General features: G+C 36.9%; 67 protein-coding genes and 5 tRNA genes. All 72 read right to left on the reverse strand.

What is annotated here, in order from left to right:
• Window positions 1-216: 216 nt before the first annotated feature.
• Window positions 217-1,317, reverse strand: coding sequence for a lipid-A-disaccharide synthase (gene lpxB / locus LF845_RS08860; RefSeq protein ID WP_242820659.1), 1,101 nt, complete (start codon window positions 1,315-1,317; stop codon window positions 217-219).
• Window positions 1,318-1,324: 7 nt separating this feature from the next.
• Window positions 1,325-3,730, reverse strand: a complete 2,406-nt coding sequence (locus LF845_RS08865) for a type IV pilus secretin PilQ (RefSeq protein WP_242820660.1) — start codon at window positions 3,728-3,730, stop codon at window positions 1,325-1,327.
• On the reverse strand, window positions 3,727-4,263 hold the full coding sequence (locus LF845_RS08870; RefSeq protein ID WP_242820661.1) for a pilus assembly protein PilP: 537 nt from the start codon (window positions 4,261-4,263) through the stop codon (window positions 3,727-3,729). The genes LF845_RS08865 and LF845_RS08870 overlap by 4 nt, the downstream gene beginning before the upstream one ends.
• Complete coding sequence (locus tag LF845_RS08875) at window positions 4,263-4,838, reverse strand: type IV pilus inner membrane component PilO (RefSeq protein ID WP_242820662.1); 576 nt, start codon at window positions 4,836-4,838, stop codon at window positions 4,263-4,265. The genes LF845_RS08870 and LF845_RS08875 overlap by 1 nt, the downstream gene beginning before the upstream one ends.
• A 1-nt stretch (window position 4,839) precedes the next feature.
• Entirely contained in the window at window positions 4,840-5,385 is a 546-nt protein-coding gene (locus LF845_RS08880) for a PilN domain-containing protein (protein ID WP_242820663.1), read from the reverse strand.
• A complete protein-coding gene (gene pilM, locus LF845_RS08885; RefSeq protein WP_242820664.1) occupies window positions 5,382-6,425 on the reverse strand; it encodes a type IV pilus assembly protein PilM in 1,044 nt (347 codons plus the stop codon). Before pilM ends, LF845_RS08880 begins: the two co-directional genes overlap by 4 nt.
• Window positions 6,426-6,434: 9 nt before the next feature.
• Entirely contained in the window at window positions 6,435-6,752 is a 318-nt protein-coding gene (gene hisI, locus LF845_RS08890) for a phosphoribosyl-AMP cyclohydrolase (protein WP_242820665.1), read from the reverse strand.
• 40 nt (window positions 6,753-6,792) lie between these two features.
• Window positions 6,793-7,035 carry a hypothetical protein gene (locus tag LF845_RS08895; protein ID WP_242820666.1) on the reverse strand — a complete coding sequence of 81 codons (243 nt, stop codon included), beginning with the start codon at window positions 7,033-7,035 and terminating at the stop codon, window positions 6,793-6,795.
• Window positions 7,007-7,993: a hydrogenase expression/formation protein HypE gene (gene hypE, locus LF845_RS08900; RefSeq protein ID WP_242820667.1), complete on the reverse strand. Its 987-nt coding sequence runs from the start codon at window positions 7,991-7,993 to the stop codon at window positions 7,007-7,009. Before hypE ends, LF845_RS08895 begins: the two co-directional genes overlap by 29 nt.
• A gap of 30 nt (window positions 7,994-8,023) precedes the next feature.
• A complete protein-coding gene (gene hypD / locus LF845_RS08905) occupies window positions 8,024-9,109 on the reverse strand; it encodes a hydrogenase formation protein HypD (protein WP_242820668.1) in 1,086 nt (361 codons plus the stop codon).
• Window positions 9,081-9,326 carry a HypC/HybG/HupF family hydrogenase formation chaperone gene (locus LF845_RS08910; RefSeq protein ID WP_242820669.1) on the reverse strand — a complete coding sequence of 82 codons (246 nt, stop codon included), beginning with the start codon at window positions 9,324-9,326 and terminating at the stop codon, window positions 9,081-9,083. Before LF845_RS08910 ends, hypD begins: the two co-directional genes overlap by 29 nt.
• A gap of 24 nt (window positions 9,327-9,350) precedes the next feature.
• Entirely contained in the window at window positions 9,351-10,037 is a 687-nt protein-coding gene (locus tag LF845_RS08915; protein ID WP_242820670.1) for a rhomboid family intramembrane serine protease, read from the reverse strand.
• 88 nt (window positions 10,038-10,125) lie between these two features.
• Complete coding sequence (locus LF845_RS08920; protein ID WP_242820671.1) at window positions 10,126-11,664, reverse strand: cytochrome c3 family protein; 1,539 nt, start codon at window positions 11,662-11,664, stop codon at window positions 10,126-10,128.
• Window positions 11,665-11,704: 40 nt separating this feature from the next.
• Complete coding sequence (gene atpE, locus LF845_RS08925) at window positions 11,705-11,971, reverse strand: ATP synthase F0 subunit C (protein ID WP_423220578.1); 267 nt, start codon at window positions 11,969-11,971, stop codon at window positions 11,705-11,707.
• Window positions 11,972-12,048: 77 nt separating this feature from the next.
• Entirely contained in the window at window positions 12,049-12,720 is a 672-nt protein-coding gene (gene atpB, locus LF845_RS08930; RefSeq protein WP_242820673.1) for a F0F1 ATP synthase subunit A, read from the reverse strand.
• Window positions 12,721-13,068, reverse strand: a complete 348-nt coding sequence (locus LF845_RS08935; protein ID WP_278252216.1) for an ATP synthase subunit I — start codon at window positions 13,066-13,068, stop codon at window positions 12,721-12,723.
• On the reverse strand, window positions 13,058-13,285 hold the full coding sequence (locus tag LF845_RS08940; RefSeq protein WP_242820675.1) for an AtpZ/AtpI family protein: 228 nt from the start codon (window positions 13,283-13,285) through the stop codon (window positions 13,058-13,060). The genes LF845_RS08935 and LF845_RS08940 overlap by 11 nt, the downstream gene beginning before the upstream one ends.
• 9 nt (window positions 13,286-13,294) lie before the next feature.
• Entirely contained in the window at window positions 13,295-14,563 is a 1,269-nt protein-coding gene (hemL, locus tag LF845_RS08945; protein ID WP_242820676.1) for a glutamate-1-semialdehyde 2,1-aminomutase, read from the reverse strand.
• Window positions 14,560-16,377 carry an ABC-F family ATP-binding cassette domain-containing protein gene (locus tag LF845_RS08950; protein ID WP_242820677.1) on the reverse strand — a complete coding sequence of 606 codons (1,818 nt, stop codon included), beginning with the start codon at window positions 16,375-16,377 and terminating at the stop codon, window positions 14,560-14,562. Before LF845_RS08950 ends, hemL begins: the two co-directional genes overlap by 4 nt.
• 1 nt (window position 16,378) lies before the next feature.
• Window positions 16,379-17,101 carry a sugar phosphate isomerase/epimerase family protein gene (locus tag LF845_RS08955; RefSeq protein ID WP_242820678.1) on the reverse strand — a complete coding sequence of 241 codons (723 nt, stop codon included), beginning with the start codon at window positions 17,099-17,101 and terminating at the stop codon, window positions 16,379-16,381.
• Window positions 17,094-17,639 (reverse strand): class II aldolase/adducin family protein, encoded by a 546-nt coding sequence (locus LF845_RS08960; RefSeq protein ID WP_242820679.1) that lies wholly within the window; start codon window positions 17,637-17,639, stop codon window positions 17,094-17,096. Before LF845_RS08960 ends, LF845_RS08955 begins: the two co-directional genes overlap by 8 nt.
• Entirely contained in the window at window positions 17,636-18,199 is a 564-nt protein-coding gene (locus LF845_RS08965) for an ATP-binding cassette domain-containing protein (protein ID WP_242820680.1), read from the reverse strand. The genes LF845_RS08960 and LF845_RS08965 overlap by 4 nt, the downstream gene beginning before the upstream one ends.
• A complete protein-coding gene (locus LF845_RS08970; protein ID WP_242820681.1) occupies window positions 18,183-18,773 on the reverse strand; it encodes an ATP-binding cassette domain-containing protein in 591 nt (196 codons plus the stop codon). The genes LF845_RS08965 and LF845_RS08970 overlap by 17 nt, the downstream gene beginning before the upstream one ends.
• Window positions 18,766-19,155 (reverse strand): 50S ribosomal protein L17, encoded by a 390-nt coding sequence (gene rplQ / locus LF845_RS08975; RefSeq protein ID WP_242820682.1) that lies wholly within the window; start codon window positions 19,153-19,155, stop codon window positions 18,766-18,768. The genes LF845_RS08970 and rplQ overlap by 8 nt, the downstream gene beginning before the upstream one ends.
• A complete protein-coding gene (locus LF845_RS08980; RefSeq protein ID WP_278252217.1) occupies window positions 19,145-20,161 on the reverse strand; it encodes a DNA-directed RNA polymerase subunit alpha in 1,017 nt (338 codons plus the stop codon). Before LF845_RS08980 ends, rplQ begins: the two co-directional genes overlap by 11 nt.
• Window positions 20,162-20,183: 22 nt before the next feature.
• Window positions 20,184-20,810 carry a 30S ribosomal protein S4 gene (rpsD, locus tag LF845_RS08985; protein ID WP_242820683.1) on the reverse strand — a complete coding sequence of 209 codons (627 nt, stop codon included), beginning with the start codon at window positions 20,808-20,810 and terminating at the stop codon, window positions 20,184-20,186.
• A 12-nt stretch (window positions 20,811-20,822) separates the two neighbouring features.
• Window positions 20,823-21,203, reverse strand: a complete 381-nt coding sequence (gene rpsK, locus LF845_RS08990) for a 30S ribosomal protein S11 (protein ID WP_242820684.1) — start codon at window positions 21,201-21,203, stop codon at window positions 20,823-20,825.
• Window positions 21,204-21,221: 18 nt separating this feature from the next.
• Entirely contained in the window at window positions 21,222-21,590 is a 369-nt protein-coding gene (rpsM, locus tag LF845_RS08995; protein ID WP_242820685.1) for a 30S ribosomal protein S13, read from the reverse strand.
• A gap of 11 nt (window positions 21,591-21,601) precedes the next feature.
• Window positions 21,602-21,715, reverse strand: coding sequence for a 50S ribosomal protein L36 (gene rpmJ / locus LF845_RS09000; protein WP_242820686.1), 114 nt, complete (start codon window positions 21,713-21,715; stop codon window positions 21,602-21,604).
• 13 nt (window positions 21,716-21,728) lie between these two features.
• Window positions 21,729-21,950: a translation initiation factor IF-1 gene (gene infA, locus LF845_RS09005; RefSeq protein WP_242820687.1), complete on the reverse strand. Its 222-nt coding sequence runs from the start codon at window positions 21,948-21,950 to the stop codon at window positions 21,729-21,731.
• A 10-nt stretch (window positions 21,951-21,960) separates the two neighbouring features.
• Window positions 21,961-22,704 (reverse strand): type I methionyl aminopeptidase, encoded by a 744-nt coding sequence (gene map, locus LF845_RS09010; protein ID WP_242820688.1) that lies wholly within the window; start codon window positions 22,702-22,704, stop codon window positions 21,961-21,963.
• Window positions 22,704-23,351: an adenylate kinase gene (locus LF845_RS09015; RefSeq protein WP_242820689.1), complete on the reverse strand. Its 648-nt coding sequence runs from the start codon at window positions 23,349-23,351 to the stop codon at window positions 22,704-22,706. The genes map and LF845_RS09015 overlap by 1 nt, the downstream gene beginning before the upstream one ends.
• A complete protein-coding gene (gene secY / locus LF845_RS09020) occupies window positions 23,348-24,661 on the reverse strand; it encodes a preprotein translocase subunit SecY (protein ID WP_242820690.1) in 1,314 nt (437 codons plus the stop codon). Before secY ends, LF845_RS09015 begins: the two co-directional genes overlap by 4 nt.
• 15 nt (window positions 24,662-24,676) lie before the next feature.
• On the reverse strand, window positions 24,677-25,117 hold the full coding sequence (rplO, locus tag LF845_RS09025) for a 50S ribosomal protein L15 (protein WP_242820691.1): 441 nt from the start codon (window positions 25,115-25,117) through the stop codon (window positions 24,677-24,679).
• A gap of 12 nt (window positions 25,118-25,129) precedes the next feature.
• Window positions 25,130-25,621: a 30S ribosomal protein S5 gene (gene rpsE, locus LF845_RS09030; RefSeq protein WP_242820692.1), complete on the reverse strand. Its 492-nt coding sequence runs from the start codon at window positions 25,619-25,621 to the stop codon at window positions 25,130-25,132.
• A gap of 14 nt (window positions 25,622-25,635) precedes the next feature.
• Entirely contained in the window at window positions 25,636-26,001 is a 366-nt protein-coding gene (gene rplR, locus LF845_RS09035; RefSeq protein ID WP_242820693.1) for a 50S ribosomal protein L18, read from the reverse strand.
• Between the two features lie 12 nt (window positions 26,002-26,013).
• Window positions 26,014-26,553 (reverse strand): 50S ribosomal protein L6, encoded by a 540-nt coding sequence (rplF, locus tag LF845_RS09040; protein WP_242820694.1) that lies wholly within the window; start codon window positions 26,551-26,553, stop codon window positions 26,014-26,016.
• Window positions 26,554-26,566: 13 nt separating this feature from the next.
• A complete protein-coding gene (rpsH, locus tag LF845_RS09045; protein ID WP_242820695.1) occupies window positions 26,567-26,965 on the reverse strand; it encodes a 30S ribosomal protein S8 in 399 nt (132 codons plus the stop codon).
• 41 nt (window positions 26,966-27,006) lie between these two features.
• Window positions 27,007-27,192, reverse strand: a complete 186-nt coding sequence (locus tag LF845_RS09050; protein ID WP_242820696.1) for a type Z 30S ribosomal protein S14 — start codon at window positions 27,190-27,192, stop codon at window positions 27,007-27,009.
• Between the two features lie 9 nt (window positions 27,193-27,201).
• On the reverse strand, window positions 27,202-27,744 hold the full coding sequence (gene rplE / locus LF845_RS09055; RefSeq protein WP_242820697.1) for a 50S ribosomal protein L5: 543 nt from the start codon (window positions 27,742-27,744) through the stop codon (window positions 27,202-27,204).
• A gap of 15 nt (window positions 27,745-27,759) precedes the next feature.
• Complete coding sequence (rplX, locus tag LF845_RS09060; protein WP_242820698.1) at window positions 27,760-28,089, reverse strand: 50S ribosomal protein L24; 330 nt, start codon at window positions 28,087-28,089, stop codon at window positions 27,760-27,762.
• Between the two features lie 10 nt (window positions 28,090-28,099).
• On the reverse strand, window positions 28,100-28,468 hold the full coding sequence (gene rplN / locus LF845_RS09065; RefSeq protein WP_242820699.1) for a 50S ribosomal protein L14: 369 nt from the start codon (window positions 28,466-28,468) through the stop codon (window positions 28,100-28,102).
• Between the two features lie 17 nt (window positions 28,469-28,485).
• Window positions 28,486-28,755: a 30S ribosomal protein S17 gene (gene rpsQ, locus LF845_RS09070; protein WP_242820700.1), complete on the reverse strand. Its 270-nt coding sequence runs from the start codon at window positions 28,753-28,755 to the stop codon at window positions 28,486-28,488.
• A gap of 1 nt (window position 28,756) precedes the next feature.
• A complete protein-coding gene (rpmC, locus tag LF845_RS09075; protein ID WP_242820701.1) occupies window positions 28,757-28,951 on the reverse strand; it encodes a 50S ribosomal protein L29 in 195 nt (64 codons plus the stop codon).
• A gap of 2 nt (window positions 28,952-28,953) precedes the next feature.
• A complete protein-coding gene (rplP, locus tag LF845_RS09080) occupies window positions 28,954-29,382 on the reverse strand; it encodes a 50S ribosomal protein L16 (RefSeq protein WP_242820702.1) in 429 nt (142 codons plus the stop codon).
• A 1-nt stretch (window position 29,383) separates the two neighbouring features.
• Window positions 29,384-30,040: a 30S ribosomal protein S3 gene (gene rpsC / locus LF845_RS09085; protein WP_242820703.1), complete on the reverse strand. Its 657-nt coding sequence runs from the start codon at window positions 30,038-30,040 to the stop codon at window positions 29,384-29,386.
• Between the two features lie 13 nt (window positions 30,041-30,053).
• Entirely contained in the window at window positions 30,054-30,386 is a 333-nt protein-coding gene (gene rplV, locus LF845_RS09090; protein ID WP_242820704.1) for a 50S ribosomal protein L22, read from the reverse strand.
• A gap of 9 nt (window positions 30,387-30,395) precedes the next feature.
• Entirely contained in the window at window positions 30,396-30,677 is a 282-nt protein-coding gene (gene rpsS, locus LF845_RS09095) for a 30S ribosomal protein S19 (RefSeq protein WP_242820705.1), read from the reverse strand.
• An 11-nt stretch (window positions 30,678-30,688) separates the two neighbouring features.
• Window positions 30,689-31,513 (reverse strand): 50S ribosomal protein L2, encoded by an 825-nt coding sequence (gene rplB / locus LF845_RS09100; protein WP_242820706.1) that lies wholly within the window; start codon window positions 31,511-31,513, stop codon window positions 30,689-30,691.
• 11 nt (window positions 31,514-31,524) lie between these two features.
• Window positions 31,525-31,803 carry a 50S ribosomal protein L23 gene (rplW, locus tag LF845_RS09105; protein WP_423220579.1) on the reverse strand — a complete coding sequence of 93 codons (279 nt, stop codon included), beginning with the start codon at window positions 31,801-31,803 and terminating at the stop codon, window positions 31,525-31,527.
• Window positions 31,803-32,429, reverse strand: coding sequence for a 50S ribosomal protein L4 (rplD, locus tag LF845_RS09110; protein WP_242820708.1), 627 nt, complete (start codon window positions 32,427-32,429; stop codon window positions 31,803-31,805). The genes rplW and rplD overlap by 1 nt, the downstream gene beginning before the upstream one ends.
• 14 nt (window positions 32,430-32,443) lie before the next feature.
• Window positions 32,444-33,082, reverse strand: a complete 639-nt coding sequence (gene rplC, locus LF845_RS09115) for a 50S ribosomal protein L3 (protein WP_242820709.1) — start codon at window positions 33,080-33,082, stop codon at window positions 32,444-32,446.
• 14 nt (window positions 33,083-33,096) lie between these two features.
• On the reverse strand, window positions 33,097-33,405 hold the full coding sequence (rpsJ, locus tag LF845_RS09120) for a 30S ribosomal protein S10 (protein ID WP_242820710.1): 309 nt from the start codon (window positions 33,403-33,405) through the stop codon (window positions 33,097-33,099).
• An 11-nt stretch (window positions 33,406-33,416) separates the two neighbouring features.
• Window positions 33,417-34,607: an elongation factor Tu gene (gene tuf, locus LF845_RS09125; RefSeq protein ID WP_242820711.1), complete on the reverse strand. Its 1,191-nt coding sequence runs from the start codon at window positions 34,605-34,607 to the stop codon at window positions 33,417-33,419.
• A 15-nt stretch (window positions 34,608-34,622) separates the two neighbouring features.
• Complete coding sequence (gene fusA, locus LF845_RS09130; protein WP_242820712.1) at window positions 34,623-36,698, reverse strand: elongation factor G; 2,076 nt, start codon at window positions 36,696-36,698, stop codon at window positions 34,623-34,625.
• Between the two features lie 15 nt (window positions 36,699-36,713).
• Window positions 36,714-37,184, reverse strand: coding sequence for a 30S ribosomal protein S7 (gene rpsG / locus LF845_RS09135; protein ID WP_242820713.1), 471 nt, complete (start codon window positions 37,182-37,184; stop codon window positions 36,714-36,716).
• A gap of 12 nt (window positions 37,185-37,196) precedes the next feature.
• Window positions 37,197-37,568 (reverse strand): 30S ribosomal protein S12, encoded by a 372-nt coding sequence (rpsL, locus tag LF845_RS09140; protein WP_242820714.1) that lies wholly within the window; start codon window positions 37,566-37,568, stop codon window positions 37,197-37,199.
• A gap of 129 nt (window positions 37,569-37,697) precedes the next feature.
• Window positions 37,698-41,759, reverse strand: coding sequence for a DNA-directed RNA polymerase subunit beta' (rpoC, locus tag LF845_RS09145; RefSeq protein ID WP_242820715.1), 4,062 nt, complete (start codon window positions 41,757-41,759; stop codon window positions 37,698-37,700).
• Between the two features lie 17 nt (window positions 41,760-41,776).
• Window positions 41,777-45,730: a DNA-directed RNA polymerase subunit beta gene (rpoB, locus tag LF845_RS09150; RefSeq protein WP_242820716.1), complete on the reverse strand. Its 3,954-nt coding sequence runs from the start codon at window positions 45,728-45,730 to the stop codon at window positions 41,777-41,779.
• An 85-nt stretch (window positions 45,731-45,815) separates the two neighbouring features.
• On the reverse strand, window positions 45,816-46,199 hold the full coding sequence (rplL, locus tag LF845_RS09155; protein ID WP_242820717.1) for a 50S ribosomal protein L7/L12: 384 nt from the start codon (window positions 46,197-46,199) through the stop codon (window positions 45,816-45,818).
• A 15-nt stretch (window positions 46,200-46,214) separates the two neighbouring features.
• Window positions 46,215-46,736, reverse strand: coding sequence for a 50S ribosomal protein L10 (rplJ, locus tag LF845_RS09160; protein ID WP_242820718.1), 522 nt, complete (start codon window positions 46,734-46,736; stop codon window positions 46,215-46,217).
• A gap of 96 nt (window positions 46,737-46,832) precedes the next feature.
• Entirely contained in the window at window positions 46,833-47,534 is a 702-nt protein-coding gene (gene rplA, locus LF845_RS09165; RefSeq protein WP_242820719.1) for a 50S ribosomal protein L1, read from the reverse strand.
• A 14-nt stretch (window positions 47,535-47,548) separates the two neighbouring features.
• Entirely contained in the window at window positions 47,549-47,974 is a 426-nt protein-coding gene (rplK, locus tag LF845_RS09170; protein ID WP_242820720.1) for a 50S ribosomal protein L11, read from the reverse strand.
• 17 nt (window positions 47,975-47,991) lie between these two features.
• Window positions 47,992-48,516 carry a transcription termination/antitermination protein NusG gene (gene nusG / locus LF845_RS09175; protein WP_242820721.1) on the reverse strand — a complete coding sequence of 175 codons (525 nt, stop codon included), beginning with the start codon at window positions 48,514-48,516 and terminating at the stop codon, window positions 47,992-47,994.
• Between the two features lie 6 nt (window positions 48,517-48,522).
• The gene (gene secE, locus LF845_RS09180; RefSeq protein WP_242820722.1) at window positions 48,523-48,705 is read right to left on the reverse strand and encodes a preprotein translocase subunit SecE; all 183 of its coding nucleotides are present in this window, start codon (window positions 48,703-48,705) and stop codon (window positions 48,523-48,525) included.
• A 17-nt stretch (window positions 48,706-48,722) separates the two neighbouring features.
• Window positions 48,723-48,798 (reverse strand) — tRNA-Trp (locus LF845_RS09185).
• A gap of 7 nt (window positions 48,799-48,805) precedes the next feature.
• Entirely contained in the window at window positions 48,806-48,955 is a 150-nt protein-coding gene (rpmG, locus tag LF845_RS09190) for a 50S ribosomal protein L33 (RefSeq protein WP_242820723.1), read from the reverse strand.
• Between the two features lie 9 nt (window positions 48,956-48,964).
• On the reverse strand, window positions 48,965-50,155 hold the full coding sequence (gene tuf, locus LF845_RS09195) for an elongation factor Tu (protein ID WP_242820711.1): 1,191 nt from the start codon (window positions 50,153-50,155) through the stop codon (window positions 48,965-48,967).
• 24 nt (window positions 50,156-50,179) lie between these two features.
• Window positions 50,180-50,253: transfer RNA gene (locus tag LF845_RS09200), tRNA-Thr, on the reverse strand.
• Window positions 50,254-50,326: 73 nt separating this feature from the next.
• A tRNA-Gly gene (locus LF845_RS09205) sits at window positions 50,327-50,400 on the reverse strand.
• Between the two features lie 7 nt (window positions 50,401-50,407).
• A tRNA-Tyr gene (locus tag LF845_RS09210) sits at window positions 50,408-50,490 on the reverse strand.
• 11 nt (window positions 50,491-50,501) lie between these two features.
• Window positions 50,502-50,574, reverse strand: a tRNA-Thr gene (locus tag LF845_RS09215).
• Window positions 50,575-50,651 lie beyond the last annotated feature (77 nt).

Consider the following 50,651-nt stretch of genomic DNA (forward strand, 5'->3'; position numbering starts at 1 on the left):
TCTGTCTCGATATTATCTTTTAATATTAGATTAAAACTTTCCCCTTCTGACTTAGGATGTTTAAAATCTTTCAATTTATACTCTTTTGAAACTATAGGAATATTTTGTACTATATTACTGTTCATAGAGCACCTCCACGGTGCTTATAGAAAATAACGTGCCAACAATACGGATTTATTTATATATATATATATATATCAGTTCTTTACAGTTTAGTTACGCAAGAAGGGAATATATTTCCTTTGCAGCAATTTCAGAAGGGTTTAGGTTTAGGAAATAATTACTTAGCCTTTTCAAGTCATCTTTTACGGTTGTCATATTTCCCATCATTTGATAGGTATGGTGCAATATATTATCGCTATTCATTTCTCCCTGAATCAACTCAGGGATAATTTGTTTATTAGCAATAATATTTGGCAAGCCAATAAATTTTGCTTTTATTAAAATTCTTCCTAAAAATTCCGTAATTTTACCCACTTTATACAACAAAATCATAGGTGTTTGCAATATTGCAGCTTCAAGTGTTGCTGTCCCTGAGCATATCCATAAAAGATCGGAATATTTCATCACATCATAATTTGCATCTTCTAAAACTTTAATTGATGTACTTTCCGTATACTGTTCAATTAAGCTTTTATCTACATTAGAGGCTTTTGCTAAAACGAAATTATATCTGTCTTTCAAGTTTTTATATGCCTTTATAATTTCAGGCATCAAATTATCTATCTCTTTTCTCCTACTGCCGGGTAGAATGCCAATTGTCAATTTATTATCTAAACCGAATGATTTTCTAAACTCATCTTTAGAGCTGTATTTAATCTTGATGTTGTCAATAATCGGATTACCAACATATTTTGCATTTATCCTCTCTGATTTAAAAAGCTCTTCTTCAAAAGGCAAAATACAGAGCACAAGATCAACATACTCCCTTATTTTATTAATTCTCGAATAGTGCCATGCCCAAACCTGTGGGGCTATATAATAAACAACCTTAAACCCAAGCTTTTTAGCTATCTTAGCAAACCTTAAATTAAAACCGGGATAATCAATCAAGACCACCAAATCAGGGTTTACCTCTACCAGCTTAGCTTTTAATGTTTTAAACATATTGAAAATCAAAGATGACTTTTTTACTATTTCATCAAGCCCTATGATTGTCATTTGATTGATATCAAAATACTGTTCTTGCCCCAAACTTTTAAGTCTGGTGCCACCCGTGCCATACAAAGAAAAATCCGCCATTTTCTTTAAATGGCGGATCATATTGCTGCCATGAATATCTGCGGACTCTTCACCCGCTATGAGAAAAATTTTCATCAATCTCCTATCTTTCTACAACCTTAGGCGTCAAAAATACCAACAATTCTTTTTTAGAGGATATATTGCTTCTTGACTTAAATAACCATCCTAAAATAGGTATATTTCCAAGCCCAGGGACCTGCTGAGTAATTACAGACTGCTCATCCTCATAAATTCCTCCGATTACAGTTGTATCCCCATTAGCCAGAAGTACCTGTGTCTTTGCTTTTTTCTCTTCGGTAGTTGCTGTATTTCCAGTTACTGAACCAAGCGAGCTTTTCTCCACCTCTATTTCCATATAAACCATTTTGTTTGCTGTAATATGAGGCTTAACTTTTAATTTTATACCAACATCAATCTCTTGAGTAGCTGTGTTATCACCAGTAGGCACTATTACTGCCGTACCGCCGCTTTTTATTTCTGCCTCTTCGTTGTCAAGAGTTGTAATTCTTGGGCTTGAAATTGTCTTAGCTTTGTTTCTTGACTCAAGTGCAGACAGTGCCACATCAAGAGCAAACGTCTTTGACAAATTACCTAAAGATAATGCAAAAGCGCCTGCAGGTGATGCGACCGGCAAGTTTACTAAATATCCATTTCCAGAAGGGCTTGTAGTACCTGTGTTCCCCTGCAAACCTACTGTAGCTGGAAAATTGTATGCGGTAGTGCTGTTATTAACCTGTCCACCCCACTGAATACCTAAATTAGTATTATTGGAATCGTAAACTTCAACTATCCTTGCCTCAATTGTCACTTGAGGTGTCGGTTTATCTATTTCCGCTAAAAGATTCTTAGCTTTTTCTATATTCACCTTTGTATCTGTAATTACAAAGCTATTTGTCCTGTTTTCAATCTGTAATTTCCCTCTCGCAGACAATACAGAGTCTAAAACCCCTTTGTAGTCACTTGCAGCTGAATAGTTAACAGGGATAATTTCAGTTACTAACGGCTCAAGCTCCTGCTTTTGTTGAGCTGCCTTAATGTCCTGAAGTTTTTTGGACTCTATTTCATCTTTTCTCGCTTTGCTAATAACCCAAACAACATTGTCTTCATCGATCTCAATAAGATTATTTTCCTGATAGATAATATCCAATGCTTTTTGGTAGTGAACATTCTTAACAAAAAGGCTCACATTACCCTTCACTTCGTTACCAAATACTATATTTTTATTGCGACCAAAATAGATAAGTCTAATCGCCTCTCTAACATCCATATCTTTAATGCTCAGATTAACAAGGTCTTTCTTATCATAATTTTTAACCCCTGTATCTTCCTTCTTTGCTGTCTCCTGTATCTCCTGTGCTTTTAATACGTCTTCTGCCTTGGAGAAATTATTAAAACTACCACTTATCATTACCCCTTCAGGGACTTTTTCTACCTTTGCATATATTTCACCATTAGGTACAACTATAATAGAAAGCTTGTCAGCTATTTTGCCTACAGTAACTTTTCTAAATGGTAGGTTGGCAAAAGCCATTGTATTTTTTACACTTTTTAAAGCTTTAAATCCTTTTCCGAATTCTAACACAAGGTTTCCATTAACAACTTTTTTGGTATAAACCGGATTACCGGTAAGCTTAATTATTATGCTTTGATATTTTTTTACTGCAATAGACTCTATACTGGTTATATACTTGTCATCTCTCGGAACATTAGCAACTTCATTTGACAAAATAAGATATTTGCCATTTTGACCTGCAAAAATAGGATTTGACATATTTATATCAACTAAGAATCTGACTTTTTGAGGAGGGTAATAACTGCCAATCTTTATTCTTCTTACTATCCCTTTTCCTGGCAGTGTCTTTTCAGTAATCTGACTGGTAACATCAAATATATCTATGTAAAGCAATTTGTCATTCAGGTAACCAAAATCGTATTTTACAACACCATCTAAGCCAATCTTTAAAAGTAAATTGTTGTCATCAGAAAGGTTTGATATATTTAAAACATTCTTTCCAAGCTCTACATTCTCAAACTCAGCCGAGTTAAACTCTATACCTGCGTCACCTAAATCTTTAATTTCAGCCTTAACTACCTGTAAATCAACCTTTAAGTTACCATCTTTTTCATCGAAGGTGTAGTTAGCATCACTACTAAGGTAGACCTCTAAAGTAGCACCTTGATCAGAAATAAATGCAGCAGTTTTTGTAATGACCTCATCACTATAACTATACTTCATTGCTTCTTCACTAAATAAGGAATCAGCAGCCAAAACGGTTAGCTTATAAGGAGACTTAGAATAATAAATTTTGTATTTTACGCTACTGTCGCCCGTCAAATTTAATATATATTTTCCTTCAGCTGACTTTTCTACAGAAACAGCCTTAATCTTTTTCTGCAAAATCATATTGCCTGCTTGTTCTTTCTTTGAAGCACAGGCAATTATCAAAATAAGCGAAACTGCAACTACAAATAATTTATAAATTCTCATAAATTTTCCTCCTTATTTACCAACTTAATCTCCTTAATAACTGTTCTGATATTACCAAAAATATCTGATTCAACCTGTCTTACCTTCATTGTATCAGTTGTAATATTTATTATCACACCACTATTTTTACCTATTTTATCCCCTTCTTTAACATAAAACACCTGCTGGCCGACTTGAACAACAGCGACATTTCCAACTTCGCCGCTGAGTGAGCCGGTTAATTTTATCTGATCAAGCTCTACACTCTCAAGCGGGTTATCCCCGCCGGAAGCATTGCTTGACAAATTTTCCTTATATACATCAATAACTGACACAAAAGGGTTTTTCTTATTTTTGTAGTCAAGTGGTTTGTACTGACTTTCAAATAGCTTCTTCAACTCATCACCTTGGGCTACAATAGCCGTACTATCAACTTCTATAGGCTTGATTTTGCTTTTTGCACCCCTTTTATCAAAATCGATTTTGGGAATTAATTGGTCACAACCAAAAATAAGTAATATTAACAGTAAAAAAGCTACTTTTTTAACATTCATTAGTTCCCCTCCTTAGGTACGTTGAACCTGTAAGAATTCAATGAAGCTTTTACATTCAATGTCAAGGTACCATCTTTATCTTTTTGAGGAGCTATTGAAAATGAATTGAGGTTAATTATTTTATCAAGATAATTAAGCCTGTATAAATAATTTATAAATTCCACATATGATGTCTGAAAGTTCATACTGAAATTAACTCTTGAGTGAAACTCATCTACTCTGCTTTCACCACCAGGCTGAAAAAGAGTTACTTTCACTCCACTCTTTTCTGCTAAACCAACAACTTCATCATATAAAACATTAAAATCTTTTTCATTTGGCAATATTTTTAAAACGGTTTGAAATTGATCTTCTAAAAGCTCAACCTCTTTTTTAAACTTATCATAACTCAGCTCGAAAGGTTTGAGCTGAGAAACCTTGATCACCAAACTGTCATACTCTCTTGTAAGCTTATTAATCTCTTCAATCTTTGGGGTATAATAAAAGTAGTAATAAACACCTGCAATTATCAGAAGTATTAAGACTTCAATTATTATTCGAAATTTAAAAGGTATCTTAAACAGTTTATCTAACATATCATCCACCTATCTTTATTTTTGCGGTGATATTAAAGTCATTTATATCCATATTTTCCACGGTTACCTTTTTGACAACCTTAAGGTCAATATTGTCGAACATTTTAGTAGAGTAAAGATTGAGTATAAACTCATTTACGGAAGCTGTCCTAAGGGATGAGCCATTCAAATTAACGCTATCCCCCTGAAAATCAAACTTAGATACCCATACATCCTCAGGCATCGCATACTCAAGGTTACGTAAAATCTCGTAATACCCTTTTTGCCCCTGCTTCAATTTCTTAACAATATCAATCTTCTTCTGCAATTCCTCTTTTCTCTTTTTAAACCCATCAACTTCTTTTTTGATTTTACTTAAACGCTTATACTCTCTGTCAAGCTTGCTAACCTCATTTTTAGCTATAAGAATCTGATTATCCAAAGATGAATTGATTATAAAGCAGGAAGCCACCAAAAAGCCAACAACCATCAAAAAGAGTATTAGTTCATAAATACCCTTATTGACTTTCTTTCTCTTTTTTGAGGCAAGTAAATTAATCCTTATCATTTATCATCCACCTTCCTTAGGGCAAGCCCTAAAGCACAGTTAAATTTATATAAATTATTATTTATAAATTCCATATCCAAACTCTTATCGATATCAATATTTGCAAAAGGATTAAATTGACTGACAGTCATATCAAGGGTCTGCTCCAAAGTATCCTTAAGCCCATAAATAGCAGAACCACCACCACAAATATAGCATCTGCTTGTTTTCAACTGACCGCTAGTAAGCAACATACTTATAGAGTTTTTGACCTCCATAGCCAGTTGATGACTGAAATCTTTTATGACACTTTGTAACTCTTCGTCATACTCAATAGACTCGATATCAAACAGCTTTGCGGTAGCATCATCTCGAGTAACACCCATCTTTTTTTGAATCATCTCAATACAATTTTTACCTGCAAAGTCAACTTCACGAGAAAATTCATAAACACCATTTTTAACAAAAATTATTTGCGTTGAAGTGTTACCAATATCAACAATCGCTACGACTTCCTCTTCCACCCCATAATTCACTTCAAAAGCATTAATCAGCGAAAATATAGAAAGGTCTATAGCAGACGGCTTCAAGCCTGCAGACTCCAATACTGAAGAGATATCCATAATCAAGTCTTTTCTGGCAACAGCTATTACGACATCAACATTTTCACCTTGCTTAATATTCCCAACTATTTCATAGTCCACATTATAATCTTCAAGATCTTTTTTGCCGATATACTGCTCTGCCTCCCATCTAAATGTTTCCTGAAACTGCTTTTCATCATCTATCGGCAAAGTAACTTTTTTGGCAATAATTCCGGTACCTTTTAAAGCCGAGGCTACCTTTTTATGGCTAAAATTACCTTTCTGAAAAGCCTCTCTTACGCACCTTGTAACCTCAGCATAGTCAACTATACTCCCCTCAGAAATAACATCTTCGGGCAGTACTACCTCGGAAATCCCCTTCAAAACATAGCCGACTTTTTTGCTTTTAAGCTCAAGTACCTTGACAGAGTAACTACCGATATCGATACCAATCAAATTTTCTTTTTTTCCAAACATAGTCCCCACCTAATATATTTCATTAAAAAAACAAGTTCTTTTACCGGTGTGGCAAGCTGGGCCAATTTGCTCTACGATATAAAGTAAGCAATCCCCATCACAATCCAAATAAATTTTTTTTATTTTCTGTAAATGTCCGGATGTTTCCCCTTTTTTCCAGATAGATTTTCTACTTCTTGAGTAGTAGTGCGCAAAACCAGACTCCATAGTTAATTTCAGTGCCTGCTCATTTAAATAAGCTTGCATCAGCACCTCTTTATCAAACACATCTTGAACTATCACAGGGACAAGCCCGTTCATTTTTTCCCAGTCTATTTTGGCAATCATACCAAAGTTTAGCACTATTTTAAATTTTGGCAACACTTTTTCAATAAGTTATAAGTTTTTTATCCTTTAATACTTTAAAAATTGTCTCTTCTTCATTATCAGTGATAACTAATCCTCTCAATTTCATAGCATAAATAATCCTTTGCCACTCTGTTTCGCTTCTACTTTTTAAATAAACTATATCACTTTTATGACAATTACCGCATTTTGCATCAATAATATTATAATTATTACTAAAACAACCGTAAAGTACACTAACAAATACGAGGCAAAAGATTACCATCAGGCATTTCAACAACTCTTATACCCCCATAACTATTTTTTAAAAGTACTTTTTTACTGTCAGTAACCTCACCAACTACTCTTGCATTTTTAGCAATTTCAAGCTCTTTAAGTTTTCCAACCATTTCCTCTGCTTTATCATTTTCACAAATTAAAACAGCAACACCTTCGTTGGCGATTTCCAGCATATCAAACCCTAAAAATTCACATAAATACTTAACAGGCTCCTCAACAGGCACTCTATCCTCTTCGATCAAAAACCCTTTATTAGAATGCTCTTTAATCTCGTTTAACACTGCTGCGACCCCACCTCGTGTAGCATCTCTTGCAAACTTTATCCCTTCATAGCCGACATGTTCAAATATTTTATACAAGTTACAACAATCACTTTTTATTTCTGTATCTACATTAAGCTCATTCCTTTCGGACAACACTGCAAGCCCATGCCTTGCAATGTCCGAAGTAATTATTACCTTATCACCAATATTGATATTATTATAATTATTTAAGTCAACAACAAGCTCACCTATTCCGGTTGTATTAATAAATATGGAAGGTTCTTCACTGCGCTCTACTACCTTCGTATCTCCACAAACAATTTTCACATCTATCTCATCAACTGCAAGCTTAATTGAATTTAATATTTTATCGAGGTTTTCAAGGCTATAACCTTCTGACACAATAAGTGAAAGAGATAAATACTTAGGTTTTGCGCCGCTTACGGCCAAATCATTACAAGTGCCGTACACGGCAAGTTTGCCTATATCTCCACCCGGAAAAAACTCCGGTTTAACTACAAATGAATCAGTTGTAAAAGATATATTTCCATTAGTCTTTAATTTAGATGCGTCCCTTAAATCATTTAAATATACATTTCCAAAATATTTTATAATGTAATTTTTTATAAAATCGTTAGTAGCCTTGCCGCCACCGCCAAGCATCATTGTTGTAGAATTCATAAATCCCCTTTAATTTTTTTTATTAATCATTTAAATTTCATACTTATAGTAAGCAGCACAAGCCCCTTCCGAAGATACCATACATGGGCCAACCGGATTTTCGGGTGTGCACATCAAACCAAACAAATTACACTTATTTGGCAAGATTTTCCCTTTTAAAACCTCACCACACTTACACCCGTCAATCTCCAATTTGTCAGAAGGATGCAACCCAAAACGCTCTGAGGCATCCAAATATTTATACTGCTCTCTTATTTTTAAACCGCTGTTTTTGATAGTTCCAACACCTCTCCATATAGAATCAGCAGGCTCAAAATACTTATATACCAGTCCATTAGCCTTTTCATTGCCAATAGAGTTTACTACACGACCATAATTATTTTTTATAAAAAAGTTTTTGCAATTAATTTGCCTGATTATATCCAAAATGGAATAAAGAATATCCACCGGCTCAAACCCTGTTATTACAGCTGCTTTATTCCTCTTAATAATCGGCAAATAAAGACTCTCCCCTGTCATGACTGATACATGTCCCGGACATAAGAATCCATCTACATTTAATTCTTTATCTTCCAACAATATATCTATTATTTCAGGCATTGTCTTATTTAGAGTTAAAATATAAAATCCATCTAAACCTTGGTTTACTATAACTTCTATCAACCCTGCTGTGGCCGGATTAGTTGTTTCAAATCCTATAGAAATAAACACTACACCTTTCTTTTGTTCATTTTTTAGCTTTAAAACATCAAGCGGAGAAATTACAACTCGGATATCTTTCCCCTCAGCTTTCAGATCTAATAAATTTCTACCATCAGAACCCGGTACTTTCATTAAATCCCCATAAACTGCTGCTATTACATCATTGTACTTAAGCAATTCGAATATCATATCTATTTCGCCCTGAGACGTAACACAAACAGGACATCCTGGCCCTGAAATAAGCCTTACATTTTTTGGCAAAAGCCCTCTAATTCCAAATCTTGAAATAGACATTGTGTGTGTGCCGCAAACTTCCATTATATTGTATATTTTATCGGTTTCTGTCTCCTTAAAAATATTCTCTAACAGGAGTTTTACTATATCCTTATCCCTGAATCTCGATATCATCTCCATCATAATACTCCATAATTGCTTTTAAGGTCTCCTCTGCTTGAGCTTCATCCATTTTAGAAATAGCAAAGCCCACATGCACCATAACATAATCCCCTAACTCAACCTCTTCGGGTAGAATCATCAAAGATACTTCCCTTTTTGTGCCTGCAATATCAACAATCCCGAATGTTTTATCGTCAGATATTTCTACAAGTTTACCCGGCAAACCCAAACACATTTAATCACCTCTTATTACATTTTATTATATAAAATTTCCCCTATAAACATATCTTTTGCCATCAGTAATAGCATACAAAACCCCCGCTACAAAACCACCTATATGTGCCCACCAAGCCACACCACCTGCTGTAGAAAACATTAACTGTGACGACCCATTAACAAATTGCATAAAAAACCATAGCCCCAAAAATATTACGGCAGGAATCTCTACAATAGTCACAAATATTATTATAAATACAAGCGTCTTAACACGAGAGTGCGGAAATTTTATAAAATAATACCCCATTACTCCTGATACTGCACCAGACGCCCCTATTGTAGGGATATTTGAATGAGGGTAAATTACTACTTGCGTAATCGCTGCAGCGAGTCCAAATAATACATACATAATAGGATATTTGTAATGACCTATCATATCCTCCACGTTATCTCCAAAGATATATAAAAAATACATATTACCTATTAGATGCATCCAGCCGCCATGCAAAAACATTGAACTAAAAAAAGGAATTATTTTATCGCTTAAAGTAACTACTTCACCAGGCAAAAATAGTTTTACAGGCACCAAGCCATACTCAAGAAAAAACAAACTCAAGGTATACCTATCCATAGAAATTTCATACCAGAAAATCATACAATTCAATATTATTAATGCTGAATTGGCGACAGGAAATGAATTTGATTTGATTGAATCTTTCAACGGAAACATAAATTACCCCACGTATTAATTGTGGGTAATATTATATATTTTGCTAATTATTACAACAAAAAAAGCCCGGCTATTGCCGGGCATTTGATTATTTATGACAAGTAGTGCAGCTTGTACCTTTTGGCACCTTATTCTCCTTATGGCAAGGGAAACAAAGTTGTTTATGGAAATCGTTGTTTGTCCCTGAAAGACTGGTAACTTCAAAATTCAGTTTACCCTCTTCAGGATTGCTGTGACACTCGTTACAGGAAATCTTTTCTGCATGTTCTTTATGCTTAAATATAACAGGCTTTTTAGTAGTTTCAATACCATGCTGTTCAGCTAAATTAATCTCTTCTGGAGCTATTTCCATAAGCTCAGCAGGATTTCCTGCAAACTCTTTTTTCTCAACTGCTTCAGTTTTCTCTTCTGTAGCACTCTCTACCTTGTTAGTTTCGGCAGCTTCCATATGAGCCTTTTCAACCTTAACCGGCTCAACATACTCTTCAGTAGCCTTTAAAAGTTCATTAGCCTTTTCAAAAATCATGTCAAAATATTCAGGATTATGAACCCCTTTAGAGCCATCCATCTCAAGAAGTCTGACAAGTCTATTTGCTTCATTAAACAGTTTTCTCTTACCTTCAGGCATTTCAAGTCTTTCAGCAAACAGTCTATCTCTTACCTTTTGTACATTAGCAAGCTTCTCAAGATAGCTCTTCTGTATATCAAACATCATAGGAGCATATGACTCATCATGGCAGCTTACACATTTGTCAGAATTTGGCCTTGAAAAAGCATCGTCATGGCAGTCAGCACAGCTTAAATCTGCCATATACCAAGGTGTTTCTTCAATACCTTTGACATAAACCCCTTGCTGTATACCTTTCTGCATGGTATGACACTTTTCACACTCATCATTTTTAGGTGCAGAAATGTTTTCATTTTTAGCTCTTTCAGTATAGTGGCAAGTAAAACATGTTTCCATCTTAGGTAAATTATGAAACTCGCCGCCGTGTGCCACACCTAAATGACAATCAACACAATTTAAACCTGCTTCCAATATATGTTTAGCATGATTCGGCTCAACCCCTACACTAACCTTCTGAGAAAGGATATCAGGTCTACCAAATGACTCTCTAAATTTAGGATTAACGACATTATCAATTTGTCTGAAATTGACACCAACAGACATCACATAATTTTTTCTATTGTACTCATTAACAACATCTGAGTGACAATGAAGGCATGTTTCATTAGGTACGAGCTCGGCTGCATACTCTTTATTGGTTGCACCTTTAGTCAGTATTTCAACCTTGTGCTCATAAGATTTAAAAAACTCACCGTATAAATCTTTAAGACCGCCTACCTTGGCCTTCATATATCCTACAAATCCAGGTTTTCCGTGACAGTCGATACATTCAACTTCTGCTGTAGAGTGTATATTTTTTGACCATGTATGATATTCCCCAAGAGGTCCTACCTTCTCTTCAGGGTGACATGAACCGCAAAATTTAGACTCTGAAGTTATATGGAGTATCTCGACATTTGCAAAAGTAAACCCAACAACAAGAAAAATAATAACTAAAACAAAAACAACAGGATCTTTTCTTATAAACTCTCTTAATTTACTTAATAAGTTTCCTAACATATCCCACCTCGAGGAGAAGGGGCTTTAAGCCCCTAATTAATTATACAACAAAGAGAAGTATCAAAGCTACAACAAGAGCGTAAATAGCAAGTGACTCGATCATCGCAAGACCGATAATCATTGGAGTCATAATTTTACCAGAAGCTCCTGGGTTTCTTGAAATACCTTCAACAGCACTTGCAACAGCTTTACCCTGTCCAAGACCGGTACCAAAAGCAGCGATACCCATACCAAGCCCGGCAGCAAGATATACAGCCCACTTAGCAGAGCTTGCATCTGCACCTGCTTCAGCAGCAAATGCACTCATTGCTGAAACAGCTAACACTGCAACAACACTTAATACTAAACGTACAACTTTTGACATGTAAGCCTCCTTCTATAAAATCAGTGTGCTTCTTCAAGAGCACCACTAATATAAATCATTGACAACATCATAAAAACATATGCCTGCAACGTACTTGTAAATACTGCCATAAAATACATAGGCAATGGTACTAAAAAAGGAACTAAAATAAAAAGAATTATAATAACCAAGTCTTCACCAAAAATATTACCAAAAAGCCTCATAGATAAAGAAAGTGGTCTTGACAGGTGACCTATAAGTTCAATTATGATCATTAACGGAGCAAGCCAAGGTATAGGTCCCATAAAATGTTTAACATAGTGTGCACCATGCTTTTTTATGCCTATAAAATGATACGTAAAAAACACAATAAGTGCCGGTGCAGCGGTAGTGTTTAGACTTGCTGTCGGTGCAGCAAAACCTGGTATTATACCCAATAAATTTGAAAAAAGGACATATATTCCTATTGCAAAAATAAGAGGTATATAAGGCTCACCCTCTTCACCCATAACGTCTAAACCCATCTTACGAATACCGCCAACGAGTAGCTCAAACACGTTTTGACCTTTTGTTGGGACTTCACTTTTCATTCCTGAAGCAACTTTACCAAGAAAAAGCACTAAAAGTATAACAACAAATGTCATTAAAACATGAAGATATTTTGCCACAATTTCATGGGGCAAAAATGAAAAAATATTAAGTGGATGTTCCATCTAACTTTTCCTCCTAACAGCAATAATAGCACTCACAGGTAAGCACACGGCAACTACACTTAAGCCGACTAGCAAACCAGTAATATCAACCTCATAGTATTTAAACCACAAAACCATAACAAAAGCCGTCAACAGCAATCTAAACTGACTGTTAAACACCAAAGCTCTTGTGATGTTGTTTTCAAAACCACCTTTTATTTTGTTAGCAAGCCCGTAGTAGTTTAGCAACGAAATAACCCAGCCAAACAAAAAATTAGTAGCAGCAACATCACTTTTGAAATTCCTGAATACTGTATACAAAATCACAAAAAAAATCAACGATATAATTAAAAGAATTTTACTCGTCATTTTCGTTATCAGACATACTCTTTTTTACGAAATATAACATATTTCTAAATCCGGCAACAATCCCTAATACCATAAAAATTAATGTCAGATATGGCTTTGTATTAAAATATTTATCCAAATAATATCCCATTAAACTACCAATACCTATTGCAGTAATAAAAGAGAAGCCGATGGTACTTGCATTCAACATCGACCTCATCTTTTTGTTAAACTTCACAAATCACCTCTACAAAATTGCCTTTAAAGACTCATAGTGTGCTTTAATTGTAAAATCCAAATCATTATAGCTATGAGAAGCTGACACAAACATAGCCTCAAACTGACTCGGTGCCAAGTTAACACCTTTTTTGAGCATTTCATGAAAAAACTTGGCATATAGTTTTGTATCTGACTTAACCGCGACACTAAAGCTGTTGACATTCTCCTCTACAAAAAACAAACAACCAAGAGACTCAATCTTATTAAAACAAAACTTTAATCCTAACTTTTTTAAATTATCAGCAAAACCTTCCCAAAGATATTCAGATTTTTCTCTTAAATTATCATAAAATCCTTTTTCTTTAAGCTTTTCAATGGTTTTTATACCTGCAGCCATTGCCAAAGGGTTGCCACTTAATGTACCTGCCTGATACACAGGGCCAACCGGAGATATGTGCTCCATAATCTCTTTCTTGCCACCATATGCCCCAACCGGTAAACCACCACCTAAAATTTTACCTAACGTAGTCAAGTCTGGCATTATATCAAAATATTTTTGGGCTCCACCTTCAGACAATCTGAATCCGGTAATAACCTCATCAAATATCAAAAGAGCTTCATTTTCATCACATATTTTTCTTAAACCGGCAAGAAAACCATCTTCCGGCAACACTAATCCCATATTTCCGGCAACCGGCTCTACAATTACACAAGCTATTTCATTTTTATTTTCCACGAATAGTTTTTTCACTGACTCCAAGTCATTATATTGAGCAATTAAAGTATACTTTGCAAAATCAGTAGGCACCCCCGGGCTGCTTGGCTGATTAAAAGTCAATGCACCACTGCCGGCCTTTACTAAAAGTGAATCTGAATGGCCATGATAGCATCCCTCAAACTTTATAATTTTGTCCTTTTTTGTATAACCTCTGGCAAGTCTAATGGCACTCATAACCGCTTCAGTACCGGAGCTCACCATTCTCACAAGCTCTATTGAAGGGAAAAGTTCAACAACCATTTTCGCAAGCTTTAATTCCAATTCAGTAGGTGCACCAAAACTGCATCCGTATTTTGCTTGCTCACAGATACTTTTTACAACATCATCATCCGAATGCCCCAAAATCATCGGACCCCAAGAACAAACATAATCAACATACTCCTTACCACTCACATCTGTAATTTTGGAGCCTTTAGCCTTGCTTATAAAAACAGGTTCACCACCTACTGAACCAAATGCTCTTACAGGACTATTTACACCACCAGGGATGTATTTCTTGGATTCTTCAAATAAATTCATATTGCCCCCTTGATCATTTTTTCGTATTCATCATAATAGTTAAGCAGCAATTCTTCAAGCTTTTCTATTTCACATTTTATCTCTTCAAGCCTTTTCCAATTTGTAGCACTCTGCTCGGATTCTTTTGTTAATTCTTCTATTTTATTTTCCATATCAGCTATTTGTCTTTCAAGTTCGCTTAACTTGTATGTATTGATTCTCTTTTTCTTAGTCTGTTCAGACTTAGTTACACTTTCAGACAAATCCTTATTAATCGGCTCAGATGCCTTTATTTTAGACAAAACATCTTCAATATTTCCAAGTTCAATACTGTAACTGTCTCCAGTTAGACATAAAAACCTATCGCACAAACCATCCAAAAAATATCTGTCGTGGCTCACAATAATCAATGTTCCCTCATATGACACAAGGGCATCTTTTAAGGCATTGACGGTATCAATATCAAGATGATTGGTCGGCTCATCAAGTATTAACAAATTCGGCTGTTCCAAAATAAGCTTCATTAGAGATAGTTTACTCTTTTCCCCTCCGCTCAACATGGCAATTTTCTTACTCCCATCCCTTTCCTCAAACCCAAATCTTGCCATTAGAGAATATACTTGATTTATAGAATTAACATTCTCATTGTAAAAAATTTCATCAAACAATGTATTGTTATAATTTAAATTTTTAAGCCCTTGGTCAAAATATCCTATTTTTAAACTACTTCCTACTACTATTCTTTCTTTTAGCGGACTAATTTCACCAATAATACTCTTTATTATAGTCGACTTGCCAGCGCCATTTTTACCAATAACGGCTATTTTTTCTCCTCGATAGACTTCAAAATTAAGGTTTTTGACAATTGGGTAAGCATAGCCTAAATCAACACTCTGAAAAGATATTACAGTTTGAGATTCTCTCCCACTTTTTTCTATATTAAAGCCTATCTTTTTGCTCACCTCAATCTCACGCAGCTCTGACTTCAACGAGTCTATCATCTTTTCTCTTGCTTTTATTTGCTTGGATTTGATGCCTGCACGATATTTTCTTACAAACTCTTCATATTGTGAAATCTGCTCTTTAGCACTTTCATTATATTTTAAAACTTCATCAAGCTCTTTTTCAAAAGCTTCTCTGAATTTTAAGTAAGGTAAGTTATACTTTTTAGCTGTTTTGTTAAACAAACACACTACTGAAGTAGCTACATTCTCCAACAATCTTATATCATGACTTGTAAAAAATACTGTTTTTTCTGTAGTTCGAAGAAAATTTTCCAACCACTCTATCATCTGTATATCCAAATGATTAGTAGGCTCATCTAAGAATAGTATATCTGCATTTGAGGATAGCACTCTGGCAAGTTTCAACCTCTCCAATTCACCACCTGACAGTTCATCTATATATTTATTCCAGTATTCCTCACAAAATCCAAGCGCCTTTAAAATTGACTTTATATTCGCCTGATACTTATAGCCGCCACCTTCTTCATACTTTTTTAGAAGTATGTCTATATCAGCAGGATTAGTTATTTCCTCCATTTTTTTCTCAATCAATAATAAATCCTTATGCTCATCAAGCATAAAGTCAAATACCGAACCAACAAATTTCACTTCTTGAAATTTGTATGATAACTTTGAGCCGTTACTTATAGCAATTGTTCCAGAATCTTTTTCCTCAAGACAATTAATGATATTTAGAAGTGTTGTCTTTCCTGCTCCATTTCTGCCAACGAGAGCACATTTTTCAGACTTTAGCAAAGAAAATGTTACATTATCAAAAAGTATGTATTCCCCGTAAGATTTGCTTAAAGAAGATACCGACAGTACAGTCATACTACCCTATTATCTCTTTCAGATACTTTAATGATACTTCAAACTCGGAAATAGTTTTATTCTCAATTGTTAGAATTCTATTTACAAAATAATCTTTCAGTTCGTAAATATCGAAGCTTCCATCAGGTAAAACATTATGCTCATCATATTTACCGTAATTGTTATGCAAATGAAAACTGAATAATTTTTTACTCCACTTTTGAATCCACGAATGGATATACTCTTCAGAAAACATATTAAAGTGTCCACAGTCAAAACACAGACCTATGTCATCTCTTCCAATTTTATCTACAATTTTTAATCCTATATTGGAATCAAATTCAAATACATTTTCAAAACTTATAGGATAACTATTTTTACCATCTATTACATCTAAAAATGTATCAACAAACCTTTCTACAAACGAATCTTCTTTAAATGCATATTTATATGGATTGTAATTGTGATGTATAACCAAATTTTCAGGGCTAAGCTCGTTGCACATAGCGATAACATCACGAAGTATTTTTTTCGACTCATTTCTTACATAAGGGTTCAATGAGCCCAATTCCACATCAAAAAATACTGAATGTATAGTATATTTAATGCCTGAATGTTTTAAAAATTGTAAGCTTTTATAATCATCAAAGCTCATCAGGTATTCTATCCCAACAGAATTTATATTAGCAAACTCAACAATTTTTTTAAATGTAGACATATCTGCTTTTAAATATATATTATCCATTTTTTATTAACTCTCTATAATATTTATCTTTGGCATAGTGTTCAAGAGCAGTTAAATAAACAAAGCATTCCTTAAAATTTTTACCGGCAGCGAAAACTCCATGCCCCATAACAATTACTATAGGATTCTCATTCAGAGCACCTGCTACATTTTCCGCAAGCTCAAAACTCCCACTTTTACCACCTACAATTGGAACTAATTTTAAAAATGGCAGTACTTCAGAATAATTAAAAGTAACATAATCCTGAAAAACATCCATAAATGTTGAGTAGAGGCTATGAGTATGTATCACATTGGTGTAAATAGTTTTTTCATAGATCATTCTATGCACTATTAGCTCTGATGAAGCTAATTTGTCAGAGCTATTTTTTTTAGTTAATGAAACTTCAATAATATCCTTCTCATTAATTTCATCGAGCATGACCCCTGTCTTTGTTATAAAAATTGAATCCTGAACCCTATATGAAATATTACCAAAAAAGGACGTGCAAAGACCTGCCTCAACTACTTTTTTACCCCAATAAGCTATTTCACTCATTTTATCTCCAATACAAAATCCGCTATATCTGTATCCATCCTTCTATTAGTTGTATATACAATAGTTTTACCTTCATTTTTAAAATCTTTAAACATTTTTTTTATATTATTTTTCGTTTCATGATCCATACTTGTAAAGGGCTCATCAAATATACAAATATCATAACAGTATAATATACTCATGATAAACATCATCCTCTTTTGCCCGTCACTTAGATTGTGAGGATTTATACCTTTTAAATCATCAAAATTCAATTTTTTAATTATTTGTTCAGCAACATATTTACTCTTAGCAATAGATAAAATCTCATCGTAAACTGTATTACAAAATATAAGGTTTTCCGGAAACTGCAAAACAACCCCCAATTTAGCATCAATTTTAACAGTAATTTCACCATTAATTGGTTTTAGATTGCCTATAATTAGCTCAATCAGAGTCGATTTACCACTCCCATTTAAACCAAATATGCAGCTAATACTACTTTCATTGAATGAAACATTTATATCATCAAAGATTAATTTATCATAACCAAAAGATAAACTTCTAACAGATATTGCCATTTTCAAGCCATATAATATTATCGGAATAATCGTCAAGCAAATCTTCATGGGTAGTTATTATAAAACAAGCATTTTTTGATGACTCAATAATTGTATTTTTTAAATTTTCAATCTCAAAGTCATCAAGCATATTAAACGGTTCATCTGCTAAAATCAGATTATAACCTGCATTGATACTCATCAATATCGACATCTTTTTTAGCTCGCCACCCGAATATTCATCAATATTTTTATCTAAATTTAAATTGTACTCTATACTATCTGAGCTGAGTAAGTTTACTTCATCCTGAACTCTTCCGGTAATAAAATTAAAGTATGGGAATGAGTGGATAAATATCTTTCTAAAATCATTCTTGCACTTCAATGAAAAATTTCCACTTGATGGTATTAAAATATCAGATAAGATTTTAAGAAGTGTAGTTTTTCCAGACCCAACCTTACCTTTAATTAGCAATATATGGGAAAATTCAGTTTCGTAGTTTTCTATATTTATTATTCTTCTGTTATTTACTGAATAGGTTAATTGATTGAAAGATAAAAAAAAAGGGGTTGCCCCCCTTTTTTCTCTATTCATTTACTTTTTGTTCTTCTTTCTTTTCTGGTTTGTCTACAAATTCTATAATTGCCAGCTGAGCGTTATCGCCTCTTCTGACAGAAGTTTTCAAAACTCTTGTATATCCGCCATTTCTATCTTTAAAGAGCGGAGCTATTTCTTCAAATATTTTGTGAACAGTTTGCTTATTAGGAAGCTTTCTGAGAGCAAGCCTTCTGGCAGCAAGTGTGTTCTTCTTACCAAGAGTAATAAGAGGCTCAATAAAACCCCTAAGTGTCTTGGCTCTATCTATGGTAGTTTCAATCCTACCATTTTCAACAAGAGAGTGTGCCATATTTCTAAGCATAGCAACCCTTGCATATGTAGGTCTACCTAACTTTTTTCCACCTTTTCTATGACGCATCGTTCTCTTCTCCCTCAGTTTCTTTATTATAGCCAATAGCTTCTAAATCCATTCCTAAGCTCAGTCCCATATCATTAAGGACTTTTTTGATCTCTTCAAGAGACTTCCTGCCAAAGTTTTTAGTTTTAAGCATTTCAGAATCTGTTTTAGAACAAAGCTCTGACAATGTCTTTATATTAGCATTTTTAAGGCAATTGTAAGCTCTAACAGACAGCTCAAGCTCTTCAATGCTCTTATCAAGAAGATCCAAAATCTCACTATTATCCTTAGTCTCTTTTACCTCAACATCTTCGTACTCAGGCTCATCAAAGTTGATAAAAAGTTCCATTTGATCTTTCAAAATCTTCGCTGCAAAAGCTATTGCATCTTCCGGCTTTATTGAGCCATCAGTTTCCACTTCAAGTATAAGCTTGTCATAATCAGTGCTTTGACCAACCCTTGCATTGTCAACATGATAGTTAACACGCTTGATTGGACTGAATATTGCATCTATTGGTATAATGTCTACCTCATCAAACTTATCTTTCATCTCTTCGGCAGGTACATACCCGATACCTCTTTCTACAATCAGCTCCATGTAGATTTTAGTATTAGGGTCAGTAATTGTAGCAATATGCTGCTCAGGGTTTAATACTTCCACATTTGGATTACCCTTAATGTCTGCAGCTGTTATTGCGCCTTCACCAGATTTTTCTATAAACACTCTAACTTGATCATGCGTATGCAAACTAAGTTCAAGCGATTTGATATTGAGAATTATATCAACTACATCCTCGAAAACACCAGGAATAGTCGCATACTCATGGGTGACACCTTCTATACGAACACCTACAACTGCAGTACCTTCAATAGTACTTAGCAGTGTTCTGCGCAAGGAGTTACCTATTGTTATACCAAAACCTCTTTCAAGCGGCTCAGCAACAAACTTACCATAATTTCTTGTAAGTTCCCCTACTGGCTCTATCTTTTTGGGCTTAATAAGGTTTTGAAATTGCATTAATATCATCAAATAATCCTCCAAGGGCCTATTACTTAGAATAGAGCTCTACTATAAGATGTTCATGTATTTCGTAGTTAACGTCATTTCTATCAGGCAGCCTATTGATAACAGATTTCATATTATCTTTATCTACGCTCAGCCACTCTGGTACGCCTCTACCTTCTGATGTTTCAAGACAACTCTTAATCCTCTCAACATCGTTACTCTTTTCAATTACCTTTATTTCATCACCAGGCTTTACTATAAATGACGGTATATTTACCCTTCTGCCATTAACCTCAAAATGGTTATGCCTTACAAATTGTCTTGCCTCTTTCCTACTTCCAGCAAATCCACTTCTGTAAACTACATTATCAAGTCTTCTTTCAAGAAGTTGCAAAAGATTCTCACCGGTAATGCCTTGCATCCTAGTAGCTTTTTCAAAGTACCTTCTAAACTGTGTTTCTAAAACACCATAAAGTCTCTTAACTTTTTGTTTTTCTCTCAACTGCAAGCCATAATCACTAATTTTCTTTCTGGCTTGCCCGTGCTGTCCGGGTGGATACCCTTTTTTCTCGAAAGCACATTTATCTTTAAAACAACGATCACCTTTTAAATATAGCTTCATGCCCTCACGTCTGCAAAGTTTGCAAACAGGTCCTGTATATCTAGCCAATGTAAACCTCCATTAAACTCTTCTTTTCTTTCTTGGTCTACAACCATTATGTGGAACAGGTGTCAAATCTCTTATCAGAGTAATTTTTATACCTGCTGCTTGAATGGCTCTAACTGCACTTTCTCTACCAGCGCCCGGTCCTTTTACGTTTACCTCGACCTCTCTCATACCTGCGTCAAGAGCCCTTTTAGCAGCACTTTCAGCTGCAAGTTGAGCTGCATAAGGGGTTGACTTACGTGAGTTTTTAAAACCCTCTCCACCACCTGCAGCCCAGCAAACTGCATTGCCGTATATGTCAGTAAAAGTAACTATAGTATTATTAAACGTAGATTGAATATGTGCTATACCTTTTGGCACATTTCTTTTTTCTTTTTTCTTTCTTGGTCTAGCCATCTTTCCTCCAAATTACCGCTACTTCTTTTTAATACCGCGCTTTCCAGCAAGTCCACGTCTTGTCCTTGCATTGCTACGTGTCTTTTGACCTCTACATGGCAGACTATTTTTATGTCTCTGCCCTCTATAGCAATTTATCTCCATTAATCGTTTAATATTAAGAGATACATCTTTCCTAAGGTCACCTTCTACCTTAAGATTTTCATCAATGAATTTCCTGATTTCTGAAATTTCCTGCTGAGTAAGATCACCGATTCTTTTATTTTCATCTACGCCGGTCACATCAATAATCTTTCTCGCCGTGCTACGGCCGATGCCAAAGATATAGGTAAGACCTATTTCAATCTTTTTGTTATTAGGTACGTCTACACCTGCAATACGAGCCACAAATTTCCTCCTTAACCCTGTCTTTGCTTATGTCTTGGGTTTTCGCAGATAACCCTAATGATTCCATTTCTTTTTATAACCTTACACTTGCTACATATAGGTTTAACACTTGCTCTAACCTTCATATTACCACCTCTTTTACTTATGCCTGTAAGTTATCCTACCTTTAGTTAAATCGTAGGGGGAAATCTCAACAGTAACCTTATCTCCCGGTAATATCCTTATAAAATGCATGCGCATTTTCCCGGATAGATGTGCCAGAATAATATGCCCATTCTCCAGCGCCACTTTAAACATTGCATTAGGTAAAGCCTCTAACACTTTACCTTCGACTTCAATTACATCATCCCTTTTCCCCATTTACCTTACCTTATAATGTTAAAATTTCAGGTCCATTGGTTGTGATTGCCACAGTATTCTCATAATGTGCTGCCAAACCACCATCTTCAGTGACAACGGTCCAGCCGTCTTCGAGGGTTTTTACCGTATAGCGTTTCTCCACAACCATAGGTTCTATTGCTAAAACCATACCAGGCCTAAGCCTAATGCCGCGGTTCGGTTTTCCATAGTTTGGTATAGTAGGATCTTCATGCAGCTCCCTACCTATACCGTGACCATAGTAGTCCCGTATAACTTCAAATCCGTTTTCTTCAACATATTTTTGTATTGCATGGGAAATATCAGAAAGTCTAAACATATGCTTCGCAAACTCAATTCCTTTGAAAAAACTCTCCCTAGTCACGTCAACTAACTTCTTAGCAACTTCACTGCACTCACCAACTAAAAATGTCCTGGCAGCATCCCCATGAAAACCATCAATATAAGCACCAACATCAACACTTATAATATCACCGTCCTTCAATACATAGTCGGACGGTATTCCATGTACAACCACTTCATTAACAGAGGCACATATTGAAGCTGGATACCCTCTGTAATTTTTAAACGAAGGCCTCGCAGAACGTGAAACTATAATATTTTCTGCGAGAATGTCAATACTTTTCGTTGTTATACCTGGTTTTATCTCTTTTTCTACTTTTTCCAATACTTCTCTTACAATCCCGCAAGCTTTTCTCATTCTTTCAATTTCAGCTTTGCTTTTAAGTTCTACCATTAAGATAAAATCCCTTTAATCTTAGTATATATTTCATCTGGTTCACCGGTACCATCAATTATACTAAGTTTACCAGAATTTTTATAGTAATCTTTCAACATAGAAGTCTGTTCGTGATATACATTCAACCTCTTTTTTATTGTTTCTTCCTTGTCATCGTCACGCTGAATGAGTTTACCGCCACATTCATCACAAACATCACCTTTTGCTGAGGGAGCAAATTTAATATGAAAACCCTTTTTACAATTTTCACATGTTCTTCTACCGGTGAGTCTTTCAAGAATATCTTCGTCAGGCACTTCTAAGCTTATTATATGAGTAATTTCAGTATTCAGACTATCCTTAAGCATACTGTCAAGAGCAATTGCCTGAGGGATTGTCCTTGGAAAGCCATCAAGAATAAATCCGTTTTTGCAGTCATCAGCCTGAAGTCTATCCTTTACAATACCGATTATGACATCATCAGGGACAAGTTTACCTTCATCCATGTATTTTTTCGCCATTAAACCAAATTCTGTCCCTTCTTTTACGGCGGCCCTTAAAATGTCCCCAGTGGAAATCTGTACAATATTAAAATCTCTTATAATATTTGCTGACTGAGTTCCTTTACCAGCCCCTGGAGGTCCAAGAAAAATCATATTAATCATACGTAACCCCTACCCTTAATTCTTCCCTTCTTTAGAAAGCCATCATAATTATGAGTTATCAAATGTGACTCTACCTTATTCATCACATCCATGCCAACTCCAATGACAATAAGAAGGCTTGTTCCACCAAAATAAAATGGAACATTGAAGTTATTAATAATTAGCTGAGGTAATATCGCAACAGCAGACAGATAAATTGCACCAATAAATGTTAATCTTGACAAAGTATAGTCAATAAACTGAGCAGTTGCCTCCCCGGGACGTTTCCCAGGAATGACCCCACCACTTTTTTGAATATTATCAGCTATATCTTTTGGATTAAAAATTATTGAAGTGTAAAAATAAGTAAAAAATACTATCAGCACTACATACAATACATAATAAAGTACTGAACTCGGGGAAAAATAGTAGCCTATTTTACCTAAAACACTGCTTTGAGAAAATGAGGAGAGCATACTTGGAAAAGACATAATTGAAGCCGCAAAAATAATCGGAATAACATTAGCAGTGTTCAATTTTAGAGGCAGGTACGAATTACCTACACTTTGTCTTCCGCCCAGTCCGCCTTTTCGAACATATTGAATCGGCAATCTACGTGAAGCAATCTCCATATAAACTATTCCTGCGGTCACTGCAAGTGCAATTATAATAACAACAACAACAGTGATAATTTGTAATTCTCCAGTCTTCAAAACCCTAAAGGTGTTAATTACAGCTGTTGGCATTGCAGCTACAATACCAGTAAATATTATCAAAGAGATACCATTGCTTAACCCTTTCTCGGTAATCTTTTCACCCAACCACATTAAAAAAATCGTTCCAGCTGTTAGAGTTATTGTTGTAACAAACCTAAAACCCCATCCTGGAAACATGACTATAGGAGACCCAACTGGTGAGGTCATGGATTCAAGCCCAATAGAGATTCCAAGCGCCTGAATAGCACATATAAGGACTGTCCCATATCTAGTATATTTTGTAATCTTATTCCTACCTTCTGTTCCTTGTTTTTTTAGTTCAGATAGATGAGGAACTACTACACTTAAAAGTTCCATAATAATCGATGCAGAAATATAGGGCATTATACCAAGCCCAAAAACAGTTAGCCTGCTTAATGCCCCACCAGTAAACATATCAAAAAATCCAAGCATATTCCCAGACTGTCTCGCAAAAAATTGTGCGAGCGCATCGGAATCTATGCCAGGTGTCGGTACGTGTGTACCAATTCTGTAAACAATCAACATAAGAACTGTAAAGACTATTCTCTTTCTTAGCTCTGGTAATGAAAATATATCTTCTAATTTTTTAAACATTAGAATCTCCGGATGTTATTTTATCTCTCCGCCTAGTTCTTTAATTTTTGCTGCAGCTGACTCAGAAATCTTATCAACCACAAATGTAAGTTTTTTGGTAAATTCGCCCTCGGCAAGAACCTTTACACCACCCTTATTCCCTTTGATAAGATTCCTTTCAACAAGTGTTTCCAAACTTACAGTTTCACCATTATTAAATTTCTGTTCTATATTACCAAGGTTGACTATTTCATACACAGCAGCAAACTTCTTATTATTAAATCCCCTTTTTGGAATTCTTCTAGCAAGAGGCATCTGTCCACCCTCAAATCCCGGCTTGACTCCACCGCCAGATCTTGCTTTTTGACCTTTATGCCCTTTTCCAGCAGTAGTACCAAGTCCACTTCCACTTCCTCGACCAACTCTCTTCTTATTTTTCTTCGAGCCTGGAGCAGGTTTTAAATCATGTATCTTCATATCTTCTACCCCTTATCTAATAACTTCTTGAATAGTTTTTCCTCTTGCAGAGGCAATTTCACTTACTGTTCTAATCTTTTTAAAACCATCCATAACTGCGTAAAGAACATTATGTGGGTTTCTACTTCTTGTTGACTTTGCAAGAATATTTTGAACACCAGCAAGTTCAAACAATGGCCTTGCTGCACCACCAGCAATAATACCTGTACCAGGTGCGGCAGGCTTCATTACCAATTCAGCTGCACCAAATTTACCAATGACTTTATGAGGAATTGTCCCTTTTGAAACAGGAACTTCTACTATGTTCTTCTTAGCCATTTCAAGAGCTTTTCTAATTGCATCGGGCACTTCTCTTGCTTTACCATGTCCAATTCCAACTCTTCCGTTATAGTCACCTACAACAACTATAGCAGTGAATCTGAAAATTCTACCACCCTTTACAACCTTTGTAACTCTTCCTATATGGACTACCTTATCTACTAATTGATTTTCTGCTGTACTCAATTTAAGCCTCCATATTAAAATTCTAATCCGGCTTCTCTGGCCGAATCAGCAAAAGCCTTTATTTTCCCATGGTAAATATAACCGCCTCTGTCAAACACTACAGAAGCTAATCCTTTTTCTTTAGCCCTTTTTGCAATAAGCTCACCTACTTTTTTAGCTGTTTCAATATTACAGTGAGAATTACAAACTGATTTCAATTCTTTTTCTAATGAACTAGCTGAAACAATTGTATTACCAGTAGTATCATCAATTACCTGGGCATAAAAATATTTATTACTTTTAAATACATTCAATCTCGGTCTTTCAGCAGTACCAGAAATTTTCTTCCTAATTCTAAAATGTCTCTTCTTTCTGGCAGCATTTTTATCTATCTTAGCCACATCTCACCTCTCTTACTTTTTACCGGTCTTACCGGCTTTTCTTACTATTCTTTCCCCTTCATAACGAACACCTTTGCCCTTGTATGGCTCAGGCTTTCTTATCTTCCTAATATCAGCAGCAACCTGACCTACCAATTGTTTGTCAATCCCTCTGACAACAATCTTCTGCTGGCCCTCTACTGCAAACTCGATACCTTCAGGTGGGGAAACAATAACTGGATGAGAAAATCCAAGAGAGAGATCTAAATCTTTACCCTTTAAGGCAGCCCTGTAACCTACACCAACTATTTCCAACTTTTTCTCATAACCTTTTAAAACGCCTTCTACCATGTTATATATTAAAGTTCTGTAAAGTCCATAAAGTGACCTTGCAAGCTGAGATTCATCTTTTTTGCTTACAACTACTTGATTACCATCAACAGCTACAGATATTTTATTATGTAGTTTTTGCTGAAGTTCACCCTTTGGTCCCTTCACTATAATCTTTTCGTCATCTACCTTAACTTCTACACCAGCCGGTATATTAACTGGAACTTTTCCTATTCTTGACATTTTAAATCTCCAATTACCATACTTGACAAATATATTCGCCGCCGACCTTTTCGATTTGGCATTGCTTAACAGTTAAAAGACCCTTAGATGTAGAAACTATTCCAGTTCCAAGTCCACCCAAAACTGTGTCAAGATTTTTTGACTTAGTATACACTCTTCTACCAGGTTTACTGATTTTTTTAAGTCCTCTAATTACAGATTCACCTGTATCAGTATACTTCAAATAAATAACGATATTCTTTTTTGTACCGTCTTCAACAACTCTGTAATTCTTGATATAACCTTGGTCTTTCAAAATTGAAGCAATCCCTTCTTTCATTTTTGAATATGGGATTAATACTTCCTGAAAATTAACCTGCACAGCATTCCTGATTCTGCTGAGCATATCTGCGATAGGATCAGTCATTACCATTTTTTTCTCCTTTTTTCTCTAAGGTAATCGATATCCAACTATTACCAGCTGGATTTTCTAAGCCCTGGAATCATTCCTTCATGGGCTAATTTTCTAAAGCACAATCTGCACATATTAAATCTTCTTATAAAAGATCTTGGCCTTCCGCAGATTGGGCACCTATTATATTCTCTAACCTTAAATTTCTTTTCTTTCAAAGCGTGATTATTCTTTGCAGTAGTAGCCACTTAGTCCTCCTAATTGTTAGCAAAAGGCATTCCTAAAGCCTTTAATAGCTCTCTTGCTTCCTCATCAGTCTTAGCTGTAGTCGTAATGATAACATCAAAGCCTCTAATCTTATCAATCTTATCATAATCGATTTCAGGGAAAACAATCTGCTCTTTAATGCCAAAAGCATAATTACCTCTGCCGTCAAAAGAGTTTGGGTTAACTCCGGCAAAGTCTCTTACCCTAGCAAGTGCAATATTAAACAATCTGTTTAAAAATTCATAGCATCTTTCTTTCCTAAGGGTAACTTTGCAGCCTATAGGCATACCTTCTCTAAGCTTAAAACCAGCTATGGACTTTTTTGCTTTGGTCACTACCGGTTTTTGCCCGGCAATAAGTTCCATATCCCTCAATGCAAATTCAAGAACTTTGGAGTTACTTGTAGCTTCACCAACTCCCATATTAAGAACAACTTTCTCAATTTTAGGTACTTCCATTATGTTCTTATACTTGAATTTTTCCATTAAGTAAGGAACAACCTCTTTTTTATATTTTTCATTCAATACTGACATATCTGTTCCTCTCTATTAATCTTTATCAATTATTTCTCCGCATGACTTGCAGAATCTTTGTTTGTTACCTGATTCCAAGACCTTGTAACCAAGCCTTACACCTTTGTCACACTTTTTACAATAGTACATTACGTTTGAAATATGTATTGGCATCTCTTTCTCAACTATTCCGCCTTCAGGATTAAGTTGATTAGGTTTAACATGCCTTTTCACTATATTTAAACCTTCAGCAAAAACTTTATCCTTTGTTCTATCAATTTTAAGAACCTTGGATGTCTTGCCTTTCTCTTTCCCACTAATAACAATAATTGGGTCATCTTTTTTAAGCTTATATTTTCTAAGCATCCATTACCTCCTAAAGAACTTCGGGTGCCATGGAGACTATTTTCAAAAAGCCTTTCGCTCTAAGATCTCTGGCTACTGGTCCAAACACCCTTGTTCCAACAGGTTCAAGGTTTTTATTTAAAATTACAGCAGCGTTATCATCAAACTTTATATAAGTTCCATCAGCACGACGCTTTTCTTTTTTAGTTCTCACAATCACAGCTTTTACTACAGCACCTTTCTTAATATTACTGTCAGGGATAGCTGACTTAACACTGGCAACGATCACATCACCAATTGAGCCATACTTTTTCTTAGAGCCACCCAGCACTTTTATACACATAATCTCTTTTGCACCGGAGTTATCCGCAACTTTCAATCTACTTTGAATCTGAATCATAGCTATTCTCCCTAAAATTAATTTCCAGCATCGCCAACTGGACGCTCAATTAATTTAACCACTCTCCAGCGCTTATGCTTACTAAGAGGCCTAGTTTCCATAATCTCAACCACATCTCCCGGCCTCAGCTCATTTGCCTCATCATGAGCCATAAATTTTTTACTGCGCTTGATAAATTTGTGATACTTTTTATGTAATTTAAGCGTTTCAACTTTAACAACAACAGTTTTGTCCATTTTGTTGCTAACAACAACACCGCGCCTAACTTTGCGATAGTTTCTTTCCATCTTATCCCTCTGCACGTTTTTCATTAATTATTGTGAGGATCCTTGCTATATCCTTCTTAGTCTTATTAATTTGTGAAACGTCTTCCAAATCACCTGTTGTCATCTTGAACTTTAGCCTGAAAAGGTTTTCTTTTAGCTCGCCGTGTTTGGCATTAAGTTCTTCAACCGACATATTTCTAAGTTCTGCAGCTTTCATATCTATTGCTCCTCAACCAAGGTGTCTTCTTTTTTTACAAACTTACACTTAATAGGCAGTTTGTGGATTGCAAGCCTGATAGCTTCCCTTGCCAATTCCTCACTTACACCCTTCACTTCGTAAAGAATTGTTCCCATTTTTACAGGAGCTACATAAAACTCAACAGCACCCTTACCTTTACCCTGACGAGTTTCAGCAGGTTTTGCAGTAATAGGCTTATGAGGGAAAATCCTGATATATACCTTACCGCCCCTTTTAAGGTATCTGTTAATAGCAATCCTGGCTGCTTCTATCTGCCTACTTGTTATCTTGCCATGCTCAAGAGCAACAATTCCGTATTCACCAAAAGCAAGAGTATTCCCTTTGGTGGCCTTCCCTTTAATTCTGCCCTTGAACTGCTTTCTATATTTCATTCTAGATGGCATTAACATCTTATTCTACCTCTAAATTTTTATTCTTATCTTCGATAATCTCGCCTTTAAATACCCATACTTTTATACCTGTCAAGCCATAGGTAGTAAGGGCTTCAGCAAAGCCGTAATCTATGTCAGCTCTAAGAGTCTGAAGAGGTACTCTACCTTTAATATACCACTCAGTCCTTGCCATATCAGCACCAGCCAATCTTCCCGCAACAGCTATCTTAATCCCCTGTGCACCTGATTTGATAGCTTGTAAAACAGCTTTTTTCATAGCTCTTCTGAAAGCCACCCTTCTCTCAAGCTGCAATGCTATATTTTCTGCAATTAACTGAGCATCTATTTCAGGTTTCTTAACCTCTTTAATACCAAGGTGCACATCTGCTTTAGTAAGCTTTTTAAGCTCACCTTTCAACTTTTCAATCTCTGCACCTTTCTTACCAATCACTATCCCTGGTCTGCTTGTATTCAAAGTAATTTTAATTTTGGACCCCATTCTCTCAATATTAATTTCAGATATACCAGCCAATTTTAGTTTATCTTTCAAATATTTTCTGATTTTGAGGTCTTCCATCAAGTTAGCAGCATACTCTTTCTTATTCGCAAACCAAACTGATTTCCAATATTTATTTATTCCTAACCTTACCCCGGTAGGATGTACTTTCTGACCCACTATTTCACCTCCACTATTCAGCTAAAACCACAGTAATATGGCTGGTTCTTTTTTTAATTGGGGTAGCTCTCCCATATGCACGAGGCGTGTATCTTTTCAAGAAAGGTCCATTATCAATCTTAATTTCAGATACCTTAAGCTTGCTTATGTCTCTGTAGTTTTGGTTTTCTTCCGCATTTGCTATGGCTGACTTAATTACAGCTGCAATCATCTTAGAAGCCTTTTTTGGAGAAAACTTCAAAATATTCATGGCTTCTTCAACATTTTTGCCTCTGACTAAATCAGCAACAGGCCTAGCTTTTCGCGGAGAAACTCTCATATATTTTCCTATTGCTGTAGCAATCATGATTTACCTCTACCTACCTTTTACTTTCTTATCGTCTTTTTTATGCCCTTTAAATGTTCTGGTAAGGGCAAATTCCCCAAGTTTATGTCCAACCATATTTTCTGTTACATAAACCGGTATAAATTTATGTCCGTTATGCACTGCAAAAGTAAGTCCTACCATTTGAGGTGTTACAGTACTTCTACGTGACCAAGTTTTTATAACCTTTTTATCACCTGTTTCAACTGCTTTATCAACCTTCTTTTGCAGATGGTCATCTATAAAAGGTCCTTTTTTTAGCGATCTAGGCACTTTTTACCCCCTTACTTACGCTTTGTAACGATATATTTATTAGAAGGCTTATTCTTCTTTCTGGTTTTGTAACCTTTGGTTGGCATACCCCATGGAGAAACAGGATGTCTACCACCACTTGTCCTACCTTCACCACCACCATGTGGGTGATCAATTGGGTTCATTGCAACCCCTCTTACAGTAGGTCTAATACCTAACCAGCGTGCCCGACCTGCCTTACCTATTTTGATATTTTCATGCTCAGGATTACTTACCTGTCCAATAGTAGCTTTGCACTCAGCAAGTACAAGTCTGATTTCTCCAGATGGTAGCCTTAAGTGGCAATAAGTCCCTTCTTTTGAAAGAAGCTGAGAGTAAGTTCCTGCTGATCTCGCCAATTGTCCACCTTTTCCAGGTCTCATTTCAACATTGTGAACAATAGTACCAACAGGGATATCTTTTAATTGCAATGAGTTGCCAGGTTTAATATCAGCTTCAGAACCTGCCAATACAGTATCGCCGACTTTTAGTCCGATAGGTGCGATAATGTATCTATACTCGCCATCTGCATAAGCCAAAAGAGCAATTCTTGCACTTCTGTTTGGATCATATTCTATTGTTCTGACTTTAGCTGGGATATTTTCTTTATCCCTTTTAAAATCTATAATCCTGTAGAGTTTTTTATGCCCGCCACCTTGGTGTCTGACAGTAATTCTACCATAATTATTTCTACCGCTCTTCTTCTTTAGGCTGGTAGTTAGCGGTTTAAAAGGTTTATCTGTGGTAACATCTTTATAGTCGTCACCTGTTCTAAACCTAACACCAGCTGAAGTTGGTTTATAGCTCTTTATACCCATATTTTTCCTCTCTAAACAAACTCAAGTTTCTGGTCATTTTCAAGAACGACTATAGCTTTTTTCCAGTCGTTACGTTTTCCAACTACCAAACCAAATCTTTTTGTTTTACCTTTAAAGTTCATAGTTCTTACTTCTTTCACTTTAACATCAAAAAGTTTTTCTACAGCAGTTTTAATAAGATGCTTATTAGCTCTTTTATCAACTGCAAACACAACATGATTAAGCTTTTCCTTAAGATCGATAGCTTTTTCAGTTATTAGTGGTTTTTTTATAACATCATAAATAGTTATCATTTGGACAATACCTCCGTTAATTTTGGCAAGCAGCTCTGGAGGATAAATATTTTGTCTGCATTAATAAGATCATAAACATTAATTCCATCAAGATGTAAAAGTTTTACTTTAGGAATATTCCTAAAAGCTCTAATTGATGAATCTTCCAATTCATCAAATACTAAAAGGACTCTTCTGTCTGCACCAAAATTTTTTAATACTTGTGCTGCTTCTTTGGTTTTACCTGTTTCCACAACCAAAGATTCCAAAAATTCAATACTACCATCCTCAATCTTTGCCCTGAAAGCTGATTTTAATGCATTTCTCATCTTTTTCTTAGGCATACTGATCGAATAATCTCTTGGTTGTGGACCAAAAATAGTCGCACCACCTCTCCATAAAGGGGATCTTATCGAACCAGCACGAGCCCTACCAGTACCTTTCTGCTTCCAAGGTTTTCTTCCACCACCTGTAATTTTAGCTCTATTTTTTGTCGCATGAGTACCTGCTCTTTTGTCAGCAAGTTGCTTTACAACTACTTCATGCATAAGCCAAGGCTTTACAGGGTAAGAGATTATAGCATCATTAATTTCAATCTCTCCAACCTTCTCATTCTTTAGGTTTTTCAATTCTACAAGAGCCATGACTACCTCTATCCTTAATTATTAGATTTTGTGCTTTTCTTTATATAGATAATACCATTCTTATGTCCTGGTACAGATCCTTTAATAAGCAGCACGTTTTTATCTGCCATTACTTTGGCAATCTTTAATCCTTGTGTAGTAACAGTTTTATTGCCCATTCTTCCAGGCATCTTTTTGCCCTTAAGGGTCTCGCCCGGAAACTCACACATACCAATTGAACCAGGTGCTCTGTGGAAATCAGAACCGTGAGAAGCAGGACCTCCGGCAAAGCCGTGTCTTTTTATAACGCCCTGAAATCCTTTACCAATACTTACACCCTGTACATCAACAAGTTCACCTTCAGTAAAAATATCTACTTTTATCTCCTGGCCAACTTCAAATTCTCCGACATTGTCTGTTCTGAATTCTTTTAAAAATTTAAAGAACTCAAGGTTATTTTTCTTAAAATGGCCAGCCATAGGCTTATTGACTTTTTTAGCCTTTAATATTTTGCCAAAACCAAGTTGCAAAGCATTATAGCCGTCAGTCTCAACTGTTTTTTTCTGAACCACTACACAAGGGCCTGCCTCAACTACTGTAACCGGGATTACAGTCCCATCGGACATAAATATCTGGGTCATTCCAACCTTTTTTCCAATTATCCCTTTAAACATCTTCAAGCCCTACCTTATAATTTTATTTCTACATCCACACCTGCAGACAACTCAAGTTTCATTAGTGCATCTATCGTCTGCGGATTGTGTTCAAAAATATCCACTAATCTTTTGTGTGTTCTAATCTCAAACTGTTCCCTACCATCCTTATCTACATGGGGAGATTTAATTATTGTAAATTTCTCAATCCTTGTAGGGAGGGGGATAGGACCGATGACTTTTGCACCGGTCCTTTTTGCTGTATTAACTATATCTCTTACGGCTTTATCCAATATTTTATAATCATAGCCTTTGAGCTTAATGCGAATTTTCTGGCTGCTCATCATACCCTCTGTTATTCTATTATTTCAGTAACTACGCCAGCACCAACTGTTCTACCACCTTCACGAATCGCAAAGCGTAATCCCTGATCCATTGCTATCGGCTGTATCAAATTAACTTCACAGCTTATATTATCTCCAGGCATTACCATCTCTACTCCCTCAGGCAATGTAACTACTCCAGTTACATCTGTCGTCCTGAAGTAAAACTGTGGTCTGTATCCACTGAAAAATGGCGTATGACGACCACCTTCTTCCTTAGTCAATATATATGCCTCACACTTAAATCTTCTATGCGGTGTAATGCTACCAGGCTTAGCCAATACCTGACCACGCTCTACCTCATCCTTCTTAATTCCTCTAAGAAGTACACCAACATTATCCCCTGCTACACCTTCATCAAGTATCTTACGGAACATCTCTACACCAGTTACTACCGTCTTCTGAGTCTCCTTAATACCTACTATCTCTACTTCATCTCCAACCTTAACTACACCCTTCTCAACTCTACCTGTTACAACTGTTCCTCTACCTGATATACTGAAAACATCCTCTATCGGCATCAAGAAAGGCTTATCAATATCTCTCTGTGGCTCAGGTACATAATCATCCAATGCCTGAACAAGCTCAAGAATCGCTCCAGCCCACTTCTCATCTGTTGGATTCTCCAACGCCTTCAATGCACTACCTTTGATAATTGGTATATCATCTCCAGGAAACTCATATGTACTCAATAAGTCCCTAATCTCAAGCTCGACAAGCTCTAAAAGCTCCTCATCATCTACCATATCTACTTTGTTCATAAATACTACAATATAAGGAACTCCTACCTGACGTGCCAAAAGTATATGCTCTCTTGTCTGTGGCATAGGACCATCTGCTGCACTTACTACCAATATAGCTCCGTCCATCTGCGCTGCACCTGTAATCATGTTCTTTACATAGTCAGCGTGACCAGGACAGTCTACGTGTGCATAGTGACGCTTCTCACTCTCATACTCAACATGCGCTGTAGCAATAGTAATACCTCTCTCACGCTCCTCAGGAGCCTTGTCAATATTACCATAATCTACAAACTCAGCCAAACCCTTATGTGCCAAAACTGAGGTAATAGCTGCTGTCAATGTAGTCTTACCATGGTCAACGTGACCTATCGTTCCTACATTAACGTGAGGTTTCTTCCTTTCGAACTTCTGCTTTGCCATAATTTCCTCCTAACTCTAACCTTTACTCTTTATTATTTCTTCAGCAATATTTGTTGGTACTTCCTCATAATGATCAAATATCATTGTATAAGTAGCTCTACCCTGAGTAAGAGATCTTAAAACTGTTGCATATCCAAACATCTCTTTCAAAGGAACATTACATCTGACAACCTGAGCATTACCGCGAGCTTCCATACCTTCAATTCTTCCTCTTCTTGAGCTCAAGTCACCCATAACGTCCCCCATATACTCATCTGGGACAACAACTTCAACTTTCATAATAGGCTCCAAAAGCACAGGATTTGCCTTCCTCATTGCCTCTTTAAAACACATCGAACCGGCAATCTTAAAAGCCATTTCAGAAGAGTCAACTTCGTGGTAAGAACCGTCATAAAGCGTAACTTTAACATCAACAACAGGGAAACCGGCTAACACACCGCTTTCACACGCTTCTTGTACACCCTTTTCAACAGCAGGTATATATTCCTTAGGAATAGTACCACCCACGATTTTGTTGACAAACTCAAAACCTTTCCCAGCTTCAAGTGGCTCAACCTCAAGCCAAACATGGCCGTACTGACCACGACCACCTGATTGCTTAATATATTTACCTTCTTGATTTACTTTCTTCTTAATCGCTTCACGGTAGGCAACCTGCGGATTACCAACATTCGCCTCTACTTTAAACTCTCTTACAAGTCTATCAACAATAATCTCAAGGTGAAGCTCACCCATACCAGAAATAATTGTCTGACCTGTTTCCTCATCAACCTTAACTCTGAAAGAAGGGTCTTCCTGAGCCAATTTGTTAAGTGCACTGGAAAGTTTTTCCTGGTCAGCTTTTGTCTTAGGCTCGATAGCAACAGATATAACAGGGTCAGGGAATTCCATAGACTCGAGAATTACGGGTTTATCTTCAGCACACAAAGTATCACCGGTAGTAGTATATTTTAAACCTACCGTCGCACAAATATCACCCGCATAAATCTCTTTAATCTCTTCCCTTTTATTAGCATGCATCTTAAGCAGACGACCAACTCTTTCTTTTTTATCTTTAGTTGAATTCAAAACATAGCTTCCTGCTTCAAGATGGCCCGAATACACCCTAAAGTAAGTTAACTGCCCCATATAAGGGTCTGTCAAAATTTTAAACGCTAATGCAGCAAATGGTGCATCATCATCAGACTCTCTAACCTCTTCTTCGCCAGTTATCGGATTGACACCTTTTATTGCAGGCACATCAAGAGGTGATGGCATATAATCAACCACTGCATCAAGTAGCGGTTGTACACCTTTATTTTTAAATGCCGTACCACAAAGCACAGGGTTAAACATCAAATTTATAGTACCTTTTCTTAATCCTGCTTTAATCTCCTCTTCAGTAAGCTCTTCACCTTCGAAATATTTTTCCATAAGAGCTTCATCTGCCTCACAAACAGTTTCAATAAGATTTTTTCTATACTCTTCTGCCTTCTCAGCTAATTCAGCAGGAATATCAACATATTCAAATTTTGCACCTAATTGGTCACCCTTCCAAGAAATTGCTTTCATCTTAACAAGATCAATTACACCCTCAAAGGAATCCTCAGCACCCCAAGGAAGCTGAATAGGAAGAGGTCTGGCACCAAGCCTATCTCTCATCATTTCAACAACATTATAAAAATCAGCACCAACTCTATCCATTTTATTTATAAAAGCAATTCGAGGAACATGATACTTGTCAGCTTGACGCCAAACTGTCTCAGACTGAGGCTCAACACCGCCAACAGCACAAAATACTGCAACGGCACCGTCCAATACCTTAAGCGATCTCTCAACCTCAATTGTAAAGTCAACGTGCCCCGGAGTATCAATGATGTTTATCCTATGATTATTCCAAAAGCACTGTGTAGTCGCAGAAGTAATAGTAATCCCTCTTTCCTTCTCCTGCTCCATCCAGTCCATAGTGGCTGCACCGTCATGGACTTCACCAATCTTATAATTTACACCTGTATAATATAAAATTCTCTCTGTAGTTGTCGTTTTTCCAGCATCAATATGGGCCATAATCCCAATATTGCGCTGCTTGTCAAGTGGGTACTTTCTTGCCACTTATTCCTCCTTAAATTACCACCTAAAATGTGCAAAAGCCTTGTTAGCTTCAGCCATCTTATGAGTATCTTCTCTCTTCTTAACAGATGCACCTTTATTAGCTGCGGCATCCATAAATTCGCCAGCAAGCCTTTCATCCATAGTCTTCTCTTTTCTAGCCCTAGATGCATTGATAATCCATCTAATTGCAAGAGCCTGCTTTCTATCAGCCCTTACCTCAATTGGCACCTGATAAGTTGCACCACCAACTCTTCTTGATTTAACTTCAAGAAGCGGCTTAACATTATCAATAGCTTTCTTAAATACTTCAATACCTTCTTCCTGAGTCTTATTCTTAATAATCTCAAGTGCAGAATAGAATATTTTCTCTGCAACAGATTTCTTGCCGTCATACATAAGAGAGTTGATAAATTTTGTCACTAAAACCTCTCCATATAAAGGATCAGGCAAAACCTCTCTTTTTTTAGCTACTCTTCTTCTAGCCATATCTTATTTCTCCTACTTTGGTCTTTTAGCCCCGTATTTAGAGCGACTTTTTTTCCTATTCTGTACCCCGCCAGCATCAAGCGTTCCACGAATAATCTTATAACGAACACCAGGTAAGTCTTTTACCCTACCACCTCTCACCAATACAACAGAGTGTTCCTGCAAATTGTGTCCGATTCCAGGAATATATGCAGTAACCTCTACTCCATTTGTTAACCTTACCCTGGCAACTTTCCTAAGAGCAGAGTTTGGTTTCTTTGGTGTGGTAGTATATACCCTAACACAAACACCTCTTTTCTGAGGATTTTCCTTAAGAGCAGGCGATTTTGTTTTACTCTCCACCACAGCTCTACCTTTCCTAACAAGTTGGTTCAACGTTGGCACCTAGCACCTCCAAATTTATATAAAAGTACAAAACAATACTCTCCAAAATGAGCATCAGATATTATCAGCGCTTTTATTACATGTCAAGTTTTTATTTTGTCAAAAAAAGGGGGTTGCCCCCCTGAATTGTTAACTATTTTTCAGAAATCTGAATTTTTCAGATTGGATTCTGTCGGTCCCCGTACCGGCAGGAATGAGCTTACCCATAATCACATTTTCCTTAAGGCCCCTTAAGTGGTCTATCTTTCCGGTACATGCCGCATCAGTAAGAATCCTTGTTGTTTCCTGGAAACTTGCAGCGGAGATAAAGCTTTCAGTATTAAGTGCAGCCTTTGTTATACCCTGCAAAATTGGTCTACCTTTTGGAGGGATACCACCTTCAGCAATTATCTTCTGCTGTACTTTAATAAACTCTGATTTATACACTTCTTCATTAGGCATAAAGTCAGAATCTCCAACCTCTTCTATAATTACTTTTTTAAGCATCTGTCTAACAATTACTTCTATATGTTTGTCATTAATAGATACACCCTGCTTTTTGTAAACTTCCTGAATTTCATTTACAAGGTACTTTTGCAATTCATCTTCACCCAAAATACTCAAAATGTCATGAGGATTAACAAGTCCATCAACAAGGGCTTCACCTGCTTTAACTCTATCCCCGTCACGAACATTGATATATTTCTGAACAGAAATATTGTAACTTTTCTTGTCCCCTGTTTCCTCATTTACTATAGTAACTTTTCTAATACCTCTGGCTGTATTTTCTATCGAAACCACACCGTCAATTTCTGCAATGACAGCTGGCTCTTTCGGTTTTCTGGCTTCAAATAACTCAGCAACACGAGGAAGACCTACTGTAATATCTTTGGTTTTTTGTGTCTCCATTGGAATTTTTGCTATAATATCACCAGGGTAAACTTCAGCTCCCTCTTCAACCGTAATAATAGCTCCAACAGGAAGTATATACCTTTGAACAGTTTTATTGCTTTCATCCTTAATTGATACACGTGGCTGCTTTTTATCTCTCGTATTGCTAATAATTACTTTTTGAGCAAGTCCTGTAATAGGGTCGATATCTTCTTTAAGTGTTTCACCCTCAATAATATCACCAAAGGCAACTTTACCCTGATATTCTGTCATTATCACAGCAGCATAAGGATCCCATTCTGCCAAAATGGTACCCTGCTTAATTTCCTGCCCATCTTCTACAAGCAGCTTTGTACCGTATGAAATATTATATTTTTCAATAGATCTGCCATCTTTATCTACAATTTTAAGAACACCATTCCTGTTAAGAACGACATTTTGTCCAAGTCTATTCTTTACATATTTTACTTCTTCAAACTTTGCCACACCGCCAAGTTTGGCAATAAGGCTTGACTCTTCAGCAGTAGCTGAAGCAGCACCACCAATGTGGAATGTTCTCATTGTGAGCTGAGTACCAGGCTCACCAATTGACTGTGCAGCCATAATACCTACAGCTTCACCTGTTTCTATTTCCCTTTTTGTTGATAAATCTAAACCATAACAGTGCTTACAAACTCCATACTCCATTTCACAAGTAAGAACTGAACGAACTTTTACTCTATCGATACCGGCTTTTTCAATCTTTTTAACTTCATCCTCTAAAAGTAGAGTATTTGCCTCTACCAAAAGCTCATCAGTAATTGGGTCATAAATATCTTCAAGAGCGTACCTACCGTAGATCCTTTCACCAAGACTTTCTATTACATCTGTACCTTCCAAAAGTGCTGTTATTTCAACGCCTTTGATTGTTCCACAGTCCTCTGCCGATATAATAACGTCTTGAGCTACATCGACTAACCTTCTGGTCAAGTAACCGGCATTTGCAGTTTTAAGAGCAGTATCTGCAAGACCTTTCCTTGCACCGTGAGTAGAAATAAAGTACTGCAAAACTGTTAGTCCATCTCTAAAATTTGCAGTAATCGGAGTTTCAATAATCTCACCGGAAGGCTTAGCCATCAAACCCCTCATACCGGCAAGCTGACTAATCTGAGCCTTACTACCCCTTGCACCGGAGTGAGCCATCACATAAATAGGATTATAATACTTATCCCTTTTATTAGTAGCACTCTTATCACCACCCATGCTCTCAAGACCTTTCATCAGGTAGTCAGTGATGGTATCATTAGCCTTTGACCATATATCAATTATCTGGTTGTATCTTTCACCTGCAGTTAAAGCACCTTCCCTGTAGTGTTCTTCTATATCCCTTACTGCCTTTGTTGCCTCTTCAATAATTTTTGTTTTTTCTGCAGGGATTACAAGGTCATCAATACATATTGAGAAACCTGCCTTAGCTGCATAACTGAACCCTAAATTCTTAATACTATCAAGAAATTTAACTGTCTGATAATTACCGAGTTTATTATAAATATATTCTACCAGCTTAACCAAATCTTTTTTACCGAGAATCTGATTTATCTTATCAAACTCTACACCTTCAGGAACATGGTTAAAGAGAATAACTCTACCAGTTACGGTATCATAAATTTTACCATTAATCCTAACCTTAATCTCAGCATGTAAATCAAGTTGCCCTTGATCGTACGCTATGATAACTTCCTCAGGGCTTGCGTAAGTTTTACCACATCCTTTGGCATTTTTCATACCTCTGGTGAGATAGTAAATTCCAAGAACCATATCCTGAGTAGGTACCGCTAATGGTTTACCGTTTGCAGGTGACAAAATATTATATGCAGAAAGCATCAAAGTCCTTGCCTCAAGTTGAGCTTCCACAGAAAGAGGCACGTGAACAGCCATCTGGTCCCCATCAAAGTCAGCATTAAATGCAGGACAAACAAGTGGGTGTAGCTGTATAGCTTTACCTTCTATAAGTTTAGGCTCAAATGCCTGGATACCTAACCTGTGAAGAGTAGGCGCCCTGTTTAGCAATACCGGATGCTCTTGAATAACCTCTTCCAAAACATCCCACACTTCTGGTCTCTGCTCTTCAACCATTCTTTTGGCTTGTTTAATTGTAGTTGCTATCCCTTTTTCTTTTTCAAGCTTGTAATAAATAAAAGGCTTGAAAAGCTCCAGAGCCATAAGCTTAGGGATACCGCACTGATGCATCTCAAGGGTAGGACCGGCGACAATTACAGAACGACCTGAATAGTCAACCCTTTTACCGAGAAGGTTTTGTCTGAATCTACCCTGCTTACCTTTAATCATATCACTTAATGATTTAAGTGGACGCTTATTTGAACCTCTAATAACCCTTCCACGCCTTCCATTATCAAAAAGTGCGTCCACTGACTCTTGAAGCATCCTTTTTTCATTTCTAATAATAATTTCAGGAGCATTCAACTCAATCAGTTTTCTAAGACGGTTATTTCTATTAATAACCCTTCTATATAAATCATTTAAATCACTTGTAGCAAACCTTCCTCCGTCAAGAGGGACAAGAGGTCTAAGCTCAGGTGGAATTACCGGAATCACATCCAAAACCATCCATTCAGGCTTGTTACCACTTCTCCTGAACGATTCTAAAACTCTTAGCCTTTTTGCAATTTTGAGTTTCTTTTGAACACTATTAGTTTCCTTAAGCTCAGTTTTAAGCTCCAAAATTGTCAAGTCTATATCTACTTTCTTTATAAGTTCTTTAATGGCCTCTGCACCCATCTTCGCAACAAAAGCATTTGGGCCATACTCTTCAACAAGCTTTCTATACCTTTCTTCACTTAAAAGTTCCCTTTCTTTGAGAGGTGTAGATTTAGGGTCAATTACTATATATGATTCAAAATATGTCACTCTCTCAATATCTTTGATATTTAAATCTAAGACAGCACCTATCCTACTTGGGCTACCTTTAAAAAACCATATATGCACAACAGGTGAAGCAAGCTCTATATGCCCCATCCTCTCTCTTCTAACTTTAGACTGGATTACCTCAACACCACATTTTTCACAAACAATGCCTCTGTGTTTCATCCTTTTATATTTCCCACAAAGACATTCCCAGTCTTTTACAGGTCCAAATATTTTGGCACAAAACAAGCCATCCCTTTCAGGCTTGAATGTCCTGTAATTAATCGTTTCAGGTTTAGTAACCTCTCCATTAGACCAGCTTCTAATCTTATCAGGAGAAGCGATTTTTATTCTTATGGCATCAAAGAAAACTGGGCCTTTTTCATCCTTAAATGGATTAACTCTAACAGTTGACACGTAGCCCTCCAAATATATTATTCTTCATTATTTTCTTCATTTTTTAAATCTTCCTTGGTCAAAAGTTCAACATCAAGACCAAGACCTTGGAGCTCTTTTATAAGTACATTAAAGGATTCAGGCATACTTGCCTTAAAACTCAAGTTACCGTTTACTATAGACTCATACACCTTTGTCCTACCTTCAACATCATCAGATTTAACAGTCAACATCTCTTGTAAAATATGTGATGCACCGTAAGCCTCAAGTGCCCAAACCTCCATCTCACCAAGTCTCTGACCACCAAACTGAGCTTTACCTCCAAGCGGTTGCTGAGTTACAAGTGAGTATGGCCCGGTAGACCTTGCGTGAATTTTGGTTTCAACAAGGTGGTGAAGTTTCAACATGTACATAACACCAACGGTAACTTCTCTATCAAAAGGCTCTCCCGTCCTACCATCGTATAGAATAGTCTGACCATCTTCATTAAAGCCTGCCTTTTTGAGCAGTTCTTTGATATCGCTCTCTTTAGCTCCATCAAAGACAGGAGTAGCTACATGCAAGCCGAGAGCTTTTGCAGCCCATCCAAGATGTGTTTCAAGTACCTGCCCAACGTTCATCCTTGAAGGAACGCCCAACGGGTTTAAAACTATCTCAACAGGCGTACCATCAGGAAGATACGGCATGTCAGCTTCAGGAAGTACTCTTGAAATAACACCTTTGTTACCGTGACGACCTGCCATCTTATCACCAACCATCAACTTTCTCTTGATTGCGATAAAGACCCTAACCGACTTTAAAACACCGGCCGGCAGTTCATCACCCTTTTCTATCTTATTTCTTTTATCTTTAAAGTTTTCTTCAGCTCTTTTTACCCTTTCAAAATAGATCACATTTATTTTTGCTATTTTGTCTTCAATTTCACTTTTGTTCTCTACAGGAAGAAGTATTAAGTCCGAATAATTTAGATTAAGCAATGTATCTTCATCTAAAACCGTCCCTGATTTTAAGACTCCATTATCAGTTTCATAGTCTTCAATTAGCTTTCTATCCTTCAAAAGAGAGATAATTTTTTTCTTTCTTCCAATCTCTATAGCTTCAAGCTCTTTTTTGTGCCCCTCTTTTAGCCTTTCATATTCTGATTTTTCAATCTGCTCAGTACGCTCATCCTTCTCAATACCACGCCTTGTCATTACTTGCACATCAACAACAGTACCATTAACTCCAGGTGGCACTCTTAGAGAAGCATCTTTTACATCTCCGGCTTTCTCGCCAAATATTGCTCTAAGAAGTTTTTCTTCAGGAGTAGCCTGAGATTCACCCTTAGGTGTTACCTTACCGACTAAAATATCCCCTTCAGAAACCTTGGCACCAATTCTAATGATACCACTTTCATCAAGGTCTTTTACAGCCTCTTCACTAACATTAGGAATATCCCTTGTTATCTCTTCAGGTCCTAATTTGGTATCCCTTGCTTCTATTTCATACTCTTCAATATGAATTGAAGTAAAGGCATCTTCCTTAACCAGTTTCTGAGAAACAAGTATAGAGTCCTCGTAGTTATATCCCATCCAAGGCATGAAGGCCACCACGATATTTTTACCAAGTGCAAGCTCACCCATGTCTGTAGATGGTCCATCTGCAATAGGCTGCCCTTTTTCGACAAAACTCCCCTTCTTAACAATCGGTTTGTAATTTATACAAGTTTCTTGGTTAGTTCTTCTATATTTATCAAGGTCATATACATCTATTCCAAATTGTCCATCCTTCTCAAATCTGATAACAATTCTCATAGAGTCAACATATTCCACATAACCAGCGTTTTTAGCAACTATTGCCGCACCTGAATCAACTGCAACCTTTTTCTCAAGCCCCGTCCCTACAATCGGAGCACTCGTCTTGATAAGCGGTACAGCTTGACGCTGCATGTTAGAACCCATCAATGCCCTGTTTGCATCATCATGTTCCAAAAATGGAATAAGTGCCGTAGATACAGATACAATCTGCATTGGAGCAACGTCCATATAGTTGATAAGCTCTTTCGGTGCAGACAAAGACTCACCTTTATGTCTTGCTGCAATATAGTCTTTAACAAATCTACTATCTTCATCAAGCAATGCGTTTGCCTGAGCAATATAATAATCCTCTTCCTCAATAGCAGACATGTACACTACTTCATCAGTTACTCTTCCATCAACTACCTTTCTATATGGTGTTTCTATAAAACCAAACTCATTTATCCTTGCATAAGTAGTCAACGAAGTAATAAGACCGATATTTGGTCCTTCAGGAGTTTCAATAGGACATAGCCTACCGTAACTTGAAGTATGAACGTCCCTTACCTCAAAGCCTGCTCTCTCTCTGTTTAAACCACCGGGTCCAAGGGCAGACAATCTTCTTTTGTGAGTAACCTCACTAAGAGGGTTAGTCTGATCCATAAATTGTGATAATTGATAACTTCCGAAAAACTCTTTAATTGAAGCTGATAAAGGTTTTGAATTGAGCAAGTCTTGTGGAGTAAGTTCTTCAATCTCATGAATACTCATTCTTTCACGAACAGTCTTCTCCATCCTTGCAAGACCTATTCTTATGTGGTTTTGAAGCTGCTCACCCACAGCCCTTACCCTTCTATGACCAAGGTGGTCTATATCATCTACGTTATCAAGACCAAGCCTTATGTTATTTAAAACTCTCACAGTTTCAACAATATCCTCTTTTGTAAGAGTAGTTGTTTCAAGGGGGACATCAAGCTTGAGTCTTTTATTTATTTTTAATCTTCCGACTTTTGAAAGGTCATAACGTCTGTCATTAAAAAACAGGTTTTCAAAAAGTGCGGTGGCTGTTTCTATAGTAGCAGGCTCACCGGGTCTGAGTTTTTTGTAGATTTCGATTAACGCCTCTTCTTGAGAGCTAACCTTATCCATACTCAAGACATCCCTAATAGCACTGTCACTATTTTGCCTATCAATAAACAATACTTTAAAAGATTTAATCCCCGAATCGATAATCTTTTCTAAAAGTTCTTCAGAAAGAGATGTGTTTGACTCGCAAATTACTTCACCGTTTTCATCCATGATATCATCAGCTATAAATGTTTCCTGAAGATCCTGAAATGTAATCGGATAATCTTTTATTTCAGCTTTGACAAGCCTCTTTCTTGCAGCCTTTGTTATCTTATGCCCTGCTTTTACTACGACATTCCCTTCCGTATCGGAAATATCCATACTGTTTCTTCTACCTACAATCTTCTCAGGGTCAAATTCTTTATATAGCTCATCCCCTTTGATAATTACGGTTTCAGTTTCGTAGTATGTTTTTAATATATCTTGATCTGTCAGCCCAAGTGCTTTCAAAAGGACAGTAACAGGAATCTTTCTCTTTTTATCAATACGAACATACATTATGTTCTTGGTATCAAACTCAAAATCTATCCATGAACCTCTGTAAGGAATAATTCTCGCACTGTAAATATGCTTTTCAACAACACTCTTGCCTGCTGTTGTATCCTCAAAGAATATCCCAGGTGATCTATGCAGCTGGTTAACGATAACCCTCTCCACACCATTTATTACAAATGTACCCCTGTCAGTCATAAGTGGGATGTCACAAATATAGACATCTGACTCCTTGGCTGAAAGGACACTTTTTTCACCTGTTTCTTCATCTATATCATAATTTACAAGTCTTACCTTTATTTTTACCGGAGCTGCAAATGTCGCTTTTCTTTCTATTGCCTCTCTGGCTGAGTATTTAGGTTTCTCTATTGTATAGCTTACATATTCAAGAATTGAAGTCTCATTGAAATCAGTAATGGGAAATATCTCTGTAAACACCTGCTCAAGCCCTTTCAGCTCACGTTTATCAGGTGCAACTTCAGCCTGTAAAAAATCTCTGTATGAGTTTTTTTGGACCTCAACCAGATCTGGTAGGTCAATAACGTGTTTTATTTTTGAAAAATTTAATCTACTCTTGGGAATTAAGGATTTATTCATGCTTTCCACCCGCCGGAAATATTTTAAACGGAAAATAGGAGGCGTAGTGCCTCCTACAAAAACTACAACTTATTAATATCTTAAATTACTTAATTTCAACTGAAGCGCCAGCTTCTTCAAGCTTAGCCTTAATCTGCTCAGCTTCTTCTTTCTTGATACCTTCTTTAACTGGTTTTGGAGCTTCGTCAACTAATGCCTTGGCCTCTTTTAATCCAAGTCCAGTAAGCTCTCTTACAACTTTGATAACCTGAACTTTCTTATCGCCACCACTTGTTAAGATAACGTCAAATTCAGTTTTTTCTTCAGCAGCTTCAGCGCCACCAGCTGCAGGAGCAGCACCAGCAACCATAGCAACAGGAGCAGCAGCAGAAACACCAAACTTATCTTCAAGCTCCTTTACAAATTCAGCCAACTGAATAACAGTCATATTTTCGATAAATTCAATTACTTGTTCTTTAGTTATGGACATAGTAAATATCCTCCATTAATTATTTTCTTTCTTATCTTTAATTGCATTAAGTACATTAAGCAGACTTCTTGGTATGTTTGCAAGAAGTGAAACAAAGTTTCTTGTAGGTGCTGACATAGAGCCAAGCATCTTCGCAAGAAGCTCCTCTCTTGAAGGCAAATCAGCAAGAGCAATTACATCCTCTTTACTTAAGGCAGTACCTTCAAAATATCCGGCTTTTATGTCGAAATTTTTGTAATCTTTTGCATATTTTTTGAATTCCTTCGCAACAGATGCAGGATCTCCAAAAACAATTGCACAGGCAGTTGGTTCAACAAGGTATTCATCAAGCCCTTCAATGTTGTTATTTTTAAGGGCAAGCTTTAATAGTCTATTTTTAACAACTCTAAAGTCGTGTCCGCTGGACTTGATAGAGTTGCGAACGTTACTAAGCTCTGTATATGTCATCCCTTTATATGAAGCAAGAAACAGGGCTGACATTTCAGAGGTTTTCTCAGTGAGTTCTTGGACGAGTTTTTCCTTGTCACTCTTTTTCAAATTTTCCTCCTTAAACTCCGGCTTATATATCAAAACCGGTTTCCACAGGATTTACGCTTAACAGCACCTGCTTCTCCAACCAGAGTTTAGTCCTTTTTAGATAAGTGCTACAGCTTTTTGCTGGTCTACTTTAACACCAGGGCCCATTGTAGTGGAAATTGTGATACTTCTTATATACTGCCCTTTAGCTGAAGCAGGTTTTGCCTTGACCAGCGACTCAAGCAAAACCATAAAGTTTTCAACAAGCTTTTTTGTTTCAAAACTTTTCTTTCCAACAGGTGCATGAACTATACCAGCCTTGTCAACTCTGTACTGAATCATACCTGCCTTCAAATCAGTAACAACTTTTTTAACATCATTTGTAACTGTACCTACCTTTGGGTTAGGCATAAGACCTCTTGGTCCTAAAACTTTTCCCAACTTACCAACTTCCGCCATCATATCTGGCGTTGCAACTACCTTGTCAAAGTCAAACCAACCACCTTGGATCTTACTAACAAGATCACTGTCACCGACATAATCAGCCCCTGCCTCTTGAGCTTCTTTTGCCTTGTCACCTTTTGCAAAAACCAACACTTTTACCTGCTTTCCTGTACCATGCGGTAGGGTTACCGAACCCCTAACCATCTGATCAGCATGTCTTGGATCTACTCCAAGCTTTATTGCCGCATCAACAGTTTCATCAAACTTTGCATAAGCCGTATTTTTAGCTATCTCTATCGCTTCTTCAAGCTCATAAAGCTTAAGTCTGTCAATTTTAGCGATAGCTTCTTTATATTTCTTACCTCTTCTTGGCATCTTTACCCTCTCATTTACATTTCTACTTCTATGCCCATGCTGCGGGCAGAGCCGGCTACTATTTTCATAGCCTGTTCAATGTCTTTAGTATTTAAGTCCGGCAACTTAATCTCTGCAATCTTCTTAAGTTGCTCTTTAGTCAATTTCCCAACTTTTTGTTTGTTAGGATTACTTGAACCGCTCTGAATACTAAGCTCCTTTTTAATAAGGTTAGTAACCGGCGGAGTTTTTGTTATAAATGTAAAAGATCTATCTTCAAAAACTGTAATAATAACAGGGATAACCATATCACCCATATTTTGTGTTGCAGCATTAAACTGCTTACAAAATTCCATAATATTAACCCCTCTCTGACCCAATGCAGGACCAACAGGAGGTGCAGGATTTGCCTTACCTGCAGGAATTTGTAATTTTATTTGACCCATTACCTTCTTAGCCATTTATTTTCCTCCAAAATCTATCCAACTCTTTTAATTTGCAGATAGTCAAGCTCAATAGGAGTCTGTCTCCCGAATATACTGACTATAACTCTAACCTTTTCTTTCTCAGGATTAACCTCATCCACAACACCATTAAAACCGCTGAAAGGTCCATCTATTACCTCAACAGTATCCCCTTTCATATATTTCGAAGCCATTCTTGGTGCCTGGGATTTTGCAAGGTCAATCATTGCCTTAACATCTTCCTCAGGAATAGGGACAGGATTTATTCCACCCACAAAACCGGTAACCTTAGGAATAGACTTAACCTTATGCCAATTTGTAGTGTTCATCTCCATATGCACAAGAATATAACCAGGGAAAGTTTTCTTTTTACTAATCTTTTTCTTCCCTTTCTTGAGCTCAACAACATCCTCGGTTGGTATAAGAATATCATCTATCTGGTCTTCAAGATGCTCATTCTTAATACGCTCCTCTAAGAGCTGTTTTACCCTTTTTTCAAAACCTGAGTAAGTGTGAACTACATACCAATTCTTCGACATCTTTTATTAACCTACGATAAACTGTATAATTTTAGAGAGCCCGATATCGACAATACCTATAAAAACAGATATCAAAATAACGAGAACAAGGACAACCACAGTCGTACCAATTGTCTCTTCCTTACCAGCCCATGTTACCTTCTGAAGCTCTTCTTTAACTTCTTTTAAAAAAGTGCCGACATTTGCCACATTAATCCCCTATAAAATGGCAGGCCAGGAGGGACTCGAACCCCCAGCCCCCGGTTTTGGAGACCGGTGCTCTGCCAATTGAGCTACTGGCCTACTTTATTTATTTTGTTTCCTTATGCAAAGTATGTGTCCTGCAATGTTTGCAAAACTTTTTAAATTCCAACTTACCAGTTGTAGTCTTTTTATTTTTTGTTGTAGTGTAATTTCTGTTTTTACACTCGCCACAAGCTAAAATTACTATATCTCTCATTTAAGACACCTATTCTATTATTTCAGTAACTACGCCAGCACCAACTGTTCTACCACCTTCACGAATCGCAAAGCGTAATCCCTGATCCATTGCTATCGGCTGTATCAAATTAACTTCACAGCTTATATTATCTCCAGGCATTACCATCTCTACTCCCTCAGGCAATGTAACTACTCCAGTTACATCTGTCGTCCTGAAGTAAAACTGTGGTCTGTATCCACTGAAAAATGGCGTATGACGACCACCTTCTTCCTTAGTCAATATATATGCCTCACACTTAAATCTTCTATGCGGTGTAATGCTACCAGGCTTAGCCAATACCTGACCACGCTCTACCTCATCCTTCTTAATTCCTCTAAGAAGTACACCAACATTATCCCCTGCTACACCTTCATCAAGTATCTTACGGAACATCTCTACACCAGTTACTACCGTCTTCTGAGTCTCCTTAATACCTACTATCTCTACTTCATCTCCAACCTTAACTACACCCTTCTCAACTCTACCTGTTACAACTGTTCCTCTACCTGATATACTGAAAACATCCTCTATCGGCATCAAGAAAGGCTTATCAATATCTCTCTGTGGCTCAGGTACATAATCATCCAATGCCTGAACAAGCTCAAGAATCGCTCCAGCCCACTTCTCATCTGTTGGATTCTCCAACGCCTTCAATGCACTACCTTTGATAATTGGTATATCATCTCCAGGAAACTCATATGTACTCAATAAGTCCCTAATCTCAAGCTCGACAAGCTCTAAAAGCTCCTCATCATCTACCATATCTACTTTGTTCATAAATACTACAATATAAGGAACTCCTACCTGACGTGCCAAAAGTATATGCTCTCTTGTCTGTGGCATAGGACCATCTGCTGCACTTACTACCAATATAGCTCCGTCCATCTGCGCTGCACCTGTAATCATGTTCTTTACATAGTCAGCGTGACCAGGACAGTCTACGTGTGCATAGTGACGCTTCTCACTCTCATACTCAACATGCGCTGTAGCAATAGTAATACCTCTCTCACGCTCCTCAGGAGCCTTGTCAATATTACCATAATCTACAAACTCAGCCAAACCCTTATGTGCCAAAACTGAGGTAATAGCTGCTGTCAATGTAGTCTTACCATGGTCAACGTGACCTATCGTCCCTACATTAACGTGAGGTTTCTTCCTTTCGAACTTCTGCTTTGCCATAGTTCTCCCTCCGACTTTGATTTAAGCCCATGACCGGAATTGAACCGGTGACCTCGTCCTTACCAAGGACGCGCTCTAACCGACTGAGCCACATGGGCGTTTTATATACAAAAAAGCAGACGAAGACTACCTGTCTCTTCGTCCTTATTTTTGGTCCCCTATAAAAAATTAAGCGGGTAACGGGACTTGAACCCGTGACCCTCAGCTTGGAAGGCTGATGCTCTAGCCAACTGAGCTACACCCGCAAAAAAATGGGGAGAGGAGGATTCGAACCTCCGAAGGCAATCGCCGGCAGATTTACAGTCTGCTCCCTTTGGCCGCTCGGGCATCTCCCCAAAAAAATTAAAGCTGGCGAAGGGAATTGAACCCCCAACCTGCTGATTACAAGTCAGCTGCTCTACCGATTGAGCTACGCCAGCCTAATCGCCTCTACTTGAGGCGGATGTGGATATTAATAAAATATCTTTTCCATGTCAAGCTTTTTTTTATTTTTTTT

Origin of the sequence: Deferrivibrio essentukiensis, from assembly GCF_020480685.1 — a bacterium.
In the GTDB taxonomy this organism is placed as follows: domain Bacteria; phylum Chrysiogenota; class Deferribacteres; order Deferribacterales; family Deferrivibrionaceae; genus Deferrivibrio; species Deferrivibrio essentukiensis.

Coding starts and splice junctions, on each gene's coding strand:
- lpxB (WP_242820659.1), bottom strand. CDS start 1,317: ATGAAAATTTTTCTCATAGCGGGTGAAGAGTCCGCAGATATTCATGGC.
- LF845_RS08865 (WP_242820660.1), bottom strand. CDS start 3,730: ATGAGAATTTATAAATTATTTGTAGTTGCAGTTTCGCTTATTTTGATA.
- LF845_RS08870 (WP_242820661.1), bottom strand. CDS start 4,263: ATGAATGTTAAAAAAGTAGCTTTTTTACTGTTAATATTACTTATTTTT.
- LF845_RS08875 (WP_242820662.1), bottom strand. CDS start 4,838: ATGTTAGATAAACTGTTTAAGATACCTTTTAAATTTCGAATAATAATT.
- LF845_RS08880 (WP_242820663.1), bottom strand. CDS start 5,385: ATGATAAGGATTAATTTACTTGCCTCAAAAAAGAGAAAGAAAGTCAAT.
- pilM (WP_242820664.1), bottom strand. CDS start 6,425: ATGTTTGGAAAAAAAGAAAATTTGATTGGTATCGATATCGGTAGTTAC.
- hisI (WP_242820665.1), bottom strand. CDS start 6,752: ATGATTGCCAAAATAGACTGGGAAAAAATGAACGGGCTTGTCCCTGTG.
- LF845_RS08895 (WP_242820666.1), bottom strand. CDS start 7,035: ATGGTAATCTTTTGCCTCGTATTTGTTAGTGTACTTTACGGTTGTTTT.
- hypE (WP_242820667.1), bottom strand. CDS start 7,993: ATGAATTCTACAACAATGATGCTTGGCGGTGGCGGCAAGGCTACTAAC.
- hypD (WP_242820668.1), bottom strand. CDS start 9,109: ATGGAGATGATATCGAGATTCAGGGATAAGGATATAGTAAAACTCCTG.
- LF845_RS08910 (WP_242820669.1), bottom strand. CDS start 9,326: ATGTGTTTGGGTTTGCCGGGTAAACTTGTAGAAATATCTGACGATAAA.
- LF845_RS08915 (WP_242820670.1), bottom strand. CDS start 10,037: ATGTTTCCGTTGAAAGATTCAATCAAATCAAATTCATTTCCTGTCGCC.
- LF845_RS08920 (WP_242820671.1), bottom strand. CDS start 11,664: ATGTTAGGAAACTTATTAAGTAAATTAAGAGAGTTTATAAGAAAAGAT.
- atpE (WP_423220578.1), bottom strand. CDS start 11,971: ATGAGTGCATTTGCTGCTGAAGCAGGTGCAGATGCAAGCTCTGCTAAG.
- atpB (WP_242820673.1), bottom strand. CDS start 12,720: ATGGAACATCCACTTAATATTTTTTCATTTTTGCCCCATGAAATTGTG.
- LF845_RS08935 (WP_278252216.1), bottom strand. CDS start 13,068: ATGACGAGTAAAATTCTTTTAATTATATCGTTGATTTTTTTTGTGATT.
- hemL (WP_242820676.1), bottom strand. CDS start 14,563: ATGAATTTATTTGAAGAATCCAAGAAATACATCCCTGGTGGTGTAAAT.
- LF845_RS08950 (WP_242820677.1), bottom strand. CDS start 16,377: ATGACTGTACTGTCGGTATCTTCTTTAAGCAAATCTTACGGGGAATAC.
- LF845_RS08955 (WP_242820678.1), bottom strand. CDS start 17,101: ATGGATAATATATATTTAAAAGCAGATATGTCTACATTTAAAAAAATT.
- LF845_RS08960 (WP_242820679.1), bottom strand. CDS start 17,639: ATGAGTGAAATAGCTTATTGGGGTAAAAAAGTAGTTGAGGCAGGTCTT.
- LF845_RS08965 (WP_242820680.1), bottom strand. CDS start 18,199: ATGGCAATATCTGTTAGAAGTTTATCTTTTGGTTATGATAAATTAATC.
- LF845_RS08970 (WP_242820681.1), bottom strand. CDS start 18,773: ATGAATAGAGAAAAAAGGGGGGCAACCCCTTTTTTTTTATCTTTCAAT.
- rplQ (WP_242820682.1), bottom strand. CDS start 19,155: ATGCGTCATAGAAAAGGTGGAAAAAAGTTAGGTAGACCTACATATGCA.
- LF845_RS08980 (WP_278252217.1), bottom strand. CDS start 20,161: ATGATATTAATGCAATTTCAAAACCTTATTAAGCCCAAAAAGATAGAG.
- rpsK (WP_242820684.1), bottom strand. CDS start 21,203: ATGGCTAGACCAAGAAAGAAAAAAGAAAAAAGAAATGTGCCAAAAGGT.
- rpmJ (WP_242820686.1), bottom strand. CDS start 21,715: ATGAAGGTTAGAGCAAGTGTTAAACCTATATGTAGCAAGTGTAAGGTT.
- infA (WP_242820687.1), bottom strand. CDS start 21,950: ATGGGGAAAAGGGATGATGTAATTGAAGTCGAAGGTAAAGTGTTAGAG.
- map (WP_242820688.1), bottom strand. CDS start 22,704: ATGGTAGAACTTAAAAGCAAAGCTGAAATTGAAAGAATGAGAAAAGCT.
- LF845_RS09015 (WP_242820689.1), bottom strand. CDS start 23,351: ATGATTAATATGATTTTTCTTGGACCTCCAGGGGCTGGTAAAGGAACT.
- secY (WP_242820690.1), bottom strand. CDS start 24,661: ATGTTTAAAAAATTAGAAGATATATTTTCATTACCAGAGCTAAGAAAG.
- rplO (WP_242820691.1), bottom strand. CDS start 25,117: ATGAAGATACATGATTTAAAACCTGCTCCAGGCTCGAAGAAAAATAAG.
- rplF (WP_242820694.1), bottom strand. CDS start 26,553: ATGTCAAGAATAGGAAAAGTTCCAGTTAATATACCGGCTGGTGTAGAA.
- rpsH (WP_242820695.1), bottom strand. CDS start 26,965: ATGGTAATGACTGATCCTATCGCAGATATGCTCAGCAGAATCAGGAAT.
- rplE (WP_242820697.1), bottom strand. CDS start 27,744: ATGTCAGTATTGAATGAAAAATATAAAAAAGAGGTTGTTCCTTACTTA.
- rplX (WP_242820698.1), bottom strand. CDS start 28,089: ATGCTTAGAAAATATAAGCTTAAAAAAGATGACCCAATTATTGTTATT.
- rplN (WP_242820699.1), bottom strand. CDS start 28,468: ATGATTCAGATTCAAAGTAGATTGAAAGTTGCGGATAACTCCGGTGCA.
- rpsQ (WP_242820700.1), bottom strand. CDS start 28,755: ATGGAAAGAAACTATCGCAAAGTTAGGCGCGGTGTTGTTGTTAGCAAC.
- rpmC (WP_242820701.1), bottom strand. CDS start 28,951: ATGAAAGCTGCAGAACTTAGAAATATGTCGGTTGAAGAACTTAATGCC.
- rplP (WP_242820702.1), bottom strand. CDS start 29,382: ATGTTAATGCCATCTAGAATGAAATATAGAAAGCAGTTCAAGGGCAGA.
- rplV (WP_242820704.1), bottom strand. CDS start 30,386: ATGATTGCTACAGCAATAGGAAAATATATGAGAGTTTCTCCGCGAAAA.
- rplB (WP_242820706.1), bottom strand. CDS start 31,513: ATGGGTATAAAGAGCTATAAACCAACTTCAGCTGGTGTTAGGTTTAGA.
- rplD (WP_242820708.1), bottom strand. CDS start 32,429: ATGGCTCTTGTAGAATTGAAAAACCTAAAGAATGAGAAGGTTGGAGAG.
- rplC (WP_242820709.1), bottom strand. CDS start 33,082: ATGTTTAAAGGGATAATTGGAAAAAAGGTTGGAATGACCCAGATATTT.
- rpsJ (WP_242820710.1), bottom strand. CDS start 33,405: ATGAGCAGCCAGAAAATTCGCATTAAGCTCAAAGGCTATGATTATAAA.
- tuf (WP_242820711.1), bottom strand. CDS start 34,607: ATGGCAAAGCAGAAGTTCGAAAGGAAGAAACCTCACGTTAATGTAGGA.
- rpsG (WP_242820713.1), bottom strand. CDS start 37,184: ATGGCTAGAAGAAGAGTAGCTAAAAAAAGAGAGGTTTTGCCTGATCCT.
- rpoB (WP_242820716.1), bottom strand. CDS start 45,730: ATGAATAAATCCTTAATTCCCAAGAGTAGATTAAATTTTTCAAAAATA.
- rplL (WP_242820717.1), bottom strand. CDS start 46,199: ATGTCCATAACTAAAGAACAAGTAATTGAATTTATCGAAAATATGACT.
- rplA (WP_242820719.1), bottom strand. CDS start 47,534: ATGCCAAGAAGAGGTAAGAAATATAAAGAAGCTATCGCTAAAATTGAC.
- rplK (WP_242820720.1), bottom strand. CDS start 47,974: ATGGCTAAGAAGGTAATGGGTCAAATAAAATTACAAATTCCTGCAGGT.
- nusG (WP_242820721.1), bottom strand. CDS start 48,516: ATGTCGAAGAATTGGTATGTAGTTCACACTTACTCAGGTTTTGAAAAA.
- rpmG (WP_242820723.1), bottom strand. CDS start 48,955: ATGAGAGATATAGTAATTTTAGCTTGTGGCGAGTGTAAAAACAGAAAT.
- tuf (WP_242820711.1), bottom strand. CDS start 50,155: ATGGCAAAGCAGAAGTTCGAAAGGAAGAAACCTCACGTTAATGTAGGG.